52 protein-coding genes, 1 pseudogene and 4 riboswitches (1 of these 57 only partly in view) are annotated in these 57671 nt (G+C 38.1%); of the genes and pseudogenes, 25 read left to right on the top strand and 28 right to left on the bottom strand.

Annotated elements, in window-relative coordinates; genetic code table 11:
• From EV282_RS08690 to EV282_RS08650, 9 genes are all read left to right on the top strand, one after another.
• On the top strand, positions 1-1119 hold the final stretch of the coding sequence (locus EV282_RS08690) for a hypothetical protein (protein ID WP_130295442.1). Its footprint begins 2184 nt before the window's first position; 1119 of the gene's 3303 nt are visible here — the last part of the coding sequence; the start codon falls outside the window, past its left edge; its stop codon occupies positions 1117-1119.
• 78 nt (positions 1120-1197) lie between these two features.
• Positions 1198-2034 carry an aminoglycoside 6-adenylyltransferase gene (locus EV282_RS08685; protein WP_130295440.1) on the top strand — a complete coding sequence of 279 codons (837 nt, stop codon included), beginning with the start codon at positions 1198-1200 and terminating at the stop codon, positions 2032-2034.
• 143 nt (positions 2035-2177) lie between these two features.
• On the top strand, positions 2178-2987 hold the full coding sequence (speD, locus tag EV282_RS08680; RefSeq protein ID WP_130295439.1) for an adenosylmethionine decarboxylase: 810 nt from the start codon (positions 2178-2180) through the stop codon (positions 2985-2987).
• A 164-nt stretch (positions 2988-3151) separates the two neighbouring features.
• Entirely contained in the window at positions 3152-4171 is a 1020-nt protein-coding gene (locus tag EV282_RS08675) for a Bug family tripartite tricarboxylate transporter substrate binding protein (RefSeq protein ID WP_130295437.1), read from the top strand.
• Positions 4172-4237: 66 nt separating this feature from the next.
• Positions 4238-4699 (top strand): tripartite tricarboxylate transporter TctB family protein, encoded by a 462-nt coding sequence (locus EV282_RS08670; RefSeq protein WP_130295435.1) that lies wholly within the window; start codon positions 4238-4240, stop codon positions 4697-4699.
• Positions 4700-4710: 11 nt separating this feature from the next.
• Positions 4711-6237, top strand: coding sequence for a tripartite tricarboxylate transporter permease (locus EV282_RS08665; protein ID WP_130295433.1), 1527 nt, complete (start codon positions 4711-4713; stop codon positions 6235-6237).
• 64 nt (positions 6238-6301) lie between these two features.
• Entirely contained in the window at positions 6302-7879 is a 1578-nt protein-coding gene (locus EV282_RS08660) for an ATP-binding protein (protein ID WP_130295431.1), read from the top strand.
• A 2-nt stretch (positions 7880-7881) separates the two neighbouring features.
• Positions 7882-8577, top strand: coding sequence for a response regulator (locus EV282_RS08655; protein ID WP_226534905.1), 696 nt, complete (start codon positions 7882-7884; stop codon positions 8575-8577).
• Between the two features lie 140 nt (positions 8578-8717).
• Positions 8718-9437: a YebC/PmpR family DNA-binding transcriptional regulator gene (locus EV282_RS08650; protein ID WP_130295429.1), complete on the top strand. Its 720-nt coding sequence runs from the start codon at positions 8718-8720 to the stop codon at positions 9435-9437.
• A gap of 276 nt (positions 9438-9713) precedes the next feature.
• Here EV282_RS08650 and EV282_RS08645 read toward each other — a convergent pair whose 3' ends face one another.
• Both EV282_RS08645 and EV282_RS08640 read right to left on the bottom strand, forming a co-directional pair.
• Entirely contained in the window at positions 9714-10121 is a 408-nt protein-coding gene (locus EV282_RS08645) for a disulfide oxidoreductase (RefSeq protein WP_130295427.1), read from the bottom strand.
• Positions 10122-10124: 3 nt separating this feature from the next.
• The gene (locus EV282_RS08640) at positions 10125-10838 is read right to left on the bottom strand and encodes a DsbA family protein (protein ID WP_130295425.1); all 714 of its coding nucleotides are present in this window, start codon (positions 10836-10838) and stop codon (positions 10125-10127) included.
• A 237-nt stretch (positions 10839-11075) separates the two neighbouring features.
• Here EV282_RS08640 and EV282_RS08635 point away from each other — a divergent pair, with 237 nt between their 5' ends.
• The 7 genes from EV282_RS08635 (at position 11076) to EV282_RS08605 (ending at position 17698) form a co-directional block, all read left to right on the top strand.
• Positions 11076-12248 (top strand): processed acidic surface protein, encoded by a 1173-nt coding sequence (locus tag EV282_RS08635; protein ID WP_130295423.1) that lies wholly within the window; start codon positions 11076-11078, stop codon positions 12246-12248.
• A 3-nt stretch (positions 12249-12251) separates the two neighbouring features.
• Positions 12252-12890: a class D sortase gene (locus tag EV282_RS08630; protein WP_130295421.1), complete on the top strand. Its 639-nt coding sequence runs from the start codon at positions 12252-12254 to the stop codon at positions 12888-12890.
• A gap of 149 nt (positions 12891-13039) precedes the next feature.
• On the top strand, positions 13040-13777 hold the full coding sequence (locus EV282_RS08625) for a GDSL-type esterase/lipase family protein (protein ID WP_130295419.1): 738 nt from the start codon (positions 13040-13042) through the stop codon (positions 13775-13777).
• 40 nt (positions 13778-13817) lie between these two features.
• Positions 13818-13920, top strand: a riboswitch (purine riboswitch).
• 131 nt (positions 13921-14051) lie between these two features.
• Complete coding sequence (locus tag EV282_RS08620; protein ID WP_130295417.1) at positions 14052-14642, top strand: xanthine phosphoribosyltransferase; 591 nt, start codon at positions 14052-14054, stop codon at positions 14640-14642.
• Positions 14639-15961, top strand: a complete 1323-nt coding sequence (locus tag EV282_RS08615) for a nucleobase:cation symporter-2 family protein (RefSeq protein ID WP_130295415.1) — start codon at positions 14639-14641, stop codon at positions 15959-15961. Before EV282_RS08620 ends, EV282_RS08615 begins: the two co-directional genes overlap by 4 nt.
• A gap of 46 nt (positions 15962-16007) precedes the next feature.
• Positions 16008-16601: a hypothetical protein gene (locus EV282_RS08610; protein WP_130295413.1), complete on the top strand. Its 594-nt coding sequence runs from the start codon at positions 16008-16010 to the stop codon at positions 16599-16601.
• Positions 16602-16615: 14 nt separating this feature from the next.
• On the top strand, positions 16616-17698 hold the full coding sequence (locus tag EV282_RS08605; RefSeq protein WP_242611844.1) for a glycosyltransferase: 1083 nt from the start codon (positions 16616-16618) through the stop codon (positions 17696-17698).
• 40 nt (positions 17699-17738) lie between these two features.
• Here the strand turns inward: EV282_RS08605 and EV282_RS08600 are convergent, their stop codons facing one another.
• The 3 genes from EV282_RS08600 to EV282_RS08590 form a co-directional block, all read right to left on the bottom strand.
• On the bottom strand, positions 17739-18926 hold the full coding sequence (locus tag EV282_RS08600) for a glycosyltransferase family protein (protein ID WP_130296938.1): 1188 nt from the start codon (positions 18924-18926) through the stop codon (positions 17739-17741).
• A 150-nt stretch (positions 18927-19076) separates the two neighbouring features.
• Positions 19077-19301 carry a hypothetical protein gene (locus EV282_RS08595; RefSeq protein WP_130295411.1) on the bottom strand — a complete coding sequence of 75 codons (225 nt, stop codon included), beginning with the start codon at positions 19299-19301 and terminating at the stop codon, positions 19077-19079.
• A 167-nt stretch (positions 19302-19468) separates the two neighbouring features.
• A complete protein-coding gene (locus EV282_RS08590) occupies positions 19469-20002 on the bottom strand; it encodes a GNAT family N-acetyltransferase (RefSeq protein ID WP_130295409.1) in 534 nt (177 codons plus the stop codon).
• 145 nt (positions 20003-20147) lie between these two features.
• On the opposite strand from EV282_RS08590, the gene EV282_RS08585 reads away from it, so the two are divergent.
• The 3 genes and pseudogenes from EV282_RS08585 (at position 20148) to EV282_RS08575 (ending at position 23305) form a co-directional block, all read left to right on the top strand.
• Entirely contained in the window at positions 20148-20501 is a 354-nt protein-coding gene (locus EV282_RS08585; protein ID WP_130295407.1) for a winged helix-turn-helix transcriptional regulator, read from the top strand.
• Between the two features lie 156 nt (positions 20502-20657).
• Positions 20658-22649: pseudogene (locus EV282_RS08580) on the top strand (bifunctional 2',3'-cyclic-nucleotide 2'-phosphodiesterase/3'-nucleotidase); the annotation flags it as partial.
• 167 nt (positions 22650-22816) lie between these two features.
• Positions 22817-23305 carry a hypothetical protein gene (locus EV282_RS08575; protein ID WP_207224286.1) on the top strand — a complete coding sequence of 163 codons (489 nt, stop codon included), beginning with the start codon at positions 22817-22819 and terminating at the stop codon, positions 23303-23305.
• A gap of 324 nt (positions 23306-23629) precedes the next feature.
• On the opposite strand, the gene EV282_RS08570 is transcribed toward EV282_RS08575, so the two are convergent.
• Positions 23630-24016 (bottom strand): hypothetical protein, encoded by a 387-nt coding sequence (locus tag EV282_RS08570; protein WP_130295403.1) that lies wholly within the window; start codon positions 24014-24016, stop codon positions 23630-23632.
• A gap of 871 nt (positions 24017-24887) precedes the next feature.
• On the opposite strand from EV282_RS08570, the gene EV282_RS08565 reads away from it, so the two are divergent.
• Positions 24888-26132 carry a YeeE/YedE family protein gene (locus EV282_RS08565; RefSeq protein ID WP_130296937.1) on the top strand — a complete coding sequence of 415 codons (1245 nt, stop codon included), beginning with the start codon at positions 24888-24890 and terminating at the stop codon, positions 26130-26132.
• 50 nt (positions 26133-26182) lie between these two features.
• On the opposite strand, the gene EV282_RS08560 is transcribed toward EV282_RS08565, so the two are convergent.
• The 12 genes from EV282_RS08560 to EV282_RS08505 form a co-directional block, all read right to left on the bottom strand.
• The gene (locus EV282_RS08560; protein ID WP_130295402.1) at positions 26183-27007 is read right to left on the bottom strand and encodes a serine hydrolase; all 825 of its coding nucleotides are present in this window, start codon (positions 27005-27007) and stop codon (positions 26183-26185) included.
• Between the two features lie 127 nt (positions 27008-27134).
• A complete protein-coding gene (gene metH, locus EV282_RS08555) occupies positions 27135-30587 on the bottom strand; it encodes a methionine synthase (protein ID WP_130295400.1) in 3453 nt (1150 codons plus the stop codon).
• A complete protein-coding gene (locus EV282_RS08550) occupies positions 30580-32430 on the bottom strand; it encodes a bifunctional homocysteine S-methyltransferase/methylenetetrahydrofolate reductase (RefSeq protein WP_130295398.1) in 1851 nt (616 codons plus the stop codon). Before EV282_RS08550 ends, metH begins: the two co-directional genes overlap by 8 nt.
• A 61-nt stretch (positions 32431-32491) precedes the next feature.
• A riboswitch (SAM riboswitch) is annotated at positions 32492-32605 on the bottom strand.
• Positions 32606-32634: 29 nt separating this feature from the next.
• Positions 32635-33246 carry a precorrin-2 dehydrogenase/sirohydrochlorin ferrochelatase family protein gene (locus EV282_RS08545; protein ID WP_130295396.1) on the bottom strand — a complete coding sequence of 204 codons (612 nt, stop codon included), beginning with the start codon at positions 33244-33246 and terminating at the stop codon, positions 32635-32637.
• A gap of 15 nt (positions 33247-33261) precedes the next feature.
• Positions 33262-34014, bottom strand: coding sequence for a sirohydrochlorin chelatase (locus EV282_RS08540; protein WP_130295394.1), 753 nt, complete (start codon positions 34012-34014; stop codon positions 33262-33264).
• On the bottom strand, positions 34015-34803 hold the full coding sequence (gene cobA / locus EV282_RS08535; RefSeq protein ID WP_130295392.1) for a uroporphyrinogen-III C-methyltransferase: 789 nt from the start codon (positions 34801-34803) through the stop codon (positions 34015-34017).
• Between the two features lie 12 nt (positions 34804-34815).
• On the bottom strand, positions 34816-35037 hold the full coding sequence (locus EV282_RS08530; RefSeq protein ID WP_130295390.1) for a DUF3906 family protein: 222 nt from the start codon (positions 35035-35037) through the stop codon (positions 34816-34818).
• 14 nt (positions 35038-35051) lie between these two features.
• A complete protein-coding gene (locus EV282_RS08525; RefSeq protein WP_130295388.1) occupies positions 35052-36680 on the bottom strand; it encodes a nitrite/sulfite reductase in 1629 nt (542 codons plus the stop codon).
• Positions 36681-36694: 14 nt separating this feature from the next.
• Positions 36695-37294 (bottom strand): adenylyl-sulfate kinase, encoded by a 600-nt coding sequence (cysC, locus tag EV282_RS08520; protein WP_130295386.1) that lies wholly within the window; start codon positions 37292-37294, stop codon positions 36695-36697.
• Positions 37260-38456, bottom strand: coding sequence for a sulfate adenylyltransferase (gene sat, locus EV282_RS08515; protein ID WP_130295384.1), 1197 nt, complete (start codon positions 38454-38456; stop codon positions 37260-37262). Before sat ends, cysC begins: the two co-directional genes overlap by 35 nt.
• A 23-nt stretch (positions 38457-38479) precedes the next feature.
• Positions 38480-39184, bottom strand: a complete 705-nt coding sequence (locus EV282_RS08510) for a phosphoadenylyl-sulfate reductase (RefSeq protein WP_130295382.1) — start codon at positions 39182-39184, stop codon at positions 38480-38482.
• Between the two features lie 109 nt (positions 39185-39293).
• Positions 39294-39437 (bottom strand): YezD family protein, encoded by a 144-nt coding sequence (locus EV282_RS08505; protein WP_226534934.1) that lies wholly within the window; start codon positions 39435-39437, stop codon positions 39294-39296.
• 89 nt (positions 39438-39526) lie between these two features.
• A riboswitch (SAM riboswitch) is annotated at positions 39527-39632 on the bottom strand.
• 213 nt (positions 39633-39845) lie between these two features.
• Between EV282_RS08505 and EV282_RS08500 the strand changes: the two genes are divergently transcribed.
• On the top strand, positions 39846-40757 hold the full coding sequence (locus EV282_RS08500; RefSeq protein ID WP_130295380.1) for a sulfite exporter TauE/SafE family protein: 912 nt from the start codon (positions 39846-39848) through the stop codon (positions 40755-40757).
• 41 nt (positions 40758-40798) lie between these two features.
• Positions 40799-40903: riboswitch (SAM riboswitch) on the top strand.
• A gap of 117 nt (positions 40904-41020) precedes the next feature.
• Positions 41021-42328: a homocysteine synthase gene (locus tag EV282_RS08495; protein ID WP_130295378.1), complete on the top strand. Its 1308-nt coding sequence runs from the start codon at positions 41021-41023 to the stop codon at positions 42326-42328.
• A gap of 196 nt (positions 42329-42524) precedes the next feature.
• Here EV282_RS08495 and EV282_RS08490 read toward each other — a convergent pair whose 3' ends face one another.
• Both EV282_RS08490 and EV282_RS08485 read right to left on the bottom strand, forming a co-directional pair.
• Positions 42525-43400 (bottom strand): LysR family transcriptional regulator, encoded by an 876-nt coding sequence (locus EV282_RS08490; RefSeq protein WP_165389404.1) that lies wholly within the window; start codon positions 43398-43400, stop codon positions 42525-42527.
• 137 nt (positions 43401-43537) lie between these two features.
• Complete coding sequence (locus tag EV282_RS08485; protein WP_130295374.1) at positions 43538-44164, bottom strand: LysE/ArgO family amino acid transporter; 627 nt, start codon at positions 44162-44164, stop codon at positions 43538-43540.
• A 38-nt stretch (positions 44165-44202) separates the two neighbouring features.
• On the opposite strand from EV282_RS08485, the gene EV282_RS20195 reads away from it, so the two are divergent.
• Positions 44203-44376, top strand: a complete 174-nt coding sequence (locus EV282_RS20195; protein ID WP_165389403.1) for a hypothetical protein — start codon at positions 44203-44205, stop codon at positions 44374-44376.
• 125 nt (positions 44377-44501) lie between these two features.
• Positions 44502-45212, top strand: a complete 711-nt coding sequence (locus EV282_RS08480; RefSeq protein ID WP_347400196.1) for a DUF421 domain-containing protein — start codon at positions 44502-44504, stop codon at positions 45210-45212.
• A 97-nt stretch (positions 45213-45309) separates the two neighbouring features.
• Here EV282_RS08480 and msrA read toward each other — a convergent pair whose 3' ends face one another.
• A complete protein-coding gene (msrA, locus tag EV282_RS08475) occupies positions 45310-45840 on the bottom strand; it encodes a peptide-methionine (S)-S-oxide reductase MsrA (RefSeq protein ID WP_130295372.1) in 531 nt (176 codons plus the stop codon).
• 145 nt (positions 45841-45985) lie between these two features.
• Here msrA and EV282_RS08470 point away from each other — a divergent pair, with 145 nt between their 5' ends.
• Entirely contained in the window at positions 45986-47815 is a 1830-nt protein-coding gene (locus EV282_RS08470; RefSeq protein ID WP_130295370.1) for a terpene cyclase/mutase family protein, read from the top strand.
• Between the two features lie 14 nt (positions 47816-47829).
• On the opposite strand, the gene EV282_RS08465 is transcribed toward EV282_RS08470, so the two are convergent.
• From EV282_RS08465 to EV282_RS08435, 7 genes are all read right to left on the bottom strand, one after another.
• On the bottom strand, positions 47830-49332 hold the full coding sequence (locus EV282_RS08465; RefSeq protein WP_130295368.1) for a malate:quinone oxidoreductase: 1503 nt from the start codon (positions 49330-49332) through the stop codon (positions 47830-47832).
• A gap of 424 nt (positions 49333-49756) precedes the next feature.
• Entirely contained in the window at positions 49757-50272 is a 516-nt protein-coding gene (locus EV282_RS08460; protein WP_130295366.1) for a type 1 glutamine amidotransferase domain-containing protein, read from the bottom strand.
• Positions 50273-50355: 83 nt separating this feature from the next.
• Positions 50356-50862: a metal-dependent hydrolase gene (locus EV282_RS08455; RefSeq protein ID WP_130295364.1), complete on the bottom strand. Its 507-nt coding sequence runs from the start codon at positions 50860-50862 to the stop codon at positions 50356-50358.
• A gap of 71 nt (positions 50863-50933) precedes the next feature.
• Positions 50934-53378, bottom strand: a complete 2445-nt coding sequence (gene parC / locus EV282_RS08450; protein ID WP_130295362.1) for a DNA topoisomerase IV subunit A — start codon at positions 53376-53378, stop codon at positions 50934-50936.
• A gap of 13 nt (positions 53379-53391) precedes the next feature.
• A complete protein-coding gene (parE, locus tag EV282_RS08445; protein WP_130295360.1) occupies positions 53392-55350 on the bottom strand; it encodes a DNA topoisomerase IV subunit B in 1959 nt (652 codons plus the stop codon).
• Between the two features lie 204 nt (positions 55351-55554).
• The gene (locus EV282_RS08440; protein ID WP_130295358.1) at positions 55555-55962 is read right to left on the bottom strand and encodes a CoA-binding protein; all 408 of its coding nucleotides are present in this window, start codon (positions 55960-55962) and stop codon (positions 55555-55557) included.
• A 164-nt stretch (positions 55963-56126) separates the two neighbouring features.
• A complete protein-coding gene (locus tag EV282_RS08435; RefSeq protein ID WP_130295356.1) occupies positions 56127-57647 on the bottom strand; it encodes a carboxypeptidase M32 in 1521 nt (506 codons plus the stop codon).
• Positions 57648-57671 lie beyond the last annotated feature (24 nt).

Below are 57671 nucleotides of genomic sequence, written 5' to 3'. Positions count from 1 at the left end.
GCTTTAGCTTTTCATTATTTTATATTCGAATGGCTGCCACATGAGGGGCCAGTTATATTTAGCGTCCTGCTCGCTGGATTATATTTCATTTTGAAACCGCATTGGAAAGACAGAATAGTTATTTATATTGTTCCGTTTTCTTTGTTCTTTCTTGGCGAATACATGCTAAGCATAGGAAATAATCCTGCATACTTATTTTTACATGCAGGTGTGCTTATCGGATTTATCCTTTTCTATCAATCTTTGAAGGGTTATTGGAAGTATGCCACTTCTATCATTCTCGTTTATTTAATGGTCGACATAGAAGAAATGTTTATCTTGTATGCGGTTCAACCAGGAAACAAAGCATTAATTTGGTTTACCGCGGGATTAATCACTTCTTTGGCTGGTTTGTTCTACAATAAAAAGTTACTTTCAAGAATGCCTAAGTTTTCAATGGATGTGTTCGCGGTATTCGGAGTCATTTATTTTTCTGCTGGACTAACTTTATCACAAGGATTCCTATCTACGGCGGGACTATTATTGCTCGCAATCCTATTTTATCTTCATTCTAGACGATTAGTAGAATTTGAAACGGTAAAGAAAATACTGCAGACCATTTCAAGTTTGTTTGCAATGTTTGCGTATTATTCCTTTATCGATCAATTCGAGGTGCCTGCAATCATACAAGCAGAACTTAATGTTTTACCTTGGATTCTTTTAAGTTATGTGATAAACAGAAAGACCTGGAACCTTTCTGATAAGATGGCAGCGTCCGTTCAATACTCTTTGCTCGGGCTTATTGCTGCTTTATTAATGATTGATGCCATCCAAAGCTATCAAGTAATGGATGCGATCATTCTTGGTACACTGTCATTTGTGAGTATTATTTATGGGTTTATATCCAGGCAAAAAAGCTATTTCTTTATAGGGATGGTTGTTCTATTATTGAACGTCTTAATTCAGACACGTCCTTATTGGGGCAATATGCCATGGTGGGTGTATCTTCTGTTAACAGGAATATTACTTATTGGTTTTGCTAGTTTTAATGAGTTCAAGAAGCAGAAAGGAATCGAGACACCTCCGTTAAAAGAAGTTCTCTTAAAGAAATGGAATCATTGGTTTGGAGAATGGAAGTAATGGATTATTAACAGTAAAGAAGATTCATATAAAATTAAGAAATACAATTAGCAATACAAAGGAGATGTTTTTTTATGTGTGGGATTTGGTGCTAAATTTGAAGAAAGAGACTTAAAACTTCCATCCGTATTAGAAAAAATGAATCAAGCGATCACTCGTGACCTGACGGAAGATCCATATGTATTAGCGTTCTTTTATGGAGGATCTGTTGCAAAAGGAAATGAAGATCTATATTCAGACTTAGATCTACGTATTGTAGTGGAAGATGAACACTTTGAAGAGTATAGACAAAACAAAAAAGAAAGAGCAAGAAGGTGGGGAGAGGTTCTATTTTACGAAGATTTCTCTTGGGCTGCCCATTCAGTTGCTCATTATGTCGATTTTGTTAAAGTGGATTCATTTTATTATAAAAAGACTGACTTGAGACCTTCGTTGTATTTAAAGCAAGAAACCAAAATTATCTATGATCCACATAAAATTGTGGAGAGAGTCCTTCAGGAGTCCCAAACATTATCCTATCAATTAACAGAAGAAAATTTTGAAATATGGCGGGGTAAATTCTTTGCCCACATGCATGAAGTATACAGAAGAGTAAAAAGAGAAGAATTATATTACGCCTTGAGCTCTCTTGATTTTATGCGGTGGTCAATTGCAGCTGGATGGGATATGGAAGCAGACAGAAACCCAAATCAAATGGGAGTGTGGTCTAACTATGAAGGGAAAAGAAGCGGTTTTGACCATGCACAACTATCCCTTTTGGAAAGCTGGCAGAGCGACAGGAATCCCGTACGGATTTTGTCTGTAATGACATCAATCATTCCGGAATTTAAGAGGTTGCATTCAAGTCTTTGCAATAAACTGTTTTTAGAAGAAGATGATGCATGGGTTGATGAAATAATAAAAAAGGTCATCTGACATACGTATTCAAAGAGGATAACGAATAGCGTTTTCCTCTTTTTATTTTAAGTATTACCATCAACCGTTTTTCAAGTACAGGTTATGGGTATTATAAAAATATTTACTTCTTAAATTCTTAATACATAAGGGGAATCGATCATATGACAAATTCACCAGATCAACGCATCACTTTACATGGATTCAATAACCTGACAAAGTCATTAAGTTTCAATATGTACGATGTTTGTTATACAAAAACAAGGGAAGAGCGGGAAGCTTATATAGAATATATTGATGAACAATATAACGCGGAAAGACTAACAAATATACTTCAGACTGTTTCAGATACCATAGGTGCTCACGTGCTGAACGTGGCAAAACAAGATTATGTTCCCCAAGGTGCCAGTGTTACACTCCTTGTTTCTGAAGGACCGGTCGTCGAGGTTCCAACAGATTCATTTGATGATTCTGCAACTGCTATGCCAGAATCAGTCGTTATGCAACTGGACAAAAGCCACCTTACAGTCCATACGTATCCAGAATTCCATCCAGAAGAAGGAATCAGTACATTCCGTGCGGACATTGATGTATCCACTTGTGGTGAAATATCACCTTTAAAAGCCTTAAACCATCTTATCAATTCATTTGATACCGATATCGTTACGATGGATTACAGGGTACGAGGCTTTACAAGAGACATTAAAGGGCACAAATTATTTATTGATCATGACATTAACTCTATACAAAATTATCTTTCAACAGATATTAAAAACATGTATGACATGATAGATACCAATATTTATCAAGAGAATATCTTTCATACAAAATGTCGTTTAAAAGAATTTGATTTAAACAACTACCTATTCGGCTACACAAAAGACTCACTAGATTCAAGAAGTGTTGAGGAAATCTCAGATCGCATTAAATCAGAAATGGATGAAATTTTTTACGGAAGAAATATAAAAAAATAGTCTGATTGTATAGTAAGGGCTCCTGATTTATATGCAGGAGGCCTTTTTTTGTCTATGAACTTTATGAACAAAAAGCTCATTATGCAGTTAAACTTCTTTTTTTAAAATAGCGTGTTAGGATTAAAAAAAGTTATATGAAAGCGCTACCAAAAAGGAGGATACATATGAAGAATGTAATTTGGAAAAATTGGCTTTTAGCAGGAATTCTTATTCCTTCATTAGCAGCATGCAGTACGTCCGGAACAAGCGGGAATAATGCTGGAGATTCAGATTATCCTAAAAAATCTATAACCGTTGTTGCTCCATCTGGTGCTGGAGGTGGGTGGGATCTAACTGCACGATCCCTTACTAAGGTACTTGGGGAAACTAAATTGGTTGACCAAACCATGACAGTTGAAAACAAGCCTGGTGGCGGAGGTGCGGTTTATTTAGCCGAATACGCCACACAGCATAAAAAAGATGATTATAAACTCTATGTAAATTCACCTCCAATCTTGATTAATAACCTTAAGAAAGAAGGAAACAGTCCTTATGGTTATAAAAACACAACACCACTCGCTCAACTAACAAAAGATTTTGGAGCCATTGTAGTTAAAGAAGATTCAAAATATAACAGTTTAAAAGAGCTTATGGATGCAGTAAAAAAAGATCCTAAATCCGTTACTGCAGCAGGCGGATCTGCACCTGGATCGATGGATCACTTAGTAGCAGTGCTGCCAGCTTATAAATCGGGAGTCGATCCTAAATCAGTCAAGTACGTTTCCTATGATGGAGGCGGGGAAGCGATCGCCGCTTTATTAGGCGGAAATGCAGACTACATCGCTACGGATGCTTCAGCAGTAGGTGAATTTTTAAAAGCGGGAAAAGTAAAAGTTCTTGGTATATCTTCTACGGAGAGATTAAAAGGAGATTTAGCAGATGTTCCAACTTTTAAAGAAGAGGGTATCGATGCTGATTTTACAATATGGAGAGGTATCTTTGGTCCGAAAGAAATGTCTGACAGCGCAAAAGATTACTGGGGTAAAACGCTTAAAGATTTGAACGATAGCAAAGAGTGGCAGACAGAGCTTGAACGTAATGGCTGGGAAGCTGAATTTAAAGATGCAGAAGAGTTCACATCATTTCTTGAAGATCAAGAAAAGCAGGTTGAAGAGTTATTAAAATCACTTGGCATGAACAAATAGGAGGAAGATCGGAGAAGTAAAACTACTTCTCCATTTTTATTAATACTTGTTAGAGGAGCTTGGTATATGAATACAGGAAGTTTTGACCGATATGCTAGTGTCATTTTTGCTTTAGTTGGCGCTGCCTTTCTGTTTGAAAGCAGAAATATAGCAACAAGTGCCTATGGAAGTGAAGTAGGACCGAATGTCTTTCCGTTTTTACTCGGACTCATCCTCATTTTATTAAGTGTAAAACTTTTTCTGGAGTCATTGAAATCAATCCATAACAAAAACAAGAATCGTGAAAAATTAATGATCAAAAGGTTTTTGATCATACTGATAGCGAGTATTTTATATGCTTCTTTACTTGAAACAATAGGTTATCTGATCAGTACATTCATATTTCTATTTCTATCATTCCAAACAATGGAAAAAGGCGGATGGATAAAAAATGCGCTAGTTGCAGGTACTTTTTCATTTTGTGTCTATTTTTTATTCGTTGTTGTGTTAAAAGGCTCTTTGCCTGGATTACCGATATGGTTTAGTTAGGAGGAAAAAGCATGGGCGTAATAGATTTTTTAATGCAAGGGTTTCAAACAGCTATTCAACCCGAAAACTTATTCTTTGCTTTTATAGGGGTCTTGATCGGAACGGCAGTTGGGGTACTTCCAGGTATCGGTCCAATGAGTGGAGTAGCTCTGCTCATACCAGTAACGGCAACTCTAACCGGCGGAATGGAACCGTCGGCTGCCGCTACAAGTTCAATTATTTTATTGGCAGGGGTCTATTATGGGGCGATGTATGGGGGTTCGACCACGTCCATCTTGCTAAATACACCTGGTGAGTCATCTTCTGTTGTAACAACACTTGACGGGTATCAAATGGCAAAACAGGGACGTGCAGGATCAGCATTGTCAATTGCAGCCATCGGATCATTTGCAGCAGGGATTGTCTCCGTTATTGGGTTAGCCCTGCTTGCGAACCCTCTTTCTGAAATGGCATTGAGATTTGGACCAGCAGAGTATTTCTCATTAATGCTGTTAGGACTTGCTGCAGTAAGCGGTCTTGCAGGAGGATCCATCACAAAAGCGTGGATGATGACAGTAACTGGAATGCTTCTCGCTACAATTGGTATCGATGCTGTTTCGGGTGTTGCACGTTTCACCTATGAAATCCCGGTACTTTTTGGGGGCCTTGAATTTTTAACAGTAGCTGTGGGATTGTTTGCTCTAGGTGAGGTCTTCAAAACCATTCTTCATAAAGAAGATGATCAAGAAAGAGTTGCAAAAGTCGGAAGAGTTATTCCCTCTAAAACAGACCTTAAAGAAAGTGCAGGACCTATTGCACGCGGGTCTATTCTAGGTTTTTTCATTGGCGTACTTCCTGGTGCAGGGGCAACATTAGCTTCTTTCTTTTCTTACATTGCTGAGAAAAAATTAAGCAAAACTCCCGAAAAATTTGGGAAAGGTGCAATTGCTGGAGTTGCAGCACCAGAGTCAGCGAACAACGCAGCTTCTGGAGGAGCGATGATACCGCTGCTGACTCTTGGTATTCCAGGTTCCGGTACGACCGCTATCTTAATGGGTGCCCTAATCATGTACAATGTGCAGCCAGGTCCGTTACTGTTCAGTGATCATCCTGATGTAGCTTGGGGACTCATTGCAAGTATGTTTATAGGAAATTTGATGCTTTTAGTTTTAAATATGCCCCTCGTTAAAGTATTTGCAAAAATCATTGAAACACCTCCAAAATTTTTGCTGCCGATTATTATTGCTATATCTGTTTTTGGCGTTTATGCGGTCCAAGTAACAACGTTTGATCTTTATCTACTAATCGGATTTGGATTAGCTGGTTATTTATTAGCAAAGAACGATTATCCGCTCGCACCTCTTGTACTTGGCCTTGTATTAGGACCAATGATTGAAAATAATATGAGACGTGCACTAACTACATCAAATGGAGACTTTATGGTTTTTATACAAAATCCTATCTCAGCCATTTTCCTGGTCTGTTCTGTCTTGTGGATCTTAATCCCTTTCTTGCTCAAGTTAAAAGGAAAAAATGTAGTCGTGAATGTAGAAGGATAAAACATGAGTGAAAGAGAAGACTTTCTAAATCAGAAAGTCTTTTCTATTTTTCAGGGGGAAATAAATGAAACTGCAAATAAAGTTAATAATCATCAGCTGCTCCCTCATCTTTTTAGTTGTCGTTATCTTAGCCTTTCTTTTTCAGGTGATGTTTGAAAATACGATAAAAGATCAGATCGGTCAAAGAGCGCTAAGTGTAGCAAATACGGTAAGCAGCAATCCATTAGTTATCGAAGCATTCGAAGAAAAAGATCCTTCTGAAAGGATACAGCCTTATGCTGAAGAAATAAGGAAGAAAACAGGAGCGCAGTATGTCGTTGTTGGTAACAAAGATGGAATTCGATATTCTCATCCTCTCCCAGAACGCATCGGAAAAAAGATGGTAGGCGGCGATAATGAATTCGCCTTAGCAGGAGAACCAAGTATTACAGAGGCAACCGGATCACTTGGACCAGCAGTGAGAGGTAAATCGCCAATCATAAATGATGAGGGAACTATCATCGGACTCGTTTCAGTCGGTTTTTTGACGACTAGTATCAATGAAATTATTTGGCCATATAAATTAAAGATCTTACTTATTGGAATATTAACGCTACTTTTAGGAATTATAGGATCCATTTTAATAGCAAAAGGAGTTAAAAAAGTAACGCACGGTTTAGAACCAAAAGAAATAGGATTATTGTACAAAGAAAAAAGTGCTATTCTTGAAGCTATAAGAGAAGGAGTAATCGCGATCAACCGTGATGGTGATGTTACAATAGCCAATCATACAGCATTACAAATGCTGGAGAAAGATAAAGACGATTTGATAGGCAGCAATATATTACTGACCATTCCAAACTCTAGACTTTTAGACGTTATATCAAATGGTTGCAGTGAGTTCGATGAACAAATGAAGCTCGGAAACAGCAATGTTGTTGCAAACCGTGTTCCTATTACGGATGATAGAGGAGAAGTTGTAGGCGCAGTAGCTACTTTTCGAAACAAAAACGAACTTTATAGGCTTAATGAAGAACTCGCACAAGTAAAAGGGTATAGCGAAGGCTTGCGTGCACAAACTCATGAATTCTCAAACAAATTGTATTTAATCTCAGGATTAATACAATTGGAGTCCTATCAGGAGGCTCTCGATATTATATCAAAGGAATCAGATATACATCAGAGCTTTGCTAAGTTCATCATGAAACGAATCTCTGATCCTTACATTGGAGGATTGCTTATTGGAAAGTTTAATCGCTCGATGGAACTTAAAGTTCCTTTTTCAATCGATCCAACTAGTACGTTTAAAGATATTCCTGAAACATTAGATAGACAATTGCTCGTAACGATTATTGGAAACCTTGTTGATAATGCGATGGATGCTGCTGTCAAAAACAGAGAAATTGATAGTGGCGTTCAGATATGTCTTTCGGATTTGGGAAACCAATTATTAATCGAGGTTGAAGATAATGGGGAAGGAATTCCGCCTTCAATCGCTAATAAGTTATACCAAAAGGGATTTTCCACAAAAGGCACAGATCGAGGTTACGGTTTATATTTGGTTCATCAATCTGTGAATCAATTAAACGGGGAGATTTTTCATGAAAGAACAAAAGTGAACTCAACCCTTTTTACAGTTATTATCCCGAAGAATAGAGGTTAACAATGATCATGCGTTCATGGGAAGTATTTATTGTTGAAGACGACATCCGAATCGCTGAGATTAACCGTAGATTTGTAGAAAAGATTGATGGTTTTTCCGTTTGCGGTATTGCACTTAACGAGGAAGAAGCTAAAGAACAAATATCGATCCTTAAACCTGATCTAGTCATCTTAGACATCTATTTTCCTGATATGAATGGATTGGACTTATTACGATGGATCCGGAGCGAATTTCGTGGAATCGAAGTAATAATGGTAACAGCAGCTACAGAAGCTGAAACATTAAAGAGCGCAATAGAAGATGGTATCTTTGACTATATTGTAAAGCCAGTTATTTTCCAAAGATTTAAAGAAACCTTATTAAAATTTCATGAATTTAAATTGTCCATTCAACAAATAGCTGCTTCAATTGAACTGAACCAAAGTATAATAGATTCTATCTTAAAAAGAGAAAAGATGGAGAGTGAAATCTCTTACTTGCCTAAAGGAATTGATCGAATCACATTAGATAAGGTCATATCAATACTTACATGTGAAAAAAAAGGCTACACCGCAGAGGACCTCGGCCAGATGATCGGAGTAAGCCGCACAACCGCTAGAAGGTATTTAGAATACTTAGTCTCTGAACAAAGAGTCTCTGCAGACATTTCTTACGGTGGCGTAGGCCGGCCAGAAAGAATCTATAAATATAGTAAATAAATTCAGTTATACAGTTATATACCTGCATAAGCAATTTCTCAGTAGAGGAGTTGCTTTTATATGTTATAAAACTCGTAACAGCCCGTGCATTTCATGTATAATAACTGTTATAGATTCAATGTTGAAAGAGAGTGAAAAGAATGGGTCGTAAATGGAATAACATTAAAGAGAAAAAAGCATCAAAAGACGCGAATACGAGTAGAATTTATGCAAAATTCGGCCGTGAAATTTATGTTGCAGCAAAACAGGGTGAGCCTGATCCTGAATCAAATCAGTCTTTAAAAGTCGTCCTTGAACGAGCTAAAACATACAGTGTTCCAAAAACAATCATTGACCGTGCGATTGAAAAAGCAAAAGGTGGCTCAGATGAAAACTATGACGAGCTCCGTTATGAAGGCTTCGGTCCCAACGGTTCAATGGTTATCGTGGATACCCTCACTAATAATGTTAATCGCACGGTAGCAGAAGTACGTTCAGCATTCAACAAAAACGGTGGAAACATGGGAGTTTCTGGTGCCGTGGCTTATATGTTTGATGCAACAGCTGTAATCGGACTTGAAGGCAAAACAGCTGATGAGGTCCTTGAATTATTAATGGAAGCTGATCTAGATGTACGGGATGTCATTGAAGAAGATGAATCTGTTATCGTTTATGCAGAACCTGATCAGTTCCATGCTGTTCAAGAGGTGTTTAAGAATGATGGCGTAACTGAATTTTCAGTTGCAGAGCTTACAATGCTGGCACAGAATGATCTTACACTTTCTGAAGATTCTCAAGTCCAGTTTGAGAAGCTGATCGACGCTTTAGAAGATCTTGAAGATGTTCAGCAAGTTTATCACAATGTAGACTTAGGTGAATAATAAGATGAAACTGACTCTAAAGGAAAGAAATATGTCCTTTATGAGTCAGTTTTTCACTTTTACAGTTTAAATTAACTTAAAATCCTGTGATAATAAGCTGTTCTGAGCGAAGAATAGCTATTTTGAGCGAAGAAGCATGTAATCTGAGCGCAGAATAAACTTTTTGAGCGCAGGTAGAAGATTTTGAGCGTAGATTGAGTTTTTTGAGCGAACGTGTAATAAATATAAGAACACGTACCGTAAATAGCTGTACCAATTATAAAAAAACAGCAACCGCTATTTCGGTTGCTGTCTTATTAGTAACATACAAATTGTAATGGTAATAAAGCCTATGAAGGCTAAAAACGGGATAGTAATAAAGCCAAGCCAATTAATATATTCGCCTGAACAAGGAACCCCTGAAGAACACGTTTCAAAAGCTTTTAGTGCAGGTATTTTTTGCAGAGCATAATGATAGCCAGAAACAAACACTCCAAGGATTGAGATCGGCAAGATGTACCGGGAAATTCTAAGATCTTGATGATAAAATGCAATTCCTAATTGTATAGTCAACGGATACATAAGAATACGCTGATACCAACAAAAAGTGCATGGTACAAATTGAAGTACTTCACTAAAATATAAACTGCCAAGAGATGCGATGATGGATGCTAACCAGGCGATCAACAAGGGTATATTCGTCACCTTTTATTTACTCTCCTTCGCCGCTTCTTCAACCATTTTCTGAAGATCCCCAAATGAATTTCCTTCGAACTTTTTACCATTTACAAAAAGTGTAGGTGTTCCTGTTACTCCAAGGTCTTTTACAAGGGCTTCGTCTGTTTCTACTGCATTTTCACTTGCATCCTTTTTAAAATTGCCATTGACCTTTTTTACATTCTCATCTGTTGTAACTTCGCTCAAAGTATCATTTAAGAATTTTTCTGTGAATATATCTTTCCGCTCCAGACTTTGATCATCAGGCTGCTTTTCATAAAGCAGTTTATGAAACTTCCAAAAAGTATCATTACCTAATTCTTTATAAACCGTTTCGCCAAAGAGTGCTGATCTTTCTGAATCAACATGAATAAAAGGATAGTTTAAGAAAAAGAATTTAACTTTACCCGTCTGTATAAGTTCTTCATCAATTAAAGGGAAGAAAGATTCGTTAAAGTTCTTGCAGATCGGACATTTGTAGTCCCCAAACTCTATGATATTTACTGGTGCATTTTCATCTCCTAAATATGGCTGGTTTTCATAGGTGATGGCAGTTTCCTCCGTATTTTTTTTATTGAAGTTTCCTGTCAACATATACACTACTAGTCCCACTGTCAGAATTCCAATTATTACAAAGAGCCATATGTGTGAATTGCTCTTCTTTGATTCTTTAACATTTGTATTTTTCTTTTTTTGTTTACCCATTGTTCACCTCTAAGTAATGTAATTTCACTTAATGAAAAAGCTGTTAATTTTATCGTAAATAATATAGCACATTTATATAAATAAAACGTAATGATATAGCTTATGTCCTCCAAAATATACCAAAGGAACAAAATTCAATCTCATAAAAATATTGGGAAATAAAACCTGTATCCAAGAAGAGTTTTCGGCAGTATAATTTTCTAGAAATTATATTATTATACCTTTGGGGGAACAGGGATGAAACACTTCGTAACACTGCTATTAGCACTTAGTTTGAGCTTTGGAATCTTACCGCTATCAGCTTTTGCTATTGAGCAAAATGATCAAGAGTTTGAAGCATACTTAAAAGAGATAGGCTGGGAAAAACAAGACTTTATCGATTTCATTGAAAGTAAAGAATGGTACTTAGAAGATTTTGAATCCGTTGATGAGCTCGGAATGCCTTTAACTGAAGAAGGAGTACAATCCGTTTTAAATCAATATGATTTAAGCAGGGAAGAACTAAATGAATTACTCGTTGAATGGGGCGACATTGAAGAAGGACAAGATGTATTAGACAGCCCTTACTATTTATTTAATGAAGATCTTGCAGCATCTGTAGATTTTTATCTAAATGGATGGGAAGGAACTCCAATTGATGATGAAAATCTTCAGCAGCTTCTTGAAGAATATAATCTTGAATCAGTAGAAGCACTTGAAGAACTATTAAAAGAAAATGATGATTCTCTTGAAAACTATGAATACATTGAAGACCTACAATGGGCTGTTGATTTTTACATCAATGGTGAAGAAAATCTGGAAGGTGAATTTGCAGATTTGTTTTCTGAAATTGATCTGACTGATGAAGAAATGGAAAAGTTATTTGCACATCTTGAAACATTAAACTGGGAAGACGAAGCATTTCTTGACCAAATGATGCTGCTAGGGGAAAGAATGATGGCTTTTGAAGAGTTCGAAACGGCAGATGAACTCTCAGCTGAACAGATTGCGGAGATGCTTGCCATTTTTACAGAAATGAAACAGCTTTTAAAGATTGAGACAAAATATTACCTTATGGTAGATGGAGAAAAACAGCCATTATCTTTAGATCGATTAATGACAATGGATTCAACAAACGGTCATGATCTAGTTATGGAGATCTACAACACAAACGGTGAATTTCTTCTAGATCTAGTATTAACAGCTGAGATGTTTGGTTCAGAACTTATCCAGGAGGCAGGGAAAGATATTCAGGAAGCGGAGAGAATTGTTACTGAAGCTCCAATGACAGCTAAACCACCAGTTAAAACAATTAAGGGTGGAGAACTTCCGAAAACTGCTACAAATCATATTGAAAACACTTTTGCGGGATTAGCTATTGCTGCAGCCGGTATTATTTTATTCAGACGAATGCGTGTTAAGGGAATCTAATCTATGAATGATACAGATAAGAAAAGAAGCAACCTTCGGATCATTCTTCTTACATTCTCTGTTGCAATAATCTTGTTAGGTCTATGGTTCAGCACCACGAACGCATTTAAGTTTGTGAAAGGTTATATGATTTTTAAAACAGACCAGACAACAGCAGATGATTATCAATCTAATCCTGCTAATCAAGTAAAGAAATCAGAAACAAATGATGTGTTGTATCCTGAACGTCCAAAAAAGGGTGAAAATATAGGGAAACTGATTATACCTAAGTTAGGAGCATCCCTTCCTATTGTTCACGGTACGGATGAAAAAGAACTGGAAAAAGGCGTAGGACACTTTTCAAAAAGTGTTTTGCCTGGTGAAGACGACAATTCTATTTTATCCGGACATAGGGATACAGTGTTTAGAAAACTAGGTGAAGTTGGAAAAGGTGACTTATTAGTAGTCGAAACGAAAGCGGGAAAATTTACGTATAAAGTAAAGAACGTAAGAATTGTAGACAAAGACGATCGAACAGTAATCGTACCTAAACCACGTGCAACTCTAACAGTCTCAACATGCTATCCGTTTGACTATATTGGAGATTCACCTGAACGATATATATTGGTCGCTCATTTAACCTCCGAGCAATTGAATAAATAAAATCTAAACAGCTGAAGATTTCACTCAGCTGTTTTTTGTATCGATATTGAAATCTGCTGTTTAACATCCTTTGAAAAAAGGTATGTTTACAAAATAATGTATGAATGGTCTAAAAGTAAACCCGTCTGTTACATACTTAGAATATCAACATGAAAGCCGGTGGTTTAGTTATGAAAAAAAGCTCCGTAATTATTGCGATTTGTTTAGTAGTTTTATTAGCAGGTGCATTGTTAGTTAAATCTTTTAGTAAAGACGAGATGGAAGCAACCGCTCTTGGTGATTCCTTAGCATATGGGTTAGGTGATACAGAAGATAACGGCTATATAGGGGATGTACAAGAGAGGTATGAGGAAGAAACTGATAAAAGGCTAGTCGTAAACGATTATGGAGTTCCGAATGATACAAGCACCGACTTGATTAAAAGATTAAAAAATAAACAAATCGCTGAAACCGCAAAAAACTCAGACTTTATTTTTATAAATATAGGTACAAATGATTTTATAAAAAGTACTGATCGATTAACTAAGTTTGATAAGAAAGAACTTCAATCCAATCAAAAAATATATAAAGATAATTTAAACCAAATTATCAAGAAGGTTCAAGAAAAGGATTCTTCCAAAACCATTTATATTTTAGGCATATATAATCCAAAAGTTAAATATGCAGATATGTCAACAGTGAATGAAGCAATATTAAATTGGAACCGGTCAACCATCCAAGTTACGAAAGAACATCAAAATGTTGCTTTCATAAGGACTGACGACCTATTTATTAACAAAAATAAGAAAGACTATTTTTCAGATAATCTGCACCCAAATGAAAAGGGGTATGCGCTGATTGGAAAGAGAGTATTCGACACAATCAAAAAGAATTCAAACTATAAATAGACAAATTTAGGGTTTCTTTTTAAAATTGTTTGCCGTATAATTCTTGTTAACTTCATATGCTCGTATAATCGCAGGGATATGGCCTGCAAGTTTCTACCAAACCTCCGTAAATGGGTTTGACTACGAGTGACGCAAACATTTCCGAACATCCTTATCTTGAGGGTGTATTGGGTTATTTCTATTCCTTTAACTTTACCGGAGGATTGCTTCACTCATTTAGAGAGAAGCGGTCTTCCGGTTTTTTGTATTTCAAATAATTCTAAGAGGTGGAAACATGAATTTTTTAGAGAAGAAAATCTGTGAAGAAGGAATCGTTTTATCTCCAACTGTGTTGAAGGTAGATTCTTTTATAAATCATCAGATAGATCCGTTGTTCATGCAACAGATCGGCTGTGAAATTGCTGCAAGATTTAAAGGAGAAGGAATAACAAAAATTTTAACGATTGAATCCTCTGGCATAGCTCCAGCAGTTTTTGCCGGGTTGGAATTGGATGTTCCAGTAATCTTTGCTCGTAAAAAGAAATCATTAACATTAACGGATGGATTGATAACTTCAAAAGTCTATTCTTTTACGAAGCAAAAAGTAAATGAAATTTCGGTTGCAAGCAAGTTCCTTAACGCTGGTGAACGTGTATTAATCATTGATGACTTCTTAGCCCATGGCGAAGCAGCCCTTGGACTGGCTGAACTTGTTAATAAAGCGGGAGCTCTTATAAGCGGGTTCGGGATTGTGATCGAAAAGTCATTCCAGGACGGACGGCAAAAGCTTGTTGAAAAAGGCTACCGGGTTGAATCAATTGCAAGAATCAGTGAGATGAACGCAAATGGGATTTCATTCTTAAAAAGTGAGGTAACGTCATTATGAAAAAAGGAAAAGTGTTTTCACTTGGAATACAGCATGTTCTCGCCATGTATGCTGGGGCAATTATCGTTCCTCTTATTGTCGGCGGTGCTCTTAAACTATCATCCGAACAACTTGCTTATCTGGTAGCCATTGATTTATTAACTTGTGGGTTAGCAACACTTCTGCAGGTTTGGAATAACCGCTTCTTTGGTGTAGGACTTCCTGTTGTATTAGGGTGTACATTTACTGCGGTCGGACCGATGATCGCAATAGGCGGGCAGTATGGGATGAGTGCAATTTATGGGGCGATCATTGCAGCAGGATTATTCGTTGTGTTATTTGCAGGTGCGTTTGGTAAAATTCTTAAGCTGTTTCCTCCAATCGTAACCGGCTCAGTCGTCACTATTATCGGAATCACTTTAATTCCAGTCGCTATTAAGGACATGGCAGGCGGTGCAGGCAGCCAAAACTTCGGTTCTCCTCAAAATCTGTTCCTTTCTTTTGGTGTGCTAGGGTTCATTCTGCTTCTTTATCGTTTCTCAAAAGGTTTTGTTCGTTCCGTATCCATTCTGATCGGACTAGTTGCAGGAACTCTTGCAGCGGCTTCTATGGGTTTGGTAAATTTTGCTCCAGTAATGGAAGCTTCATGGGTTCATATGCCCAAACCTTTCTTTTTCGGAGTGCCAACCTTCGAAATCAGTGCAATTATCACGATGATTCTTGTTGCCATTGTAAGTCTCATAGAATCTACAGGGGTATTTATGGCACTCGGTAAAATTTGCGATCGAGAATTGACTCCAAAAGATTTAACAAAAGGATATCGCGGCGAAGGACTTGCAATAATCCTCGGGGGAATATTCAACGCTTTTCCTTATACAACGTATTCTCAAAATGTAGGTCTTGTTCAGTTGTCGGGTGTTAAAACAAAGCAAGTGATTTATGTTGCTGGCGGTATGTTAGTGTTCTTAGGATTCATTCCAAAAGTTGCTGCGCTAACAACCCTTATTCCAACTCCCGTAATGGGCGGGGCAATGGTAGCTATGTTTGGAATGGTATTTGCTTCAGGGATCAAAATGCTGAGTGAGGTGAACCTGGCAAAACAAGAGAACCTTTTAATTATCGCCTGTTCAGTCGGAATGGGCTTGGGCGTAACTGTAGAACCAGAACTATTCAGTAAGCTTCCAGAAAGCATTCAGATCCTAACAGCGAACGGAATTGTATCAGGAAGCCTGATGGCAATTGTGTTAAATCTATTGTTTAACGCACGAACGAAAAAAATTACTGTGCCTAAGTTCCAAAACAGCCAAAAAGAATCTGTAAATTCACAACAAACGATATGATGTTCTTCAGGCTTTTAAACGTTCCTATTTACCGGGGACGTTTTTTTTGTTACAAGATAACTCTATTGTAGAAGAGATCATTTACGGCACATTTTTTACAATGAATACATATGTTATTAAAGTAAAACAAGCTATTAATATAGGAAGTGGAAAATTGGTTAGTAAGAAAAATAAAAGAGAAAAGAAAGAAAAAAGATATGGTTCAGCTAGTGATTATGTTTCGTCTTTCGCGAACGAACTAACTGAAGGTTTTTATGTGCCCACGGGAGATTATATTCCAACTGGCGGGTATATGCCTACCGGAGATTATGAACAATATGGTTTATATGTCCCTACAGGGGATTATATCCCAACGGGTGGATATGTACCTACCGGTGACTATGAATTAAATAGCATATATGTACCAACTGGGGATTATCAAATGGACTCTTATGTTCCTTCTGGAGACTATATGCTGTATGAAGGAGAAGAATCTTCTGATATTCCTAGAAGGTTCACAAAAGAGGACTTATTTGAAGAAAGTCATATCAAGCCTGTATTCCTTTTAAAGAATAATCCTAATAAACTAAGCTTACCGAAGGGTTACATTATTCCTCCAATAATTCTGAAAAACCACTCTGACAAATATACATCCCATTGAAAGGACTTTAATCCTTGATTACCATTAGTTTATGTATGATTGTAAAAGATGAAGAGCAATGCATTGCTAGATGCCTAGATTCAATTCACGATTTAGTCGATGAAATCATAATCGTTGATACAGGTTCTGTTGATCAGACCAAAAATATTGCGAGGCATTATACAAATAAAATTTATGATTTTAAATGGGTGGATGACTTTAGTTATGCGCGCAATTATTCATTTAGTTTGGCTACAAAACAATATATAATGTGGCTCGATGCAGATGATGTTATTAATGATTTCAACAGGAAGTTACTAAAACAACTGAAAGATCATTTAGATCCAGCAGTAAATTCAGTCACGATGAAGTACCATGTGAATAGAGATCAGTTTGGTAACTCTTCTTTCATAATCAAGAGACATAGATTAGTTAGATCCCGTTGTCAATTTAAATGGAATGGAGCTGTTCATGAATATTTGGAAGTAAACGGACCGATATACCACAGTGATATCAGTATCCAACATATAAAAAACAAGACTGACAACTCTAAACGTAATTTAATGATTTATGAAAAACAGCTAAATAAAGGCGCAGCATTTTCACCGAGAGATCTCTTTTATTACGCGAATGAACTCCGGTGTCATAATGAACTTCATAAAGCAATCAAATTCTATACCTTGTTTTTAAACCACAAAGAAGCCTGGAAAGAGGATAAAATTGCCTCTTGTGGAAGATTGGCTGATTGTTATCATCTTTTAGAAAACCTAGAAAAAGAGAGAGAGAGTCTATATAAATCTTTTGAGTTTGATAGTCCTCGTGCAGATTTTTGCTGCAGACTGGGAAATCTTTTGTTAGGAAGAGATCAAGTGGATGAAGCTATCTATTGGTATGAATATGCGTCTAGGCTAACTTGGGATGAATGTTGTATGGGATTTTATCATGTTCCTTCATGGACTTGGCTGCCACATATAAAACTCTCTTTTTGTTATTACAAAAAAGGCGACTATAAAAAGGCTTTTAAACATAATAAACTCGCTTTAGACTATTTACCTTATGATTCAGGATTAATAAATAATCAAAAGCTGATCAAAAACAAACTAAAGAACTTAACGTAAAAAACAGACCGTATAACAGTCTGTTTTTACTTTTTACTTTTTACTTTTTACTAATCTTAATAATTTGACCGGCATAAATTTTATCTGAGGTAAACTTGTTAATCTTCATTATTTTCTTTAAGGGAATTTCATACCGCACGGAAATCTGCCCTAGAGTATCTCCTAAATTCACATGGTGAAGGTTGTATTTCTTCTCAAGTACTTCTTTGTAATTAATTAGTTTTCCTTTGTCCCCAGTGGCTATTTTAGAGCTTATGATTCCTCTCTTCACTAAGACTTTAATCATTTCTTTTGCTCTATAATAATAGGAGTGTGGTTTTATAGCTTTCATTCCATTGTTTTTGATAGTCTCTCTTTGTTTCGTGTTTTTTAAATAATATTTTACTTTTTCAATTGTTTCTTCAGGTGAGGAAGATACGATTAAATCCCGGTCAGGTGAAAACTTTTCTCGAACAGCTTCAGTATCAGAAGTCAGGAGACACCCCCCAGAACCTAGTACTTCAAATGTTCTCTGGGATAATTGGTCAGTACAATTTTGCAGCCCTATAACAATTTTGGATGAACTATATACTTTTCTGGCTTTTGTATAACTAAGATATCCATGTATCCAATCAGATGGGATAGGTATACCTAACTGCTCTCCTAGTCTTTCCCAATGATTTCCCCAAAAATCAACTCGAATATTATTTTCTATTAACGGCATTATCAAATTTTTAAATGATTCAGAACGGAATACATCAGGATTTTGTTTTATAAATTCAGGGTAAGCATTTGCAACTACTGCGATATTTGCACTGTATTTTTTATACGGTTCAGTATGATAGTGAACATTTGAATGGTAACCAAAATCCAGGTGTGACGCTTTTATTCCTAATTTCTCATACGTTTCACACAAAGATGGAGTAACGGTAAAAACAAAATCCGGCTGCATCGTACATATTAAAGGTAAAGTGAAATTTTTTGTATGGAGCGGGTCTTCCGTTGACCAATATACTAACGGAATATGAGCTGATCTAGCTGCATCTCTAATCCAAGGTTGTTTCTCTCTTGAATGCTCTGGTGTCCAACCCATAGAAAGAATCAGGTCAGGTTCATATTGAGATATCATATCTAAAATATTCTCTCTACTTACAGGTCCCGAAATAATAACCGTGTGACCAAGCTCCTTTAAACCATTAGGTAAACCGTGGATCCACATAGGATGACTTTCAAGGAAAAGAATTTTCATAGAATCGCCTTTCTGTTTTATCAAGTAGTTATCCATATGTATAAAAAGGGAGGCTTGTCACGGCATAAACCTATAAATAAAAGATTTAAAGATGGGATCCTTATGGGGGAACAGGAAGTATGGGAGGAGAAGAAATCGAAAAGTAGTAATTTAGACAAATAAAAAAGAACGGTTACTATCATCGCTGTATCCAGCTGCTGATATCCGCTCTTTATGTTTGATCCGATTCAATTGATCCTTCTTAGTTTTGGTTCTCTTTGTAGCCATCATCTTGAACATTTCTGAATGAGCGTAAAGACTTCGATCCTCATTTGGATTACGTTTACCTTCACGGATCATCTTTTCTCTCATCTTTTTAACTTTTGTTTTTGCCATAAAAAAATCCTCCTGTTCTTCATTGATTTAATTATTCATGACGCCTTAAGGAATAATATACCACATTATAGTATGTGATAATTGCAGGTTATGAACCGCCAATACCATATGTTTTAAAATAAAAGGCGTACTTCACTTTTATCAGGGTACGCCTTTTATCTATTTTGTTATTGTTTCTTGTTTCGCAGAACGGTTATAAACCCCTCTAAAATATCATGACTGATAGAAAATCCTTTTCGTTTATAGAATTCCAAAGCATCATTATTGCCATTAGATACATAGATGAAGTAATCATCTACATCGTCGAATTGTTTAATCCATTCCATTGACATATTAAAAAGCTTAGAACCAATCCCATATTGTCTGTAATCCTCTTTAATATAAAATTGGGAAAGACAGGCTACATTATCTCTATAAACAGAAGACATATCAAAGAAAGTGGCAAACTCATTGGAGTAGGTTTCTTTTGAAGAGATATTCGAATATACATAGGCTACTATCTGGTCCTCATCTTTAACAACTACCGTATAGTTATGAATAGCTTTATTTATAGAAGGAATCAAACGTGTTTCAAAGTTCATGTTATCGAACAGTTCGGGTTTTATGTGAGCTTTTGATTTTTGATAAACCATAAGTTCATTGCAGAGATCTCTGCAGCATTCTATCTTTTCATCAGGTAATACCTCAAATTTAAGGTTCAAAGTTTTCACTCCTTCATTGTAAAAATCCTCTTATTCTTCAACCGGTTACGATATAATTTTATTACAATAAAAAATGAAAACAAGTATGCAGTAATTTGTGAGTAAGTCAGTAAAAACTGAGTAAAAGGAAAGGGGGCGGTATTCTATGAGTAGTGAAGTAACTAAATACGAAAGAAAAGAAGATTGCCCTTTAACATTTGCTCTGACCTTAATTGGAAGCAAATGGAGGCTGCCGATAATTTGGGCGTTGTGGAAAGGCAAAACGCTTCGCTATAACGAATTAAAACGCAGAGTAGATGGAATTACAAACATGGTATTATCTCAATCATTAAAAGAGATGGAGAATCAGGGACTTATTGTTCGGAAACAGTACATGGAAATTCCACCACGAGTAGAATATTCCTTAACGAAAGCGGGAGAGAATTTGATACCATCCTTAGAGTCCCTGGCAAAATGGGGGAAGGAGATGCAAAATAAGAGAAAAGAAGATCAGAATTAAAAAAGTCCCTGCAAGCGGGACTTTTTTCTTATCATACATTTAATGGAATATTACAATTGATAGTCCCATTGGATGATATTAGAAAAAAAGTAGGAGTGGTATTATTACTTTGGGTCTGAAGAGTCAGACTCAAATCATAATAAGGAGTTAAAGGATATGAATAAAAATCATAAGAAGTTTGTTTCATTTTCATTAGCTTTGAGTCTTTTATCTATACCGGTTGCCGAGAATGTATTAGCAAAAAAGCCAGCTCCACATACAACAAAAGTAAACCTTCGCATCATGGAGACGACAGACATCCATACCAATCTCCTTAACTTTGATTACTATAAAAACGCTGCTACAGAAAAAGTAGGGCTTGCTAAAACGTCTACACTTATAAATCAAGCCAGAGCTGAAGAAAAAGGTAAAAACAATATATTAGTAGATAACGGAGACCTTATTCAAGGTACACCGCTAGGTACATATAAAGCAAAGATTGAACCATTAAAAGAAGGGGAAGTTCACCCGGCGATTGCTGCAATGAATCTAATGGGTTATGACATGGCAACTCTAGGGAATCATGAATTCAACTATGGCCTGGAGTATTTAGATGAAACTTATGATGATGCTAAATTTCCTTTTGTAAACGCTAATGTTTATGTTGATGACCATGACAATGATCCGACAAACGATATAAATAAATATACTCCATACAAAATTGTTAATAAAAAAGTAACGGATGAAAGCGGGAAAACAAAAGTAATCAAGATTGGCTATATTGGTTTTGTTCCACCGCAGATCAATGAATGGGATAAATCTCACCTTGATGGCAAAGTAATTACAAAAAATATAATTGAGTCTGCTGAAAGATTTATTCCAGAGATGAAAGAAGAAGGAGCAGACATTATTATTGCGCAAGCTCACTCTGGGTTTAATGGAAACGATTCAAATACAGAAGATGTTGTATACGCGCTGAGCAAGGTTAAAGGCATTAATGCCATTACGTTCTCTCATACTCACAAAGTGTTTCCAGCAGCAGATGAAAAAAGCCTTGATGCATTGTTCAAGGATTCATCCGGAAAAGTTCTGCCTGGCGTAGATAATGAAAGTGGTACGATCAACGGAGTACCAGCTGTACAAGCAGGTTACGGGGGAGGTTCGTTGGGATTAATCGACTTAACGCTTGAAAAAGATAAAGGAAAGTGGAAAGTAACGAGTTCACAATCCTCTGTAAGAAATGTTGAAAACGTTAAAGCCGACGAAAAGGTAGTAAAAGCTATTACTGAAGTTCATGAAAAAACGATTGAATATGTAAACACCCCAATCGGAACGACAACAGATGACATTCACAGCTTCTTTGCTCTCGTTCAAGATGATCCATCTGTACAAGTCGTAACGAATGCTCAAAAGTGGTACGTTGAAAAGTACATTGCTCTTAACAAACCAGAATATAAAGATCTTCCTATCCTTTCTGTCGGCGCCCCTTTTAAGGCGGGTAGAAACAGTGCGGATGAATATACTGAAATTCATAAAGGTGATCTGACTATTAGAAGTGCAGGTGATTTATATCTTTATGACAATACACTTAAAGCCCTTAAAGTTAAAGGATCAACAGTAAAAGAGTGGCTGGAAATGTCTGCAGGTAAGTTTAATCAAATCTCGTTAAATAAAACTGAAGAACAAGAGCTTCTTAATGCCGGGTTCCCTGTTTATAATTTTGATGTGATCGATGGAGTTAACTATCAAATCGATGTTACACAACCCGCTAAATATGATAAAGACGGTAAAGTAGTCAATCCTGGAAGCAGTCGTATCAAAAACCTTTCTTACAATGGACAACCAATCGATCCAAACCAGGACTTTATTGTTGTAACAAATAACTATCGTGCTGGAGGTGGCGGAAACTTCCCTGGCGTAAAAGGCAGCGAATATGTTGTTGATACTGCAGATGAGAACCGTCAAATTTTAATGGATTATATTTCAGAAGTTAAAGAAATTACCCCTACAGCTGATAACAATTGGTCGATTGCACCAATCGGCGGAACTGCTAATGTGACTTTTGTTTCTTCACCTAACGGGCAAAACTATCTTGCTGAAGGCGATAAGATCACCTATACAAATAAGCTAGATCCAAAAGGGTTTGGTATTTATAAAATTGATTTAAATTAAACAACGAAAAGAGAGCCGTAGGTAAGGCTCTCTTTATTTTTTTTTAATAAAAGATAAGGAATAAGCAAATGAGGGGGAATTTTTTGGTTTTAGATATGCTTAAAATTCGTAATACGAACAAATGTTCGTTATAATAAAACATATAAACAAAGGAGTTGATTGGGATGCGTAAAAAGAAATGCACCATGAGTATTCCTGAAATTATTAAAATGTACGAAAGTGGGAGCAGAACAGTAGAAATAGCCGAGCAAGCGAATGTGTCAGCAAGATATATTAATTCTGTCCTACAAAGTAATGATGTTACAAGAAGACCAAGAGGAAGCTGGTTAAGGCAATACACAATAAATGAAAATTACTTCAAAACCTGGTCTAATAATATGGCATATTTATTAGGCTTTTTTGTTGCAGATGGGAACATGCCACATGATCATCAACTAATAAGTTTTTCGCAGAAGGATCCATTTATTCTGGAAGTAGAAGATCTATATTTTTATTCGGTGAGTGGATATATCAAAATAAAACGATTTACTTCGAAAAAAAATTTAAAGAATTTAAAAAAGAAACAAAATCATTATGTGAAATGCAAGATAGAAAAATCAAATCAACTCAAGCAGCTGTACAAGAACGTAAAAATAATTTCATCGAACAATTAGAACGAAAAAAACCAATTAATGAGATCTGTAATTCAGTCCAGATTAAAATACAAATATAAATGAGTAATCTTAAGTTGTACGTGAACAATTATGTTCACGTACTTTTTTTGTATACCTTTACCCAAGTAGGAGAGGAGAGGAAAGAATTGTACAACGACAGAAAGTTTAGGAATGCTTGAACTCAATAAATACTGGTTTTCTAAAAAATATTCCCGACTTTTCTGTCGTTAGTCCGCGACACAAAGTTCGGGAATATTTGTGCTATGGACAGAAAAGTCAGGAAAACTTGGACTATGAGTAAAAAGTGTTTGGGCAGTAGTTCAATCACTTTTTAAATACATCATCAAAAGTCTTAAGAATTGTTACATTTAAGTTTTTCATATATGACATCTGTTCAATATATGTTGATAAATGGCACACAAATTGAAAATGCTGAGTTCTCTTCTCAGTAAATTTAACATCATTGGTGAGCCCTTCCTGCGTTTCAATTGCAATGATATCTTTGATCAATTTATCATTAATTTTTATACGAACCCCATATCGAACGATTGGTAAGTCTTCGGTTTCAATAATGCTGGAATATGTAACAATTTCTAAAACATCGTCATCGTTTAATGAAACCCATGAAAAAGATGGAAGTACGATTGCTTCAGGTTTTTGTTTATTTACCTTTTGCCACATATTTTTGAAAAAAAGTTTTTTAAAGAACACTCAAATCACCTTCCTTGTGATAATTAACTTATTCTATAATCAGAAAATACCTGTTAAGATGCCTAACTTGCTATGGAGAAGGTGAGAACAGGAAGTGAGCCAAAGGTATCGAAAAATTGGTAAAATAAGAAAAATTGGTTATGAGGGGTTAACCAGTGTTTAGAATTAAAATTGCTTTTGTTAGATATCAATAAAGCGAAGAATGAGCCATACTAAACCCAAGCATTCCCGAACTTTCTGTCGTAAGTAGATCAAGTTTTCCTGACTTTTGCGTCGCAAGATTCCCGACTTTTCTGTCGGGGAGGAGACATTCCTGACTTTTCTGTCGCAGCATTCCTGAACTTTCTGTCGTTGAACAAGAATGAATTTATAATTACTATTAATCAGTACATTTTTTAAACAAGTAGACATAATATCTATTATAGGTAGCTATGCGAAATTAGTAAAAGCGAGTCTCAAAACTTAAGATTACTTAAGAAAGTGAGACGAAATATAAAAAATCATATTAATTAGTATTGGTTCAATTTTACTTAAATTTTATCTCGATAATCCAAAGTTATTTAAATTAAGTTTGTTTTAATATCCAGTTAAGTCTTTTATCAATTATTAAAATCTTACTCTTTATACTTAGTGTTTTGATCATCATATCTCAATCTGTTTTTAAATGATTCTCTAATACTTCAACGATCTCGTAATTTCACAGATGTATTTCCTAGAGTCCTTCACAATGGTTTATCCCCATACCGTTTGTTAGACCTTATTTCATAAAAACATGCACCAAAGAGCTTTATTTTGAATAGGATTCGTTGTATAATACTTTAATTCCGATAAATTTTATAGGATTAGGAGGGTTACTTTGGCGCATTCATCAATTGACACACAGATATCGCAATCAGGTAAACGTCATTATACTACGGTTGTAACTGAATTAAGTCCATTGCAAAAGCCATGGGCTGCACTAGGTATTCTTTCCGCATTGATCTTGTTATTTTTTATTGTGAATACGGCTAATTGGACTCAAGGAGTTCTGTTCATCATAGGTATTTTGCTAGGAAATGCATTATTATATGCTCGTTTTGGATTTACTTCCGCATTTAGACGCCTGGTATCCGTTGGTAATGTTCAAGGATTGCAGGCACATATGGTTATGCTGGCAGTTGCATCAATATTATTTGCAGTGATTTTAAGTACTGGATTTAGTTTTACGGGAGCTGCACCTGAAGGAAATGTATCACCTGTAGGAATCAGTATTCTATTTGGTGCTTTCTTGTTTGGAATCGGCATGCAGCTTGGTAATGGCTGTGCTTCAGGAACATTGTATTCTTTAGGCGGCGGATCTTCTTCAATGATCCTAACTTTGATTTCGTTTATTGTAGGTTCTGTTTTAGGGGCGTACCATTTCGCTTTCTGGATGGGATTACCTTCCCTACCGCCAATCGCATTTAATCAGATACCTGGATTTGGTTATCTGGGTGCATTGGCATTTCAATTAATATTGTTTGGCTTTATCTATTGGATCACGATTCAAATTGCTAAAAAGAAAAATCCTCCGATGATGAAACCACTGCCAACAACTGTTGGGTGGAAAAAAGTATTGCGCGGTTCTTGGCCGCTGTTTACAGCTGCTATCGTGTTAGCGATATTAAATGCTGTAACTTTAGCTGTTAAAGGAAGTCCTTGGGGTATCACTTCAGCATTTGCACTTTGGGGATCAAAAGCATTGATGGCAACTGGAGTTGATGTTTCGAGCTGGGGGTATTTCGCTGGAAGCAAAGGTGATGCTTTGACCAGAAATGTTCTTACTGATGCTACGAGCGTAATGAACTTCGGAATTATTTTAGGAGCATTTATTTCTGCTGCTTTTCAAGGAACATTTAAACCTGGCAAGATTAAACCAGGTATTGCAGGAGCTTCTATTATTGGTGGTCTTTTGATGGGCTACGGTGCACGATTAGCATTTGGCTGCAACATCGGTGCTTATTTCAGCGGGATTGCTTCTTTCAGCCTTCACGGCTGGGTTTGGGGAATTATGGCGATGGCAGGAACATTTTTAGCCCTATTTATTCGTCCGCTATTTGGATTGAAAAACCCAAAACCAAATGATTCCGTATGTTAAATATGAAAAAGCTAGTGGCTGGGAGCTTTGCATCTCCGTACCACTAGCTTTTATTTATGTACATTACTGGTTTCAATTGTATCAAACAACATCAATCCTAAGTCACCCATAATTCGTTTTGGTTCATCCCGATTGGGTACGTTTTTACTAAGTACGGAAATAGCAAAAGTATGCCCTGGTATATAGAATAATCCTACATTATGTTCAACACCTGGTACATAGCCTGTTTTGTGTGCCATCTCCCAAATCGGAATCGTTCCGATAATTCCGTCATATTCAGGTAGTAACCTTGGCAGTAAATCATTCATTTTTTGCTGTTTCATTATATCTATCATCTTACGGCATACACTCATTGATACAATATTACCCATAGCTATATTTCTTAAAAAATGATTCATTTCCTTTGCTGTTATTAAATTTGAGTCATTATGATTTCTAGATGGTTTTATCTGAAGTTTATGACGAAATTGAGTCTGCTTAAAGCCCCAAATTGTCATGTATAGCTGAATGTTTTCAACTCCTACCATATCGATTAAAAGGTTGGTTGCTGTATTATCACTCTCAATGATCATCAGTACAATCAGATCATGAACCGTCCATTCCATACCTGGTGATAAATTCTTCAAAATTCCGTCACCTGAAACAATATCTTCTGAACGCACTTGAATCTTATCTGATAATGAACGTTTCCCTTCAGATACTTGCGCAAATACCGCAGACATGATGAGGATTTTAATGATGCTAGCAGCATAGAATTCTTCATTTTGATTATGGATAAACTCTTCTTCTGTTTCGAAGTGATAGATCGAAACTCCATAAGTACCTTTTCCGGACGAAATCAAACGCAAAAGGTCGTTCTCTATCTGTTTCAGCATGTTCCGCTCTCTCCTTCCACAAAAATATTGTATTAAGAAATTCGCTTTTTCATATGTAAATGCCTTCCTTCAAGAACTAATAATGCAAAAAAGCACCGTATGAAGGTGCTTTTTGCGATGGTCATACTTAACTTAACACATTGAAATATCTCGCTTCTGGATGAGCAAATACAATTGCAGATACGGAGGCTTCTGGTTCCATCATGCAGCCATCTGTTAACTGAATGCCTATATCCTCCGGTTGAATCAACTTGAATAACTTTTGCTGATCTTCAAGTTCTGGGCATGCAGGATAACCGAATGAAAACCGCTGACCCTGATAGCGTGCTGAAAACCGCTCTCTCATAGTAAAATCAACCGAATCAGGAAACCCCCAGCGGTCACGCATCTGCTGATGAACAAGCTCTGCGAAACCTTCTGCCGTTTCAAGTGCCAATGCTTGAAGAGCGTGACTTTCTAAAAAACGGCCATGTTCTTTCATGTCTGCTGCAAGCTCTCTTATGCCTGTACCTGCAGTTACAGAAAAGAAGCCAACATAATCCATTTCCCCGCTGTCTTTTGACTTAAGATAGTCTGCTATACAGAGGTATGGCTCTTTGGTCTGTCGTGGGAAATCAAACTTTTCAATAATTGTTCGATGATCAACAGGATCGTAAATCAAAACACTGTCTGCATCTGATTGTGCTGGAAAGAATTGATACATCGCAGAAGGGTTAATTAAGTCTTTTTCTTTTGCCTCAGTTAACAACGCATCAACGATCGACTTAATATGAAGGGTTTTCTCATCTTTTTCTTCAAGCAATCTTGATATCTTTCCTTTTATGCCAAGGTGATGACCTAAAAGCATCTGCAAATTAATATATGGCTGTATGTGAGACAAGGAATAGTTTCTTAAAATATGCCTTTTTGTATCACTCGGTATAAAAACCGGTGCTTTTTGTGATACGTTTGATCTTACTTTTATGGCTGTCGCAGTTGCTGTACCTCCATCGGATCGTCCAGAGTCTAACACTATCGTTCTCTTTCTTTCACTAAAATCAACAGCGAGCTTTTCATGATCTTCAGGAGTCTGAAGTTGATTTGCAAGGGATAAGCCTTCCATCGCATCTTTTGCGTACAGTACCATTCCATCATATTCCTTTGAAATTTTTGTATCTGTGAATTTTCTGGATAATGCAGCGCCTCCTACTAAAATCGGCGTGGAAATGCTCGCTTCACGCATGTCATTTGCAGTTATAACCATTTGTTGAGCTGATTTCACCAACAATCCTGACAGCCCGATAATATCAGGTTTGTTCATCTTTACAGCTTCTATCAATTCAAGAGGTGTAACTTTAATACCTAGATCAATAACCTGGAATCCGTTGTTGCTTAATATGATGTCGACCAGGTTTTTCCCAATATCGTGAACATCACCTTTAACTGTTGCAAGCAATACCTTACCTTTCCAAGAGGAAGTATCATTACTCTCCATGTATGGTTCTAAAAATGCGACGGACGCTTTCATTACTTCTGCACTTTGAAGAACTTCAGCAACGATAAGCTGGTTTTCGTTAAATAATCTGCCTACTTCTTTCATGCCAGCCATGAGCGGCCCGTTTATAATTTTTAGAGGTGAAGGGTATTGCTTTAATGCCAATTCTAAATCAGGAATCAACCCTTCCTTAGACCCTTCTAAAATGTAGTATTGCAGCCGCTCTTCTAACGTCATGTCAGGAAGCTTCGATTTCGTTTCTTTCTTTTTTCCTCGATAAAATTCAGTAAAGGTTGCCAATGATTCATCTGTTGTTTTAAATAATAGATTTTCCGCCATATCGATCTCGTCTTTAGAAATAGATGCAAATCGTTCGAGTTTCTCTGTGTTTACAATCGCATAATCCAGTCCCGCTTGTGTGCAGTGATAGAGATATACGGCATTTAATACTTCACGCCCTACAGGTGGAAGTCCGAATGACACGTTGCTCACCCCAAGAATTGTGAGGCATTGGGGAAAACTTTCTTTAATCAGCCGGATTCCTTCAACCGTTGCACTTGCTGAACCAATATACTGTTCGTCACCTGTTCCAACTGGAAAAACAAGCGGGTCAAATATGATATCTGAAGGAGTGACTTTGTACTTCTCCACTAATAGCTCATACGATTTTTTTGCAATTTCAAGTTTTCTTTCTGCTGTAACACCCATTCCTTTTTCATCAATGGTCCCAACGACAACTGCCGCTCCATATTTATGCAGAAGCGGAATCACTTTTGCAAAACGTTCTTCTCCGTCTTCAAGGTTAATAGAATTGATGATCGCTTTACCTTGTGAATATTTTAAAGCCAGCTCGATCACATCTTCATCAGTTGAATCGATGACAAAAGGAATCTTTACTTTCTTAACAGCTTCTTTCATGAACTCTTCCATATCATTCTTTTCATCTCTGTCTGGATCTGCCAAGCAGACATCCAGTACATGTGCGCCGCCTTTTACTTGAGCTCTTGCGATTTCAGCTGCTTCCTCAAACTTCTTCTCCGCAATTAGCCTTTTGAATTTTCTTGAGCCAATTACATTTGTCCGTTCACCGACCATGATCGGTCTTAACGTTGGATCATCATAAATGAAGGGTTCAATTCCTGATACCATATGCATTTCATTCGTTTGTATTGATCGTGGTGAATAGTTTTTCATCACTTGTGCTAATGCTTCTATATGATTAGGCGTTGTTCCGCAGCAGCCTCCTACGATATTCAACCAGCCTTTCTCTGCAAAACCTGATAATTTAGCTGCTAAGGATTCTGGAGTCTCATGATAATTTCCTTCTTCATCAGGCAGCCCAGCATTCGGATAGCAGCTGACTGCAGTTGTTGAGAGATGAGAAAGGGAGCGGATATGGTCTTGCATGAACTCGGGTCCAGTCGCACAGTTTAAACCAACTGCTAACGGATTCATGTGTTTTAATGAAATATAGAACGCTTCAATCGATTGACCAGCTAATGTTGTTCCCATCGGTTCGATGGTTCCTGATACCATAAGAGGAACTCGTTTTCCTGTTTGCTCAATCGCTTGTTCGATTCCTAAAAAACCTGCTTTTACATTCAGCATATCCTGGCTTGTTTCTAAAAGCAGCAGATCTGCTCCACCCTCGATCAGCCCTCTTGCTTGCTCTGCGTATGCATCTCTTAACGCATCAAATGTCGTACCGCCAGTAACGCTTAATGTTTTTGTAGTTGGTCCCATTGAACCGGCAACATAACGCGGCCATTCTTCAGTAGAAACTGTATCGGCTGCTTTTCTCGCAATTTCAGCTCCTAACTTATTAATCTCATAAGCTCGTTCGCCGAGATCATATTCATCTAGAACAAGATTAGTACCTCCAAATGTATTCGTTTCAATGATATCGGCGCCAGCATGAAGATACGTTAAGTGAATGGACTCTATAACATCTGGTGCAGTTACATTTAAATACTCGTTACATCCGTCATATTCTTCGCCGCCGAAGTCTTCTGGTGTGAGATTTGCTTCTTGAAGCATCGTCCCCATTGCACCATCCATAATTAATATTTTCTTTTTCAGCTGATCTTCCATAGATGTTTTAGGCATTCAGCGACCTCCTTGCTAAAAGGGATGGATGATTCGTTCGTGCATAATTTACTAATTCAACAGTTAATTCATAACGCATAAATGGAGTGATGAGGTAAATTCCATTAAAAAGATCCATAGCTGTATCGAGAAGAGATTTAGCGATGTTTAAACCTTCAACACTTGCTTGTTTAGGATTTTCTTTATATTTTCCCATCTGTTCACGTACAGCGTCTGATAATTTTATCCCTGGTACTTCATGATGAAGAAATTCAGCATTTTGTGAACTCGTTAACGGCATGATTCCTATATAGATCGGTTTATCAATGTGTTTGGTAGCTTCATAGGTTTCAATTAACTTTTCCTGTGAAAACACCGGCTGACTTATAAAATAATCCGCACCAAATTCAATCTTCTTTTCCAAACGTTCAACAGCTTTATCAATTAACCTGATGTTTGGATTAAAAGCTGCTCCTACACTAAAGGAAGTTTTTTCTCCAAGTTCTTTTCCTGATAATGATAATCCTTGATTAAACTGCTTAATGAGTTTGATCAGTTCGAATGAAGTGACATCATAAACAGATGATGCACCAGGAAAATCACCGACACTTGCAGGATCTCCAGTTACAGCTAATACTTCACGGATTCCGTGTGTATGAAGTCCCATTAAGTGTGATTGTAGTCCGATTAAATTCCGGTCGCGGCACGTAATATGAACGAGCGGCCGAAGGTTTAATTCTGACTGCACAACCGAACCTAGTGCAGAATTGCATATTCGTGGAGATGCAAGTGAATTATCAGCCATTGTAAGAGCATCGATTCCCGCTTCTTTTAAAGCCTTCGCACCCTCCATAAACCGAGATGTATCAAGCTTGCGAGGCGGGTCCAATTCAACAATGATAGATTGTTTCTTCTTTACTTCTTCACAAAGCGGAACATATTTAGATTTTGAAGCTGATTTAATTACAATATCTCTTTTTCTTTGCTTTACTTCTTTTTCTTTTACAGGCTGCAGGTGCTTAAGTTCGGTTGAGAAAGCACGTATATGTTCAGGTGTTGTACCACAGCAGCCTCCCAGCACACTGACACCTTGCTGTCTGAATAAATGAGCACATTCTTTAAAGTATTCTGCATCACTCTCATATTGAAACTTACCATCCGAGTAAGAAGGAAGAGAGGCATTCGGAAACGCAGATAAAAATGCTTTTTTAGGAATCGGTACTTCCTCTAGTGTTTTCAGCATGTGATAAGGACCTAACCGGCAATTTAATCCCACTACATCCGCACCGATTTCCTCAAGATGCAATAAAGCTTCCGAAATAGGAGTTCGGTCTTGCAGAAAGCCTATTTCCTGAAGGGAAACTTGAGAAATGATTGGAAGAGACGTTTCTTTTCTAGCAATCTCTAATACGGTCTCAAGTTCTTGCAGATCGTAATACGTTTCCAGCTGTATACCGTCAACGTTTTCCATGAGTAAACAATAGAGCTGTTCACGAAAACTGCGTTTAATTTCATCAAGTGAAATACTGTTTGGTTTAATGCCGCGGATTCCTCCAATGGTTCCTAAGACATATTGGTTTTTAGCAGCTCTTCTCGCAATTTGAACAGCTGCCTTGTTGATTTCTTTTACCTGATCTTGGAGGCCATAACGTTCTAGTTTTGAATAATTGGCTGCATACGTATTTGTTTGAATAATGTCAGCGCCAGCATTTAAATAAGCCTGGTGAATATTATAGATTTGTTCCGGTTGCGAAAGATTTAATTCTTCGTAACAGAAGTCCGAGCCGTAAGAATACAAAAGTGTACCCATAGCACCGTCACCGATTAGTATTTTGTTTTGTTGTAAATCATTTACTAAGCTCATAACAGCCTCCTTATATAAAATAAAAAGCCTTCTAGAAAGAAGACTTTTTCAGCGTTTGGTCTTCTTATCTTTACAAGTCCATATGTGGACTCGCAGGAATTAGCACCTTTTCAGCTTTACGCTGCTGGTTGCTGAGGTTTCATAGGGCCGCTCCCTCAACCTCTCTTGATAAGGGTATTATTCGATTATGTTTACGATACTAGGTTACGGATTTTTTTCGTTAGTTAATGTCTTTTTATATCCGAAACGTTTGTTCAAATCATGTAAAAAAACAGGATCTGTGAGTTCCGCTAATAAAGCTTTCCTTTTTATTTTAGGAAATTCATTCTTAATGATAGTTCTGCATTCATATAAGAACTCCAAGTAAGATTCATAGTCTTTACTGTACTTTAGCTGAAGCTCTTTTTTTATTAAGATAGACAAGCCGGGACTAGCCCCAGACGTTGAAACGGAGAGTACAAGTCTGCCTCTTTTCACAACGCTCGGAATGATAAAATTGCCTAATTGGGGCTGGTCAGCTACATTAATCAACTGGTTCTCATTCACATTAGCAGCGATCTCAGCATTCACTTCGCTTGAATTAGTAGCTGCGACGATAAGAAATGCTTTCTCGAAATCTTTACTCTTAACCTCTCTTGTTATCCAAGTGAGACTTTTTTGTTCATGTAATTCCTGAATCTCTTTAACGGCATCTATACTAATGACCTTAATTATTGCTTTTTCTTTCAGCAGATTTCTTATTTTTCGGTAAGCAACAGGTCCGCCTCCTGCTACCACAACTTCTTTACCAAATAGGTCTACGTGTATAGGGTACATAATATACCTCACTTTTTAAAATATTGCAAATTCTTTTGTTTGAAGTGTCTCTTTTATCCGAGTGAGTAATACCTCTCTTAAAATGGGGTGATACCCAAGCGTCTCGCATAGGATCACTTCTTGTTTTGAAAGTTCCATATATCGTTTTGTAGTGAGCTTCATTCCATTTATTAATAGACCTGAGAACAAGAGATAAGGAACAACAACCACTTGATCGTATGAATTTTGACTGTTCCATAACACTTCTTCAAAACTTGGAACTGAACCGGTTAAAAAACAAGCTTGAATACTCGGTATGCCATAATGTTGCTGAAGATTAGATGCGATTATCTCTAGATCTCGCTTTACATCTGGATCACTGCTTCCTCTTCCAACCAATAAAACGTGTGAATTATTACTTAAACTAGCAACCCCATTCATGATCCTTTCCCATAACAGGTGGGAAAGGGCATCATGGACACCCAATTCGCGGCCTAATATGACTTCAGTTTCTGGATACTGACTCTTTAAACATTTTAGTACTTTTGGAATGTCTATCTTTATATGGTTAGCTGACAATAAAAATACAGGAACAACAGAGATGCTCGTCGCTCCTTTTTGTATGCATGCATTAAATCCTTGTGAAATGGAAGGTTCAGCTAGTTCTAAAAAGCAAACCTCTTTTATTGGAACAGCAACTGAGTTTATGCATTGTTTTACGAATTCTTCCGCTTCATAACGGCCTTTTTGCAGTCTTGTACCATGACAGATAAAAAGTAAGGCTTTCATTTATAGTGCTCCGCTAATAGCAGTCATCTCAACTGGTTCTTCTTGCGTAAGCTGTTCAAACCACTTAAGTTCATCTCGGAGTCGCACCACCTCTCCAACAACGATCATGCTCGGATTTTCAATACTTTCCTGAAACACGATATCTTCGATCGTGTCTAATGTACCCGTTACGGTTCGCTGCTTTTCTAACGATCCCCATTGAACTAAGGCTACTGGAGTGTCTTTGTTTTTTCCGTGTTTTTTCAGCTGTTCACATATATAAGGAAGATTGCCTACACCCATGTAAATGGCTAATGTATCAATCCCTTTAGCTAAACTGTCCCATTTCAACTCTTCTTCTTCACCCTTTTTTCTGTGACCAGTAACAATCGCGTAACTTGAAGCGATGTTCCGATGTGTAACAGGTATACCTGCGTATGCAGGAGCTGCAATCCCTGAAGTGATTCCAGGAATTACCTCAAAAGGAATACGGCTTTTTGAAAGTGCTTCTGCTTCCTCACCGCCTCTTCCGAAGACGAATGGGTCACCGCCTTTTAGACGGGTTACTGTTTTTCCTTTTTGAGCGTGCTTTACTAAAAAGCTGTTAATTGTTTCTTGTATCATGGAATGATAGTTTGGCAGTTTGCCGCAATAGATAAGATCGCACCCTGGTTTTGCATAAGTTAAAAGTTCCTTATTCACCAATCGGTCATACAAAATCACGTCTGCTTCCTGTATGCAGCGCAAGCCTTTTACAGTAATTAACCCTGGATCACCAGGACCGGCTCCGACAAGATAAACTTTCCGCATCATCATCACTCCTTAAGAATTTAGTATGGTTTCCATTTCATATAATACAAACCCATTACCGCTGCGGATTTTTTTCTTTTCGTAAAGTGAAATCTCTTCTAAATCTAGCTGTTTTAAAAAATACTTTTCAAGTTCAACATCTACTAGCTGAAATGCCTGTTCATCTGTTGAAGCGGCTATTACAACAGAAATAATTTCTGATTTCAAGCTCACTTCAAACCGATATAAATACATGAGAAGACCTCCCTTTACGAAACTTTTTCTTCTAATTGCTCTGAAATTTGATCTAGCTCTATTTGAAGAGATTCAAGACCTATCCTGTTGATATAATCGAAAAAGGTTTCTAGGGGAAGTTTCGTTTCTTTAAAATGATTTAGAAAACGAATCAGCACTTCATCAAGAAGATCAGCATGAAATTTTCCTTTCAGCTTTTCATTAAACTTTCCTCCATCATCAAGTGTTCCGCCTACGTAAATCTCAAAGGCCTGCACCATCTTTTTCTCTTTTGTTTTTAACAGTACCCCTTGCAGACCGATATCTGCGATTTGGCGTTGTCCGCAAGAGTTAGGGCAGCCGACCATATGAATCCTTACCGGCACATCAAGTGTGATTCTCTGATCCAGTCTTTCAGCGATTTGGCGCATTCTTTCTTTCGTTTCAACAAGTGCCAAATTGCAATATTCAATACCCGTGCAAGAAACTGAATGACCGATAAATGATAGAGGCTGTGTGGTGATGCGCTTAAAGATATCTTCTTGCAGCAGCAATTCAACATTTTGGTGTTTCACATTAGGAATAATTAAGTTTTGTGAATTTACCGTTCGAATCTCACCGTTTCCGTATAACTTTGCTATCTCTGCAAGTTTCAGTACTTCATCAGCATCTAACCGCCCGACTGGCACATTAAAGCCAATATAGCTTAAACCTTCTTGTTTTTGAGGATGAACACCATAGAAGTAACCGCCGTTCCAGCTTTGTAATGCATCTACGCCTTTGGAAGGCAATGGTCCTGTATATTCTAATAGCTTCTCCTTGAATTTTTCCGGACCCCAGTCTGCCATCAAGAATTTGAGGCGGGCAAGATGCCGTTTCTCTCTATAACCGTAATCACGGAAAATGGTAGTAATAGCAATCGCCACTTTCTTCACCTGATGTGGTTCAATAAATACATCAAGTAGCTGCGCTAAAAATGGTCTTGACGATAATCCGCCGCCAATCTTAATATGAAATCCAGAAGTCTCTTGACCATTAACCTCTTTAAAAGCGGGGGTAAAAGCTACACAATTTATCTCTGCATGTGCACTATTGTTTACATTAGAACTGATGGACATTTTATATTTTCTTGGCAGATTAGAAAAATCTTCATTGTGCTGAAAAAATTCGTATACTTCTTTTACAATTTGTGATGTGTCAAATAGTTCATGAGGATCAATCCCTGCAATCGGATTCCCTATAATATTTCTTGTAATGTCCCCGCATGCCCCTGCACTTGAAAGCCCAACCTTTTCCAAACGTTTAAAAATATCGGGTATTTGTTCGATTGTTAGCCAATGGAATTGAATAGCCTGGCGGGTTGTAATATCAAACACGCCTCTTCCATAATCTTTGCAAATGTGAGCAAGAGCTTTTACCTGTTCGTAGCTTAAAATGCCAGATGGTACATTGACCCTCATCATGAAGTATCCATCTTCTTTCGGTCGCTGTAAGTACAGACCGGCCCACTTAAAATTGTCCCATTCTTCTTCCGGTATAGAGGCAAAACCGTTTATTGCGTATTGAGGGATATCTTCAAATATTTTTAATCCGTCTTTTACAAGCTTCTTTTGTTCTGTTTTATTGAGCTTAGGATTATCAGCCCACGCTTTTTCATATGCCATTTGATCAGTCCCTTTTATATGAGTTTTTTCTCTTGCAAATAAGTCAAAATAGCATCTACACTCTCACTTACATTCTTTTCATTTGTGTGAATCGTAAGAGGAGGAGACACCGGTTCCTCATAAGGGGAATCGATTCCAGTGAAATCAGTAATCTCCCCTTTGCGAGCTTTGCTATAAAGCCCTTTCGGATCCCGTTTTTCACATTCTTCTATCGGGCATGAAACAAAGATCTCGATAAATGCTTCTTCTGAAACGATTTCTTTTGCTTTTTCACGGTCTTGTATAAAAGGTGAGATGAATGCTGTCAGCACCACTGTTCCGTTATCAACAAAAAGTTTAGAAACTTCAGAAATTCTGCGTATGTTTTCTGTCCTGTCTTCATCTGAAAACGATAGATCACGGTTCAATCCATTTCTGATGTTGTCACCGTCAAGCACATAGTTTCGGATGTTTCGTTCATAAAGCACTTTTGCAAGTGCATTAGCAATGGTGGACTTTCCTGATCCGGATAGTCCTGTAAACCACAGGACAAAGCTAGAATGGTTGTTTTGTTTTCTTCGATCTTCTTTTGTAATGGAACTATCGTGCAAGACGGTATTGTGATGTGTAATCATTTGCATCTCCTTTAAGCTGGTTTTCTTCCTGTTGTCGCAATCCATTAATTAACACTTCAATTACTTCCTTACGGCTGAATGTACTCGGAGGCAATTCCCCGTTTCTTAGAAGTTCTCTTACTTTCGTCCCAGATAAAATCACATGATTTTCGCTCGAATGCGGACACGTTTTAGAAGAAGCCATGGCTTCACATTTTGTGCAATAAAAGCTGTGTTCAAAAAATAGAGTAGTTATCCCAATCTCATCGGCGGAAAACTGTGAAAAGATCTCCTGAGCTTCATACGTCCCGTAATAACTGCCTACACCAGCATGATCACGGCCAACAATAAAATGTGTACAGCCGTAATTCTTTCTTACAAGTGCGTGAAAAACAGCTTCACGCGGCCCGGCATAGCGCATGGCTGCTGGAAATACAGCAAGGAACACACGGTCGCTCGGATAATAGTTTTCAAGGAGTACGTGATAGCTTTCCATCCGAACATCTGCTGGTATATCATCTGACTTTGTTTCCCCGACTAGCGGGTTTAAAAAAAGGCCATCAACCGTCTCAAGCGCCGTTTTTTGAATATATTCGTGCGCACGGTGCACTGGATTTCTCGTTTGAAAACCAACAACTGTTTTCCAACCTAAACTGCTAAACTTCTGTCTAGTTTCACTTGGGTCAAGATGGTAGTTCTTAAAAGATTTTTTTTCAAGCCGTTTAACGAGCGTGATTTCCCCGCCCACATAAACCGTCGGCCGCTCCAGCAGCTTGTTTACGCCTGGATGTTCTATGTCAGAGGTTTTATAGATTTTTTCTGCTTCACTATGCTTATCTGGAAAATAGATATCACCAACCTGCAATATTCCATATGTCGCGCCATTATATGTTAGCCGAACATCCTCTCCTGTACTAAGAGATCCTGCCGTTTCGTGAGTCACTGGCAAGGTGATCGGGAGACTCCAAACCGTGCCATCACTCAGCCTGATCCGATCTAAAACAGATTGATAGTCTGATTGATTTAAAAATCCGGTTAATGGGCTGTATGCTCCAATGGCTATTAATTCAAGATCACAAAGTGCTGTTAGATCCAGCTCGATTTCTTTTTGTAGGTGCTCATATGGTGTATCAGGTCTAAACTGATTAATTAATTTTCCTCCGTGTGGTTGTAAAGTAGCCATACTGTATCTCCTCCTATTTTTCCTTAGCCTTCATGAAGACCGCATTCTAGTTTCCCAGTTCCTGACCAGCGGCCAGAACGGAGATCATCTGCGTTTATTGCTGCTTTTGTACAAGGGGTGCAGCCGATACTTGGATACCCGTTATCGTGAAGAGTGTTATACGGCAGATTATGCTTATGGGCGTATTGCCATATGTCTTTCCACGTCCAGTGAATGAGCGGGCAAACCTTAATACTTTGGAAACGCTCATCTTTGTTAATAAACTGAGTATGTTGCCTTGTAGGTGACTGTTCGCGGCGCAATCCTGAAAGCCAGGCTTTTACGCCTTTGAGTTCTTCTTCTAAAGGAATTATTTTTCTAATGGTGCAGCAATGATTTGAATTCACCTTCCAAAGTTCTTTACCATGCTTAATAGCCTGTTCCTCAAGTGTTAAGGCGGGTGTCTTAAGCTTAATACGCAGCCCAGGATATCTTTTCTTTGCTGCTTCAACCACCTCGTATGTTTCTTGAAAATGCAGTTGCGTATCTAAAAAGACTACCTGAGCATCTGGTTTAACTTGAGAGACAAGATCCACTAAGACGCTTCCTTCGATTCCAAAGCTGCATGCATAAACGAGTTCGTCGCCATACGTTTGATAAGCCCATTTCAGTACATTAACTGCACCTTTATCAAGGTTTTCACTATCAAACTCTTGAATGTTGTCATCCCATTTTTCATAGGTCAGCAATTTTTTACCTCCTTCTTGAAAAACAAATAGACCAACAAAAAAAGCGGCTTTAACGTTATAAGGGACATGCCCCGTACGTTAAAAACCGCCTCTAGTTTTCTAGTCAGCGCTATTTGATTCTTACCTTCTCGTTTTTTTCGAGTTGAATTACTTTTCCATCCTGCACGATTAAAGTTATGGATCCAAATTTGATGTTGCTCAGCATTTTTTGAAGCTGAGGAAGAAAATCGTTTTCACTCTTTTCGTTCGCCACTCCACTGGCCTCCCTTTTTTAACAAAATATCTCTGATTAAAAACAAAAAAACCTTCCCATTTCGGAAAGATAGTGGAGGTAAACGTATTACCTTATCTTCCAAAATGTAAAAACATTCTGCTGGAGTTAGCACCTTACGAATCGCAGGTTGCCGGGTTTCATCGGGCCAGTTCCCTTCACCACTCTGGATAAGAGTTTAATTTTTAAAAATCATATCACATCTGAAACGGATATCAAGCCCTATTTTTTTATTTTCTATTTTTTCTGAAAAAATCAAACCTGCAGTTGACAATTTGTCTTCCTAAAACATATAGTAATAACTAAAATTTCATCCGCATCGCTGATCGGAAAAACCGAAGGCTCTTAACATCTCTTGTTAAGAGCCTTTTTATTTTGAGGAGGAATTTGATGAAAAAGTTAATAGTTCTAGCGTTTATTGGACTTATGGCGCAGCTGATCGACGGCTCACTTGGAATGGCATATGGGGTTACTTCAACTTCTCTGTTATTGGTGGCAGGGATTGCTCCCGCAGCAGCATCCGCCTCTGTCCATCTTGCTGAAGTCGTGACAACAGCTGCATCTGGAGTTTCCCATATTAAGTTTGGCAACGTTGATAAGCAAGTGGTACTCCGGTTAATTCTGCCTGGCTCAATCGGAGCATTTTTAGGAGCTTGTTTTTTAAGCAGCCTTCCCGGAGATATTGTGAAACCATATGTTTCTTTATTTCTTATTATTCTTGGAATCTATATCTTGTTTCGTTTTCTCTCTAAACTTAGAGATACAAAAACCTCACCCTCTGAAAATACGTTTTCAAAAAAACAGCTTATGCCGCTTGGCTTACTTGCTGGATTCCTGGATGCGACAGGAGGTGGCGGATGGGGTCCTGTAACAGCACCTGTCCTTCTTGCAAAAGATATGAAAGCTAGAGAAGTTATAGGTTCCGTTGATACGAGTGAATTTGCTGTCGCTGTTTCCGCATCTGTCGGTTTCTTTATTTCTCTTGGCTGGGAGCAAGTTGAATGGCTTTGGGTTGGTGCTCTCATGGCAGGAGGTATTGTTGCAGCTCCCATTGCAGCATGGCTAGTCCGAATCATTCCTTCACACATCTTAGGGGTTTTAGTTGGCGGACTGATTATCATAACTAATGTTAGGACCTTGCTTTTAACCTTTGGTTTCTCTTCTAATGTTATGTTCGCCATTTATTTTGTTCTTGCGGCATTTTGGGCAGTAGGTATTATCTATACAGTAAAAAGCTTTCCAGGAAAAATTGAGACAGAAAATAAAAATCCGAAATTTTTAAAAAATTCTGTTGACTATTGATTATTAGCTATGTATTATAGTCCTTAATTCAATATTCAATCTTCTTATCCAGAGAGGCGGAGGGACTGACCCTATGAAGCCCGGCAACCAGCAGAAATGCATGGTGCTAATTTCAGCAGAACAACTAATGTTCTGAAAGATGAGACTTCGATCGTGTGAAATCATCGGGACCTCTTCTTTTGGAAGAGGTCTTTTTTGTTGGATAAGTAGAATCTGAAATTCATATTGGATGAAAAAAATTTAACATTAAGGAGAGATTTGAGATGAGCGAACAAAAAAGAGAGTACGGGTTTGAAACAATTTCATTGCATGAAGGACAGAAAGTAGATCCAGCTACAGGTGCACGAGCGGTACCAATTTATCAGACAACATCCTATCAGTTTAACAGTACTGAACATGCAGCAAATCTATTTGCATTAAAGGAATTTGGAAATATCTATAGCCGTTTAATGAACCCAACACAAGATGCGTTTGAACAAACGATCGCAAAATTAGAAGGCGGTGTAGGAGCACTTGCTGTTGCTTCCGGTCAGGCTGCCATTACAAATGCGATTTTCAATATCGCTGGAGCAGGCGATGAAATTGTTGCCTCTACTTCTCTTTATGGAGGAACTTATAATCTCTTCTCAGTAACTTTGCCCAAACTCGGCATCGAGACTCGGTTTGCTGACACCGATAACCTTCAATCATTTAAAGACGCGATCACAGAAAAAACAAAAGCAGTGTATGTTGAAACAATCGGGAATCCCAAGATAGATGTAGCAGATATTGAAGGTCTTGCTAATATTGCTCATGAAGCGGGTGTCCCTCTTATTGTTGACAACACGCTTGCTACACCTTATCTTTGCCGACCAATCGAACATGGGGCAGATATCGTCGTACACTCTGCAACAAAATTCATTGGCGGCCACGGTACATCAGTTGGTGGTGTAATCATTGATTCCGGAAAGTTTGATTGGAACAACGGTAAGTTTCCTGGCTTAACGGAGCCAGATCCAAGCTACAAAGGCATCGTTTATACCGAAGCATTCGGTCCGCTGGCTTATATTTTAAAAGCGCGAGTCCAATTGCTTCGTGATTTAGGATCATCCATTGCTCCGTTCAATTCATTTTTGTTTATTCAAGGCTTAGAAACATTGTCACTTCGTTTAGAAAGACACGTTGAAAACACCCTTAAGGTAGCACAGTTCTTGGAAAATCATCCTTCTGTAGACTGGGTGAATTATGCAGGACTTCCTAGCAGCCCTTATTATGAACTTGCACAAAAATACCTGCCTAAAGGAGCCGGAGCTATTCTTACTTTCGGTGTTAAAGGCGGCGTAGAAGAGGGAAAAAAATTAATTGAGAATGTTAGCATTTTCTCTCATTTGGCAAACGTAGGAGATTCAAAGTCCTTGATCATCCATCCTGCCAGCACAACCCATCAGCAGTTATCTGAGGAAGAACAGAGAAAATCAGGAGTATCACCTGAATTAATCCGCCTATCGATAGGAATTGAGACTGTGGATGATCTTATTTATGATCTTGATCATGCATTAAAAGCAATCGCGCTTTCTCCAAGCGGTTTGTAATAAAAAACTCAGAGCAAATCGTAGATGCTCTGAGTTTTTTATGTAAAAAATTGTTTAATTATATGATGAAGTCCATTTTTTATGTGATGGCATGGGATTTTTATATGATTAGTCTAAAAAATTATGTGATGAAAAGAAGAAATTATGTGTTTATTCGTTTTTGGCTTAAAATTCGCCGTGATACTTAGTTAAAAGATCACGTAATATTTTCGTTTAACCATAAAGTGGATGCTGCTATAAACTTTTCAGCCGCTGGCGAAAGATTCTTAAAGGATATCGAACCTATACCAATGGAAGAAATAGCTCGTTCACCTGAAAGGGGTATCTTTTTCACACCGTCAGGTAGATTATGTAAAGCAATTTCTGGCAGGATTGCTACGCCAAGCGAGTTTTTAACCATAGAGATAATAGCCTGCTCATCATCTAAACGAAATGCAGTTTCAGGAAAATGCTTATTTGGTTTGAAAATATTATGTATGATTTTAAGGGTGGAATTTTGAAGGATCAGCTTGTCATCCTTCAGTGCATTTGTCTTTATTGCTTTTTCACCACCAAGACGGTGGTTTTCCGGCACAACACAGCAAAATGTTTCACGCTTTAAATGCAGAACCTCTAAATCAGCAGCAGGCAGCATTAAAAAACCGAAATCTATGACTCCCTGAGAAATCCATAGAGAGATCTCCTCCTGTTTTCCTTCCATAACATCTACTTTTATATGCGGATATTGGTCCTTGAATTTTTTCAATATTCCTGGCAGCCATTCAACTGTAATAGATGAAAAGGTTCCTATTCTAACAGTCCCAATTTCTAGTCCTTTTATTTCACCAGCTTCCTGTAGCATTTTTTTGCTTAGAGTCAGAATATCTCTAATATAAAACAACATTCTTTCTCCATTCACTGTAAGCCTGATGCCTGCTTTATTACGAGTTAATAACGAAAAACCCAGCTCTTTTTCCAAGCTGGCAATGGCATGACTCACCCCAGATTGGGATATATTTAATGCTTCACTCGCTTTTGTTAAGCTTCCAAGTTCTACTACTGTATGAAATATTTCATATTTGCCAATCGACAAATTCATCCCTCTTTATATTAGTTTTACTCATAATATAACACATATAATGAACTTTTTTCATCATATTACGACAAAAAAAGATTTATTTCGCCTTCTATGTTCGAATCTGAATTGCCATCTCTTATATAATAGTTTAACTATAAGGCATAAGAGGTCGCATCAAGCATAATGAAAACCAGATACATAGCTATTAACCAAATAATAATTGCTGATCCTCTATTGATGAGGTTTTGAACGTAACCAGATGTATCTAATTTCCCTATTATTCTTCCAGTCAATGCAAGACCTATAAACCAAATCCAAGACACTGAGATGCAAGATAAGGTGAAAGCTAGTTTATCTGCACCTGTATAGACTATAGAACTAGTTCCGATAACACCTATCGTATCTAGAATAGCATGAGGGTTTAACAAAGAAACAGAAGCAGCAAACAAGATCTGCTTTCTAGGTGTCATACATGGTGCCGAAGCTTGAATATGGGTTTTGCTAGACCAAATGGACCACCCCATATACAATAAAAACAGAATACCCGTTGCCATCACTCCCAGTTTAAGAGTATGTATTGTAGATACTAGCGCAGAAATACCTGAAACAGCTAGAATGATTAATAAGGTATCACACATTCCTGCCGTTACAACCGCTGGTAAACTTCGCATTATATTTGGTTGCTGTGCGCCCTGGTTAAAAATAAAAACATTCTGTACCCCTAATGGCAATATCAGCCCAAATGCTAAAATAATTCCGTGCAGCAAGGCATTTTCCAATTTTAAACCCACTCCTTACAATCAAATGGAGGTAAAAAATGTACACAAGTCAAATACGAACAAAAAATCATGATCGTAAAAATGTAAACACAACACTTAGTCAGTCCCTTTATAAAGAGATCAAACTGCTAGCCAAAAAACTGGATCGCCCCGCAAATGAACTGATCGAAGAAGGTATGGTCCATGTATTGAAACAGTACAAAAATAAATAAAAACGAATCAGCGCTCAGGTTTTAATATGAGCGTTTTCTTTTTATTCTTTAAAGTAAGTCTTAATTTTAAATGAATTGGACAAAAAGATTAATAGAGGTTTTACTCAGTCTGTAATGGATGTGATATTTTGAATCCGTATGTTGAAGTAATCATGAGATCGATCATCGCCTTCACTTCTCTTTTTGTGGCTGCAAGAATCCTAGGGAAACAAACCGTTTCCAGGATGACTATTTTTGATTTTATTGCGGTTGTTACGCTGGGATCAGTTTCAGCAAACCTTGCTTTTGCAATGGAGATTGAAACTCGGTATATTTTTATCGCCTTCACGATTTTTGTGATTCTAATCTATCTGTCTGCTTTCTTTTCATTAAAAAGCGAAAAAGCCCGAAAAATAGTCGCAGGAGATCCTTCTGTTGTCATCGAGAACGGAAAAATACTTGAACACAATATGAAAAAAATGCGCTATACGCTGGATTATTTAAATCAACAGCTCCGCCAAAAAGACATATTCTCGATCGATGAAGTACACTATGCTCTTGTTGAGAATAATGGCTTGCTTTCTGTTAAGAAAAAAGAACAACACTTAAACGTTACACGAAAAGACTTAAAGATCTACAAATCCGAAATCAAATTGCCCGTGGAACTCATTATGGATGGTGAAATTTTACAGGATAACCTAACAGAAAATAATATCTCAATAGACTGGCTTCAAGAAGAATTAAAATCGCGTAAACTCACTGTTGGTGAAGTTGTATATGCCCTGCTTACCAGCAGTAATCAGCTTTACATAGATATTCATGACGACGGTCTACAGTCCCCTTTAGATGTAGAGTAATAGAGTAGCGACCTAACCATTTGTAAATACACAAAAAGAGACTTTAAAAACAGTCTCTTTATAATAGGTTTACATAATGTAATTACAGTAAATAAATCTACTTTTCTTTCCAATTTTCATTAATAAATGTATCTCTTCCAGAAGTCACACGTTCTTCCTTATAAGCTTCTGGATTCTTTTTATAGAAATCCTGGTGATACTCTTCTGCTCTGTAAAAATCAGTTGCAGCCAAGATTTCTGTTACGATTGGTTTCTTAAATCTTCCACTCTCTTCAAGCTTTTTGCGTGATTCCTCAGCTAGCTCTTTTTGTTCCTCTGTATGATAGAAGATTGCGGTACGATACTGACTGCCGCGGTCAATAAACTGCCCCTCATTATCTGTTGGATCAATTTGCGGCCAATATAAATCTAATAATTTTTGATAAGGGAAAACTTCAGGATCAAACGTGATTTGAACAGCTTCACGATGTCCTGTTTCACCCGTTTTTATTTGTTCATAATTCGGATTCTCCACTTCACCACCCGTATAGCCAGAGACGATGCCATGGATGCCTGGCAGTTCATCAAATGGTTTAACCATACACCAAAAACAACCGCCAGCAAATGTTGCAAGTTCTTTATTGCTCAAAGTACACTCCTCCTAAAAACTTTAACTGTTAAAGTGATTTTAACGTTAATTTATAAAAAATAACAGTGTTTTACCTTTAGTGGTTCATAGGATAACCATTGCTCCTCATACATTGTAACCACTAATGAAAGTGCGGTGGTCTTATATGGACATGCGAAAACTTGAAAATGAGATTTTCAGACGATGCAACGAATTGATGTCCTTGCAGAAACCTGACGGGACATGGCGTTTTTGCTTTGAAAATTCATTGATCACAGATGCTTACATGTTGATTTTACTAAGAAACATTGAATATAGAAATGAGAAACTAATCAATCAGATTACCGGCCGCATTCTATCACAGCAATCAAAAGATGGATTATGGCGAGTCTTTCCGGATGAGGAACCAGCTAACCTTTCCGCTACAATACAAGCCTATACCGCCCTTCTCTATTCCCAGATTTTCAAATCAGATGATGACAAGCTTAAATCCGCAAAACGATTTATTATTCAAAGTGGCGGATTGAAGGAAGCAGATCTCCTGACCAAAGTCTTTCTTGCGATGAATGGATTATACGAGTGGCCGGACGTTCCAATCGATCCCGCTATCCTTTTTTCCCTTCCAATGACTGCACCGATTAATCAATATGATATCAGCAGTTATGCAAGAGCTCATTTTGCTCCTGTTTTATTAATGGCTGATGAAAAAAAGAAACTAACATCTAAATACACACCAGATCTCTCAGACCTTTATATCGGAGAGAATGAAGGTTCTCATCTCGAAGAATGGGTAAACTTGTTTTCTCTCTTAAACATAAGAGATTCCTACCTCCATTTAAAAAAAGAGAAAATATTTTCTTATATTCAAAATCACATCGAACCCGATGGGACTCTGTTAAGCTACAGCATAACCACAATCTTTATGATTTATGGTCTTCTGACTTCGGGATATGAGCGGAATTCAACTGTCATACAAAATGCCTTGAGAGGCTTATTGAAAATGTTTTGTGAAACAGATGGAACTTCTCATCTGCAAAACTCTCCCTCAACTACATGGGACACATCTCTTATTTTATACACATTACTGGAAGCGGGGGTACCCATACGTAATTCTTCTATTATAAGAGGATCACAGTTCTTACTAACACAGCAACACACAAAATATGGGGATTGGTCTGTTCATAATCCTAATGCTGCTCCAGGAGGATGGGGATTCTCCATTGGAAACACAATTCATCCAGATATTGATGATACACAAGCAGCCCTTCGAACGATCGCTCATTTCTATCAATCGAATTCAGTTTACCAAACTAGTTATGATCGAGGTCTTAACTGGTTGTTATCCATGCAAAATGATGATGGCGGCTGGGCAGCTTTTGAAAAAAATACGAACCGATTTTTAATCGGAAATCTCCCTATAAAACATGCAAAAGATGCTCTTATAGATCCTTCAGCACCTGACTTAACAGGAAGAACACTAGAGTTTTTAGGAAAGTTCCATGGCTTAAAGCATGATCATCACTCTGTAAAAAAAGGAGTTAATTGGTTAATTGAGAATCAGGAACAGGACGGTTCATGGTACGGCCGCTGGGGAGTTTGTTACCTTTATGGAACTTGGGCGGCGATTACAGGTTTGATAGCATGCGGCGTTAGTCCACAAAACAAGAAAATTCAACAGGCAAAACGATGGCTATTAAGTATTCAAAATGAAGATGGCGGCTGGGGAGAATCGTGTGAAAGTGATAAGAAGAGAAGATTTGTCGGCTTAACGGAAAGTAATCCTTCTCAAACAGCATGGGCTTTAAATGCGCTGACTGTAATTTCTGATCAGCCTACAACTGAAATGGATCGAGCAGCTGAATGGCTGATAAACGGTAAAAAGACCGACTACCCAACGGGAGCCGGTCTTCCTGGAGCTTTTTATATTCGATATCACAGTTATGAATTTATTTGGCCGTTATTAGGGTTGGTCAATTACTATAAAAAATTTGTCTGATACAAATGCACGACTTAATTATAAACGAGTTTGTCTGTTCCACGAAGACCCAGCGTCTTGGCATTTGAGGTGTGGATCTCTTCGAATAGTTCTGTGTTTTCCACTAAAGAAACACCATAAGAAGGAATCATCTCTTTTATTTTCGGTTCCCACTCGTTCAAATGCTGCGGGAAGCACTTTTCTAATACTTCGAGCATTACGTGAACTGCTGTAGAAGCGCCAGGTGAAGCACCGAGTAAAGCCGCTATAGAACCATCTGCAGCACTTACGACTTCTGTTCCAAATTGGAGAGTTCCTTTACCAGCCGGTGTATCTTTAATGACTTGCACACGCTGTCCCGCCACTACTATATCCCAGTCCTCGCTTTTTGCGTTCGGAATAAATTCGCGAAGCTCTTCCATCCGCTTTTCATTCGATAATAGCACTTGCTGAATCAAGTATTTAGTCAATGACATCTCTTTTGCACCTGCTGCTAACATGGTAAGGAGATTGTTTGGTTTTACCGATCCGATCAGATCAAAATTGGAACCTGTCTTTAAGAACTTTGGTGAAAAGCCCGCAAACGGTCCGAAAAGCAATGATTTTTTGTTATCAATATATCTTGTATCCAGATGTGGAACAGACATTGGCGGAGCACCAACTTTAGCCTTACCGTATACTTTTGCATGATGCTGCTCTACCACTTCTGGATTGTTGCATACTAAAAACAGACCGCTTACTGGGAAACCTCCAATATGTTTTGATTCAGGAATACCTGTTTTTTGAAGGATTGGCAGGCTTGCTCCCCCAGCACCGATAAAAACGAACTTTGCACGATGATATTCGATTTCACCGCTATCCATATTGTGCACTTTTACTTCCCACGAGCCGTCACTGATACGTTTAATATTTTTAACACTATGCTTATAATTAACTTCAACGTTCTCGGTCTTTAAGTGCTCAAACAACATTCGAGTTAATGCACCAAAATTGACGTCTGTCCCTGAGTCAATCTTTGTTGCAGCGATAGGTTCATTCATATTACGCCCTTCCATGATAAGCGGGAACCATTCGATTAATTTTTCAGTGTCTTCGGAAAATTGCATTCCTTTAAACAAGGGATTGGTTGAAAGCGCTTTAAACCGTTTTTTCAAAAATTCTATATTTTGTTCTCCTTGTACCAAACTAATATGCGGTAATGGCATGATAAAGTCTTGAGGATTCTTAATAAGATTTCTGTCTACAAGATATGACCAAAACTGCATAGAAAGCTGAAACTGTTCGTTAATTTTTATCGCTTTACTAACATCTATAGATCCGTCCGGTTTTTCACTTGTGTAGTTAAGCTCGCATAGTGCAGCATGGCCTGTACCTGCATTATTCCATTCATTCGAGCTTTCTTCACCTGCGTTTGAAAGCTTCTCAAATACTTTAATTTCCCATTCGGGAACTAATTCTTTTAATAAGGATCCTAAAGTCGCACTCATGACTCCGGCACCAATTAAGATAACGTCTGTTTTTTTCTGTACGTTGCTCATGATAACCTTCCTTATACCCTAAATTTGCAAAGGCGAATAACCGCTCTGCTCTTGGTGTTTCAAAATTCAAGGCGCCACCTGAAAAGACGCCATTTCTAAATCATCTATCAAAGACTCTAATAAAAATCTATTGAATAATATTTCTACCCTTTCTGATAATTATAAACTATTTGAAACTAGTATAAAAGAGTGAAATCGTTCACAATGTTCCAGTGGTTGACGCATAAGCACTTCTTAATATAGAATTGCACCTGATTAAAGACATTTACCCATCGTTCTTTTTAAAAACATGCTTCATATCTTTCTTGAATTTTTTTCATTTATTGTCTAGAGTTTTAGCACAAAAAAACTCCTTGCGATTTCATTGATATAAAAAACCGTCTATGCTTCCATAGACGGTTTTCGAAATTTTTAAGAGACTATACTATTTTTGTAATACTTTCAATGACTCTCTAATAAATGCAGGAATGTCATCTGGCTGACGGCTCGTAACTAAATTCCCTCCACAAACCACAACTTCTTCGTCTTTTACTGTAGCCCCTGCATTCTTGAGATCAACGTGAATCGATTTGTAACCCGTGATGTTTCTGCCTTGTAAGACTTCTGCAGAGATCAGTAATTGTGGACCATGGCAGATTGCTAATACCGGTTTGCCTTCATCAGCAAAGTGTTTCGTGAACGCTACGAACTTGTCATCGCCTCTTAAAATGTCAGGTGAGAACCCTCCAGGGATAAACAATGCATCAAAGTCTTCAGGAGAAACTTCACCGATAGAAGCGTTAGTCGTTACTTGTGCTTCTTTTTGCTTCCCTTCTAATGTTGCTCCGGTTTCTGATCCGATAACGATGATTTCATGTCCCGCTTCTCTAAATGCATTTGCAGGATCTGTATATTCTACATCTTCAAACATATTTGCTAATACCGTTGCAATTCTAGCCATTTCTCAACCACTCCTCTTTTTTTGTATACAATTGTTGTATTACCATTGAGGAAGGAAATGAAACCCTTTTTTAAGTTAAGGCATTAAAATAATGAAACAATATAGATATGAATCATCAAAATTACGGCTATCAAACTAATAATCGTTGCGATGTGATCCTCTGTCTTCGTCCCTGTTTTCGTATACAGAGGAAAACGGAATCGAAATGGCAGCGGGTAAAATAATTGAACTCCTCTTGACGTTGCGGCGTCTAAAAAGATATGGCTGATCACCCCGGCCGCTAATCCAATACTTAAACTCTCTACATAAACCCACTCGATCCAATTTGGGATCATCATCACCAATAGAATCATAATCCAGCTATGTGTAATCGTCCGGTGCCCGAATGTTTTAGAAATGGTTTTTGATAGGAAACTTGTTTTTTTTCCCAAGTAAGAGCCTGGATGACACAAGTCTGGCAGCAGACTACCCAAAATGGCAGCCCCAAAAAAGGTTAGTTCGTGATGTAGTGTATCTGGCGGGAGATCTGTAGCGGTCTTATAAAGCGCAGCTGCCGCAACCCCGCCTAACAAATGCGTATTGCTTTTCATTATGTATCTCTCTTTTCTCTAAGTTGCTAAATCCATTTCTGATAGAAAGAAGAAAAAGAGCAGCAGGAATGCTACTCTTTTGAACTATCTGTTGAAATCAATGACTTTAGTCTTGTTATTTCACCTGTTTCACCTGTATCTACTACAAAGGAGCCGTTATTATATCTGTCGGCAGATTTAAAGTTTTCAGATGATACTGTTTCTTGCTTGCCGCTCGCTGTAACAAGAACAAATTGTTTCTCTTCATCTGTAACAAGTTTCATTCCTACAATGCGGTGCGGATTTGATTTTAATTCTCTGACCATCACAAGACCTCGTTTTGCTCGTGACGTTTTATCAAACTCTGTGATCTTCATTTTTTTCATTGCTCCGCGCTGAGTTGCAACGAGAACCTGAGCGGTTTCTGGATTTTCTGGTAGTGCGAACCCGCTTACCAAGTGGTCTCCAGCTTTTAGATTAATACCTTTAACACCTGCAGCACGCTGGCCTACAAGACTGATTTCTTCTTCATGGAACCATAACCCGTATCCGAAATGTGTTGTGATAAACACATCTTGATTTCCGTTAGTTAAGGATACATCAACAACTTCATCGTCGCCTTTTAGTTTAACGGCCATCAATGTACGATTATATCGTGTTGCTTTATACTGGCTGAGCTCTGTTTTCTTTGCCATCCCCTGTTTTGTAAAAAAGATGAGGAATTGATCTTCCTTAAATTCTTTTACAGGGAATGCTTTAATCAGTTTCTCATCCTTATCTAAACCAACGATACTCGCAAGATGCTGCCCCATGTCTTTCCAGCGGATCTCTGGCATCTCATAGACTGGAAGGTAAATATAGTTACCTTTATTCGTAAACATTAGCATCGTATCTGTCGTGTTCAGCTGAGAGACAAGCAAGAGTGAATCCGTATCCTTCATTCCTGGAGGTTCACCGTTAGAAGCACTATAGGAACGAACGCTTGAACGTTTGATATAGCCGTCTTCCGTTACCATTACCATTACGTCTTCCGAAGGGATCATTACTTCCATATCGATCTTGATTTCCTGAATCTCCGCTTCGATCTGTGTACGGCGAGGATCAGCGTATTTCTTCTTCACATCGGAAAGTTCTTTCTTGATAACACTGTATAACTTCTTGTCGCTATCTAAAATTGAACGAAGATACGCAATCTTTTTTTCGAGTTCTTCGGCTTCATTCTGAAGTGTTGTAATATCTGTATTCGTTAAACGGTATAACTGCAACGTAACGATGGCTTCAGCTTGTGCTTCTGTAAACTGAAACTTCTCGATGATGTTGTCTTTTGCATTCCGCTTATCTTTTGATGCACGGATGGTTTCGATAACTTCATCTAAAATCGAAATTGCTTTAATTAAACCTTCCACGATATGTGAACGTTCTTCAGCTTTTCGAAGATCATATTTCGTAAGTCGAGTAACCACTTCGATCTGATGCCGAATGTATGCGTTCAATATTGCTTTAAGGCCCATTAATTTTGGCGTCTTGTTATGAATCGCTACCATGTTGTAGTTATACGAAACTTGAAGATCAGTATTTTTAAAGAAGTAATTTAAAACCCCTTCTGCATTTCCATCTTTTCGAAGTTCGATAACAATTCGTAAACCCGTACGGTCCGTCTCATCACGGATTTCGGCAATACCGTCGACCTTTTTATCTAACCGGAGTTCGTCCATACGCTTTACGAGGTTCGCTTTGTTCACTTCAAAAGGAACTTCAGTAATGACAATCTGCTGACGTCCGCCCTTTAAGCTCTCAATCTCAGTTTTGGCACGAATAACGAAGCGTCCCTTTCCTGTTTCAAAAGCTTTCTTGATGCCATCTACACCTTGAACAATTCCGCCCGTCGGGAAATCAGGTCCTTTCATAACGGTCATAAGTTCATCGAGTGAAACATCGGGTTTATCGATCTGCATTGTAACTGCGTCTATAACTTCGCCAAGGTGGTGCGGCGGGATTTCAGTCGCATAACCTGCTGATATCCCTGTTGAGCCGTTTACTAGTAGATTTGGATACATAGAAGGCAGTACGATCGGTTCTTCAGTCGTATCATCAAAGTTAGGTGCGAATTCAACGGTCTCTTTATCAATATCTCTTAATAGTTCAGATGCGATCGCAGAAAGTCTTGCTTCTGTGTAACGCATTGCAGCTGCCGGATCACCATCGATACTACCGTTGTTTCCGTGCATCTGAATCAGAACGTTTCTCACTTTCCAGTCCTGACTCATACGCACCATCGCTTCATAAACGGAAGAATCACCATGCGGGTGATAGTTACCGATTACGTTACCGACAGTCTTAGCCGATTTTCTGTATGGTTTTTCGTTTGTGTTCCCTTCCGCGTACATCGCGTATAAAATCCGGCGCTGTACGGGCTTTAATCCATCTCTTGCATCAGGTAATGCACGCTCCTGAATAATGTATTTACTATACCTTCCGAAGCGGTCGCCGATTACGTCTTCTAACGGCAGCTCTCTAAATTTCTCAAGCAGTGACAATCTTTAAACCTCCTCAGAATGCAGACAAGTTCTCGTTATCTAGTATGTTCGTTTCTTCATTTAAGCCAAACGCCACATGTTCTTCAATCCATTTGCGACGGGGTTCAACTTTGTCTCCCATAAGGACGGAGACACGTTTTTCGGCTCTTGCTGCGTCATCAATACGGACTCGGATCAGCGTACGTGTATCAGGATCCATCGTTGTTTCCCATAGCTGATCAGCATTCATCTCTCCAAGACCTTTATAACGCTGGATGATGTAGCCTTTACCGATTTTTTTCTGTGCTTCTTTTAGTTCATCTTCATCCCATGCATATTCAATGACTTCTTTTTTACCCGTACCTTTACTCACTTTATAAAGAGGAGGCAATGCAATGAATACTTTTCCTTCTTCGATAAGCGGCTTCATGTAACGGTAGAAAAACGTCAGAAGAAGCACTTGAATATGTGCACCATCTGTATCGGCATCGGTCATGATAATGATTTTGTCGTAGTTAACATCTTTTAACGTGAAATCAGAACCGACCCCAGCACCGATCGCATGGATGATCGTATTGATTTCTTCGTTTTTAAATATATCTGCAAGCTTTGCTTTTTCCGTGTTGATTACTTTACCACGAAGCGGCAAAATGGCTTGGAATTTTCGGTCTCGTCCTTGTTTTGCAGAACCGCCCGCAGAATCACCCTCTACCAGGTACAGTTCGTTACGCTCAGGATTTTTAGAAGTAGCTGGAGTTAGCTTCCCGCTCAAGATAGAATCTTTGCGTTTGTTCTTTTTCCCGTTACGAGCATCCTCACGTGCTTTTCGTGCTGCTTCACGAGCTTGTGCCGCCTTAATACTTTTACGGATGAGCATTTCACTAATTGCAGGATTTTCCTCGAGGAAATAAGCGAGCTTTCCGGCAACTACAGCATCTACGGAAGACCGTGCTTCACTCGTACCTAATTTGCTCTTTGTTTGGCCTTCGAACTGAAGAAATTCTTCTGGTATTCGAACAGAGACAACTGCTGTTAACCCTTCTCGGATATCAGAGCCGTCTAAGTTCTTGTCTTTTTCTTTTAACAGATTCGTTTTACGTGCGTACTCGTTGATGCTTCGAGTAATTGCCGTCTTGGCGCCTGACTCATGTGTTCCGCCGTCTTTTGTACGAACGTTGTTAACGAATGACAGAACGTTTTCTGCATAACCGTCATTGTATTGAAATGCAAAATCTACTTCGATCTCATTTTGCGTTCCTTCAAAGCTAACGACATTATGAAGTGTATCTTTATCTTCGTTTAAATATTGCACGAATGCTTCTAAGCCTGTTTCGAACTGGAATTCTTCTTTTTCGCCATTTCGAGCATCTTCAAGAACGATTTTAATTCCTTTCAAAAGAAAAGCCGCTTCTCTAAGGCGTTCGCTTAGTGTTTCGTAATTATAGTTGATCGTCGAAAACATCGTGCGGTCTGGTTTGAAATGAACGGTCGTTCCTGTTTTGCGGGTGTTACCGACTACTTCAAGTGTGGTAACAGGCTTTCCGCCTTCTTCAAAACGCTGTCGATATGTCTTTCCGTCACGGTAGATCGTTACTTCAAGCCATTCTGAAAGTGCGTTAACGACAGAAGCACCCACACCATGAAGTCCTCCAGATGTTTTATATCCGCCTTGTCCAAACTTACCCCCGGCATGCAAAACAGTAAAGATGATCTCAGGAGTCGGTTTTCCGAGTTTATGCATTCCTGTAGGCATTCCACGGCCATCATCTGACACAGAAATGCTGTTATCTTTATGAATCTTCACATGTATGTAATCACCGAACCCGCCTAATGCTTCGTCCACGGCGTTATCTACAATTTCATATACGAGGTGATGCAAACCTCTGGCATCTGTGCTGCCGATATACATACCAGGGCGCTTACGAACGGCCTCTAACCCTTCAAGTACCTGTATGGCATCATCGTTGTAGTCAAATAATGATTTACTTGCCAAAATGTGTTGCTCCTTTCACGAACTGCAGTACTTCTATCATAGCAGAACGTTTGTTTCTATACTACCTCTGTCCTTATATTCTCCTCTTATTTCTCGGTTAAAGAACAAAAACCTTTAGTTCAAAAGAGTTTCTTTTTTAGTCCTTTGATATCTAGGATAAAGACAGCATGGGAAAACCACCCGTATTTGGCGGGTGGTTCAATACTACCGTATCATAGCATGTTCCACTTTAATGCACTTATCCATAATATAAGGAATCGTCGCACTTTGCAAAATCTCTTCTGCTTCGGCACTGTATAAACCGAGCTGCGCCCAAAAGAAACCAGCTTTAATATTTGCTGCCGAACGAGCAACTTCAGGCAGATATTCACTTCTTCTAAACACATTGACGATATCTACATGCCCTTCGATATCTTCAAGCTTTGCATAAGCTTTTTGTCCCAATACTTCTGTGACATTAGGATTTACGGGAATAATCTCATATCCTGCGTTTTGCATATATTCCGAGACCATATAAGATGTACGAAACGGCTGATCGGACAATCCAACTACCGCAATACGTTTTCTCAATTTTAGAAGGTTCTTAATATCCTCTTTCGTTGCAGCTCCCATTTTTCTTCCTCCCAATATCATTTTATATAGATTTTAGACAAAATCAGTAAAAATGAAACATTTCTAAAGAAAACTCAGTTGACACAGAACGTTCCGTCCGCTCTAGTCGGGCAACAAAAAGCCGGCATTCTCGGATTATTCACGAGAGCCGGCTCCCCAAGTCTTTATCCGTTTAAACGGTAGATTTCACTGTACTTCTTCTCAAAGTATGCGATGAGATGATCTGGATTCAAGCCTTCACCTGTAACATCTTTTAGGATTTCGATAGGCTTTTTCATCTTACCGAATTGATGCACATTTTTTGTCAGCCATTCTTTGATTGGAAGAAGATCTCCTGATTCAACAAGAGAATCAAAGTTTGGAATATCTTTCACCATTGCATCTTTAAGCTGTGCTGCATAAATGTATCCTAATGCATAAGAAGGGAAGTATCCGAAGCTTCCGCCTGACCAGTGAACGTCTTGAAGTACACCTTCAGCATCATTTTTCGGTGTTACTCCGATATATTCCTGCATCTTCTCGTTCCAGATACGAGGAAGGTCTTTTACTTCAATCTCGTCGTTAAATAATCCTTTTTCAATCTCATAACGAACGATAACATGAAGTGGATATGTCATTTCATCAGCTTCAATACGAATCAGTGAAGGTTCAACAACGTTGATCGAACGATAGAAGTCTTCAAGCTCAACACCATTGAACTGAGAACCCGAAACACTCTTTAGTGTAGAATAATGGTTTTTCCAGAAGCCAAAGTGACGTCCGACAAAGTTCTCCCAGAACAATGATTGCGATTCATGGATACCCATGGAAGTACCTGAACATAAAGGTGTTCCTACTAGCTCTTCAGAAATATTTTGTTCATAGAGAGCATGTCCACCTTCATGGATCGTACCGAAAACTGCTGTACGGAAATCATTCTCCATGTACTTCGTCGTTACACGAACGTCCCCAGGATTTAGACCGATTGCAAACGGATGAACCGTTTCATCTAAGCGGCCAGAATCAAAATCATAACCCATGTCTTTTAATACGTGAAGACTGAATTCTTTTTGCTTATCTTTCGGGAAGTGGTCGAACAAGAATTTTGTTTCTGGCTGACCCGCTTCCGTTACTTTTTGAAGAAGAGGCACGATATGGTCACGGAGCTTAGAGAAAGTCTCGTCCAAAATTTCAACTGTTACCCCTGGCTCATACATATCTAAAAGTGTGTTGTATTTATTTCCTTCATAACCCCAGTATTCAATAAACTTCTTATTGAACTCTACAAGTTTTTCTAAGTAAGGCTGGAATAATGAGAAATCAGAGTTGTTTTTCGCTTCCTCCCACACGTTCTCTGCTTTTGATTGCAAAATAACATACTCTTTGAATTCAGCTGGAGGAATCTTAGCGTTGCGCTCAAAATCCTTCTTCACTTCTTCAAGTGTTTTTTTCGTTACATCTGATAGCGTGTCTTGAACGTCAGGCTTAGAAAGTTCTTCGATGAAATTTTTCATTTCATCTGAAGTAGACATTGCAAATACATCAGAAGATAATGTTCCGATTACTTCAGAGCGTTGTTCTACTCCTTTTTTTGGTGCTCCTGTACGCAGGTCCCAATACATAAGACCAATCGCTTCATTCACATGCACCATTTTTTTCACATACTCCAGAAACTCTTTTTCAATATTTACTTTCGTTTGCGTCATTATAAAATCCATCCCTTCACATGT

Origin of the sequence: Fictibacillus sp. BK138 (genome assembly GCF_004216955.1) — a bacterium.
Classification (GTDB): domain Bacteria; phylum Bacillota; class Bacilli; order Bacillales; family Fictibacillaceae; genus Fictibacillus.
This window is presented reverse-complemented; position numbering and strand designations above follow the sequence as displayed.

Bases quoted from the DNA above. Each gene is read 5' to 3' on its own strand.
- speD (WP_130295439.1), top strand. From the start codon at position 2,178: ATGACAAATTCACCAGATCAACGCATCACTTTACATGGATTCAATAAC.
- EV282_RS08675 (WP_130295437.1), top strand. From the start codon at position 3,152: ATGAAGAATGTAATTTGGAAAAATTGGCTTTTAGCAGGAATTCTTATT.
- EV282_RS08670 (WP_130295435.1), top strand. From the start codon at position 4,238: ATGAATACAGGAAGTTTTGACCGATATGCTAGTGTCATTTTTGCTTTA.
- EV282_RS08665 (WP_130295433.1), top strand. From the start codon at position 4,711: ATGGGCGTAATAGATTTTTTAATGCAAGGGTTTCAAACAGCTATTCAA.
- EV282_RS08660 (WP_130295431.1), top strand. From the start codon at position 6,302: ATGAAACTGCAAATAAAGTTAATAATCATCAGCTGCTCCCTCATCTTT.
- EV282_RS08655 (WP_226534905.1), top strand. From the start codon at position 7,882: ATGATCATGCGTTCATGGGAAGTATTTATTGTTGAAGACGACATCCGA.
- EV282_RS08650 (WP_130295429.1), top strand. From the start codon at position 8,718: ATGGGTCGTAAATGGAATAACATTAAAGAGAAAAAAGCATCAAAAGAC.
- EV282_RS08640 (WP_130295425.1), bottom strand. From the start codon at position 10,838: ATGGGTAAACAAAAAAAGAAAAATACAAATGTTAAAGAATCAAAGAAG.
- EV282_RS08635 (WP_130295423.1), top strand. From the start codon at position 11,076: ATGAAACACTTCGTAACACTGCTATTAGCACTTAGTTTGAGCTTTGGA.
- EV282_RS08630 (WP_130295421.1), top strand. From the start codon at position 12,252: ATGAATGATACAGATAAGAAAAGAAGCAACCTTCGGATCATTCTTCTT.
- EV282_RS08625 (WP_130295419.1), top strand. From the start codon at position 13,040: ATGAAAGCCGGTGGTTTAGTTATGAAAAAAAGCTCCGTAATTATTGCG.
- EV282_RS08620 (WP_130295417.1), top strand. From the start codon at position 14,052: ATGAATTTTTTAGAGAAGAAAATCTGTGAAGAAGGAATCGTTTTATCT.
- EV282_RS08615 (WP_130295415.1), top strand. From the start codon at position 14,639: ATGAAAAAAGGAAAAGTGTTTTCACTTGGAATACAGCATGTTCTCGCC.
- EV282_RS08600 (WP_130296938.1), bottom strand. From the start codon at position 18,926: ATGAAAATTCTTTTCCTTGAAAGTCATCCTATGTGGATCCACGGTTTA.
- EV282_RS08595 (WP_130295411.1), bottom strand. From the start codon at position 19,301: ATGGCAAAAACAAAAGTTAAAAAGATGAGAGAAAAGATGATCCGTGAA.
- EV282_RS08585 (WP_130295407.1), top strand. From the start codon at position 20,148: ATGAGTAGTGAAGTAACTAAATACGAAAGAAAAGAAGATTGCCCTTTA.
- EV282_RS08575 (WP_207224286.1), top strand. From the start codon at position 22,817: ATGCGTAAAAAGAAATGCACCATGAGTATTCCTGAAATTATTAAAATG.
- EV282_RS08560 (WP_130295402.1), bottom strand. From the start codon at position 27,007: ATGCTGAAACAGATAGAGAACGACCTTTTGCGTTTGATTTCGTCCGGA.
- metH (WP_130295400.1), bottom strand. From the start codon at position 30,587: ATGCCTAAAACATCTATGGAAGATCAGCTGAAAAAGAAAATATTAATT.
- EV282_RS08550 (WP_130295398.1), bottom strand. From the start codon at position 32,430: ATGAGCTTAGTAAATGATTTACAACAAAACAAAATACTAATCGGTGAC.
- EV282_RS08545 (WP_130295396.1), bottom strand. From the start codon at position 33,246: ATGTACCCTATACACGTAGACCTATTTGGTAAAGAAGTTGTGGTAGCA.
- EV282_RS08540 (WP_130295394.1), bottom strand. From the start codon at position 34,014: ATGAAAGCCTTACTTTTTATCTGTCATGGTACAAGACTGCAAAAAGGC.
- cobA (WP_130295392.1), bottom strand. From the start codon at position 34,803: ATGCGGAAAGTTTATCTTGTCGGAGCCGGTCCTGGTGATCCAGGGTTA.
- EV282_RS08530 (WP_130295390.1), bottom strand. From the start codon at position 35,037: ATGTATTTATATCGGTTTGAAGTGAGCTTGAAATCAGAAATTATTTCT.
- EV282_RS08525 (WP_130295388.1), bottom strand. From the start codon at position 36,680: ATGGCATATGAAAAAGCGTGGGCTGATAATCCTAAGCTCAATAAAACA.
- cysC (WP_130295386.1), bottom strand. From the start codon at position 37,294: ATGATTACACATCACAATACCGTCTTGCACGATAGTTCCATTACAAAA.
- sat (WP_130295384.1), bottom strand. From the start codon at position 38,456: ATGGCTACTTTACAACCACACGGAGGAAAATTAATTAATCAGTTTAGA.
- EV282_RS08500 (WP_130295380.1), top strand. From the start codon at position 39,846: ATGAAAAAGTTAATAGTTCTAGCGTTTATTGGACTTATGGCGCAGCTG.
- EV282_RS08495 (WP_130295378.1), top strand. From the start codon at position 41,021: ATGAGCGAACAAAAAAGAGAGTACGGGTTTGAAACAATTTCATTGCAT.
- EV282_RS20195 (WP_165389403.1), top strand. From the start codon at position 44,203: ATGTACACAAGTCAAATACGAACAAAAAATCATGATCGTAAAAATGTA.
- EV282_RS08470 (WP_130295370.1), top strand. From the start codon at position 45,986: ATGGACATGCGAAAACTTGAAAATGAGATTTTCAGACGATGCAACGAA.
- EV282_RS08465 (WP_130295368.1), bottom strand. From the start codon at position 49,332: ATGAGCAACGTACAGAAAAAAACAGACGTTATCTTAATTGGTGCCGGA.
- EV282_RS08460 (WP_130295366.1), bottom strand. From the start codon at position 50,272: ATGGCTAGAATTGCAACGGTATTAGCAAATATGTTTGAAGATGTAGAA.
- EV282_RS08455 (WP_130295364.1), bottom strand. From the start codon at position 50,862: ATGAAAAGCAATACGCATTTGTTAGGCGGGGTTGCGGCAGCTGCGCTT.
- EV282_RS08440 (WP_130295358.1), bottom strand. From the start codon at position 55,962: ATGGGAGCTGCAACGAAAGAGGATATTAAGAACCTTCTAAAATTGAGA.
- EV282_RS08435 (WP_130295356.1), bottom strand. From the start codon at position 57,647: ATGACGCAAACGAAAGTAAATATTGAAAAAGAGTTTCTGGAGTATGTG.